The 57,671-nt window shown below is 38.2% G+C and carries 57 protein-coding genes, 1 tRNA gene and 4 pseudogenes (1 of these 62 running past the window's edge); 25 read left to right on the top strand and 37 right to left on the bottom strand.

The features are described 5' to 3' along the window. Positions 1-222: 222 nt before the first annotated feature. Positions 223-1,284, bottom strand: coding sequence for a DNA polymerase IV (dinB, locus tag ACTH6U_RS00080; protein ID WP_441831307.1), 1,062 nt, complete (start codon positions 1,282-1,284; stop codon positions 223-225). A 376-nt stretch (positions 1,285-1,660) separates the two neighbouring features. Between dinB and ACTH6U_RS00085 the strand changes: the two genes are divergently transcribed. Then, positions 1,661-2,572 (top strand): glycerophosphodiester phosphodiesterase family protein, encoded by a 912-nt coding sequence (locus tag ACTH6U_RS00085; protein ID WP_434720560.1) that lies wholly within the window; start codon positions 1,661-1,663, stop codon positions 2,570-2,572. A 195-nt stretch (positions 2,573-2,767) separates the two neighbouring features. Further along, positions 2,768-3,127, top strand: coding sequence for a hypothetical protein (locus ACTH6U_RS00090; protein WP_294108820.1), 360 nt, complete (start codon positions 2,768-2,770; stop codon positions 3,125-3,127). A 59-nt stretch (positions 3,128-3,186) separates the two neighbouring features. Here ACTH6U_RS00090 and nqrM read toward each other — a convergent pair whose 3' ends face one another. The 8 genes from nqrM to ACTH6U_RS00130 all read right to left on the bottom strand — a co-directional run bounded on the left by nqrM (position 3,187) and on the right by ACTH6U_RS00130 (position 10,533). Next, entirely contained in the window at positions 3,187-3,414 is a 228-nt protein-coding gene (gene nqrM, locus ACTH6U_RS00095; RefSeq protein ID WP_294108818.1) for a (Na+)-NQR maturation NqrM, read from the bottom strand. Between the two features lie 12 nt (positions 3,415-3,426). After that, positions 3,427-4,461, bottom strand: coding sequence for an FAD:protein FMN transferase (locus ACTH6U_RS00100; protein WP_441831308.1), 1,035 nt, complete (start codon positions 4,459-4,461; stop codon positions 3,427-3,429). Between the two features lie 233 nt (positions 4,462-4,694). Further along, a complete protein-coding gene (gene nqrF / locus ACTH6U_RS00105) occupies positions 4,695-5,921 on the bottom strand; it encodes an NADH:ubiquinone reductase (Na(+)-transporting) subunit F (protein ID WP_294108814.1) in 1,227 nt (408 codons plus the stop codon). 15 nt (positions 5,922-5,936) lie between these two features. Continuing rightward, positions 5,937-6,533, bottom strand: a complete 597-nt coding sequence (gene nqrE / locus ACTH6U_RS00110) for an NADH:ubiquinone reductase (Na(+)-transporting) subunit E (RefSeq protein WP_294108812.1) — start codon at positions 6,531-6,533, stop codon at positions 5,937-5,939. A gap of 4 nt (positions 6,534-6,537) precedes the next feature. Next, the gene (locus tag ACTH6U_RS00115) at positions 6,538-7,167 is read right to left on the bottom strand and encodes an NADH:ubiquinone reductase (Na(+)-transporting) subunit D (RefSeq protein ID WP_441829738.1); all 630 of its coding nucleotides are present in this window, start codon (positions 7,165-7,167) and stop codon (positions 6,538-6,540) included. Beyond that, positions 7,160-7,954: a Na(+)-translocating NADH-quinone reductase subunit C gene (locus ACTH6U_RS00120; protein WP_434720563.1), complete on the bottom strand. Its 795-nt coding sequence runs from the start codon at positions 7,952-7,954 to the stop codon at positions 7,160-7,162. The genes ACTH6U_RS00115 and ACTH6U_RS00120 overlap by 8 nt, the downstream gene beginning before the upstream one ends. Continuing rightward, positions 7,947-9,185 (bottom strand): NADH:ubiquinone reductase (Na(+)-transporting) subunit B, encoded by a 1,239-nt coding sequence (locus ACTH6U_RS00125; RefSeq protein ID WP_294108807.1) that lies wholly within the window; start codon positions 9,183-9,185, stop codon positions 7,947-7,949. Before ACTH6U_RS00125 ends, ACTH6U_RS00120 begins: the two co-directional genes overlap by 8 nt. Before the next feature lie 4 nt (positions 9,186-9,189). After that, positions 9,190-10,533: a Na(+)-translocating NADH-quinone reductase subunit A gene (locus ACTH6U_RS00130; protein WP_294108806.1), complete on the bottom strand. Its 1,344-nt coding sequence runs from the start codon at positions 10,531-10,533 to the stop codon at positions 9,190-9,192. A 415-nt stretch (positions 10,534-10,948) separates the two neighbouring features. Here ACTH6U_RS00130 and ACTH6U_RS00135 point away from each other — a divergent pair, with 415 nt between their 5' ends. After that, the gene (locus ACTH6U_RS00135) at positions 10,949-11,686 is read left to right on the top strand and encodes a L,D-transpeptidase family protein (RefSeq protein WP_294108804.1); all 738 of its coding nucleotides are present in this window, start codon (positions 10,949-10,951) and stop codon (positions 11,684-11,686) included. Here ACTH6U_RS00135 and ACTH6U_RS00140 read toward each other — a convergent pair. Further along, positions 11,657-12,424, bottom strand: coding sequence for a class II glutamine amidotransferase (locus ACTH6U_RS00140; RefSeq protein ID WP_441831309.1), 768 nt, complete (start codon positions 12,422-12,424; stop codon positions 11,657-11,659). The two genes, ACTH6U_RS00135 and ACTH6U_RS00140, sit on opposite strands and share 30 nt — an antisense overlap. Positions 12,425-12,451: 27 nt before the next feature. Next, positions 12,452-13,030, bottom strand: a complete 579-nt coding sequence (gene lpcA / locus ACTH6U_RS00145; protein WP_294108800.1) for a D-sedoheptulose 7-phosphate isomerase — start codon at positions 13,028-13,030, stop codon at positions 12,452-12,454. 317 nt (positions 13,031-13,347) lie between these two features. On the opposite strand from lpcA, the gene fadE reads away from it, so the two are divergent. Continuing rightward, the gene (gene fadE, locus ACTH6U_RS00150; RefSeq protein WP_441831310.1) at positions 13,348-15,813 is read left to right on the top strand and encodes an acyl-CoA dehydrogenase FadE; all 2,466 of its coding nucleotides are present in this window, start codon (positions 13,348-13,350) and stop codon (positions 15,811-15,813) included. Positions 15,814-15,916: 103 nt separating this feature from the next. Here the strand turns inward: fadE and ACTH6U_RS00155 are convergent, their stop codons facing one another. The 5 genes from ACTH6U_RS00155 to lysA form a co-directional block, all read right to left on the bottom strand. Then, on the bottom strand, positions 15,917-16,612 hold the full coding sequence (locus tag ACTH6U_RS00155) for a hypothetical protein (protein WP_441831311.1): 696 nt from the start codon (positions 16,610-16,612) through the stop codon (positions 15,917-15,919). A gap of 1 nt (position 16,613) precedes the next feature. Next, entirely contained in the window at positions 16,614-17,084 is a 471-nt protein-coding gene (locus tag ACTH6U_RS00160; RefSeq protein WP_441831312.1) for a hypothetical protein, read from the bottom strand. Between the two features lie 86 nt (positions 17,085-17,170). Next, positions 17,171-17,884, bottom strand: coding sequence for a hypothetical protein (locus ACTH6U_RS00165; protein ID WP_441831313.1), 714 nt, complete (start codon positions 17,882-17,884; stop codon positions 17,171-17,173). Between the two features lie 10 nt (positions 17,885-17,894). Next, a complete protein-coding gene (locus tag ACTH6U_RS00170; protein WP_441831314.1) occupies positions 17,895-18,551 on the bottom strand; it encodes a hypothetical protein in 657 nt (218 codons plus the stop codon). Between the two features lie 168 nt (positions 18,552-18,719). Then, positions 18,720-19,979, bottom strand: coding sequence for a diaminopimelate decarboxylase (gene lysA, locus ACTH6U_RS00175; protein WP_441831449.1), 1,260 nt, complete (start codon positions 19,977-19,979; stop codon positions 18,720-18,722). A 135-nt stretch (positions 19,980-20,114) separates the two neighbouring features. Between lysA and ACTH6U_RS00180 the strand changes: the two genes are divergently transcribed. Then, positions 20,115-21,050, top strand: coding sequence for a LysR family transcriptional regulator (locus tag ACTH6U_RS00180; RefSeq protein WP_441829744.1), 936 nt, complete (start codon positions 20,115-20,117; stop codon positions 21,048-21,050). On the opposite strand, the gene ACTH6U_RS00185 is transcribed toward ACTH6U_RS00180, so the two are convergent. Further along, positions 21,024-21,944 (bottom strand): LysR family transcriptional regulator, encoded by a 921-nt coding sequence (locus ACTH6U_RS00185; protein ID WP_441829745.1) that lies wholly within the window; start codon positions 21,942-21,944, stop codon positions 21,024-21,026. The genes ACTH6U_RS00180 and ACTH6U_RS00185 overlap by 27 nt on opposite strands. A gap of 123 nt (positions 21,945-22,067) precedes the next feature. Between ACTH6U_RS00185 and ACTH6U_RS00190 the strand changes: the two genes are divergently transcribed. Continuing rightward, positions 22,068-22,940, top strand: coding sequence for an MBL fold metallo-hydrolase (locus tag ACTH6U_RS00190; RefSeq protein ID WP_441831315.1), 873 nt, complete (start codon positions 22,068-22,070; stop codon positions 22,938-22,940). Positions 22,941-23,201: 261 nt separating this feature from the next. Next, positions 23,202-23,846, top strand: coding sequence for a DsbA family protein (locus ACTH6U_RS00195; RefSeq protein ID WP_434720684.1), 645 nt, complete (start codon positions 23,202-23,204; stop codon positions 23,844-23,846). A 26-nt stretch (positions 23,847-23,872) separates the two neighbouring features. Here the strand turns inward: ACTH6U_RS00195 and ACTH6U_RS00200 are convergent, their stop codons facing one another. Next, entirely contained in the window at positions 23,873-24,685 is an 813-nt protein-coding gene (locus ACTH6U_RS00200) for a prepilin peptidase (RefSeq protein ID WP_441831316.1), read from the bottom strand. Positions 24,686-24,932: 247 nt separating this feature from the next. Here ACTH6U_RS00200 and rsmE point away from each other — a divergent pair, with 247 nt between their 5' ends. The 9 genes from rsmE to hemW all read left to right on the top strand — a co-directional run bounded on the left by rsmE (position 24,933) and on the right by hemW (position 31,884). Beyond that, on the top strand, positions 24,933-25,664 hold the full coding sequence (gene rsmE / locus ACTH6U_RS00205; protein ID WP_294108788.1) for a 16S rRNA (uracil(1498)-N(3))-methyltransferase: 732 nt from the start codon (positions 24,933-24,935) through the stop codon (positions 25,662-25,664). Positions 25,665-25,673: 9 nt separating this feature from the next. Further along, the gene (gshB, locus tag ACTH6U_RS00210; RefSeq protein ID WP_294108786.1) at positions 25,674-26,627 is read left to right on the top strand and encodes a glutathione synthase; all 954 of its coding nucleotides are present in this window, start codon (positions 25,674-25,676) and stop codon (positions 26,625-26,627) included. Between the two features lie 148 nt (positions 26,628-26,775). After that, on the top strand, positions 26,776-27,339 hold the full coding sequence (locus tag ACTH6U_RS00215; protein WP_294108784.1) for a YqgE/AlgH family protein: 564 nt from the start codon (positions 26,776-26,778) through the stop codon (positions 27,337-27,339). After that, on the top strand, positions 27,339-27,758 hold the full coding sequence (gene ruvX, locus ACTH6U_RS00220) for a Holliday junction resolvase RuvX (protein WP_441831317.1): 420 nt from the start codon (positions 27,339-27,341) through the stop codon (positions 27,756-27,758). Before ACTH6U_RS00215 ends, ruvX begins: the two co-directional genes overlap by 1 nt. 237 nt (positions 27,759-27,995) lie before the next feature. Continuing rightward, a complete protein-coding gene (locus ACTH6U_RS00225) occupies positions 27,996-28,700 on the top strand; it encodes a YggS family pyridoxal phosphate-dependent enzyme (protein ID WP_441831318.1) in 705 nt (234 codons plus the stop codon). 18 nt (positions 28,701-28,718) lie between these two features. Continuing rightward, positions 28,719-29,540, top strand: a complete 822-nt coding sequence (gene proC / locus ACTH6U_RS00230; RefSeq protein ID WP_441831319.1) for a pyrroline-5-carboxylate reductase — start codon at positions 28,719-28,721, stop codon at positions 29,538-29,540. A gap of 18 nt (positions 29,541-29,558) precedes the next feature. Next, positions 29,559-30,143, top strand: coding sequence for a YggT family protein (locus ACTH6U_RS00235; protein ID WP_294108777.1), 585 nt, complete (start codon positions 29,559-29,561; stop codon positions 30,141-30,143). A 15-nt stretch (positions 30,144-30,158) separates the two neighbouring features. After that, complete coding sequence (locus ACTH6U_RS00240; protein ID WP_441831320.1) at positions 30,159-30,752, top strand: XTP/dITP diphosphatase; 594 nt, start codon at positions 30,159-30,161, stop codon at positions 30,750-30,752. Beyond that, a complete protein-coding gene (hemW, locus tag ACTH6U_RS00245; protein ID WP_441831321.1) occupies positions 30,745-31,884 on the top strand; it encodes a radical SAM family heme chaperone HemW in 1,140 nt (379 codons plus the stop codon). The genes ACTH6U_RS00240 and hemW overlap by 8 nt, the downstream gene beginning before the upstream one ends. 126 nt (positions 31,885-32,010) lie before the next feature. Here hemW and ACTH6U_RS00250 read toward each other — a convergent pair whose 3' ends face one another. The 5 genes from ACTH6U_RS00250 to trmB all read right to left on the bottom strand — a co-directional run bounded on the left by ACTH6U_RS00250 (position 32,011) and on the right by trmB (position 35,973). Beyond that, positions 32,011-32,961 carry a siderophore ABC transporter substrate-binding protein gene (locus ACTH6U_RS00250; protein WP_441831322.1) on the bottom strand — a complete coding sequence of 317 codons (951 nt, stop codon included), beginning with the start codon at positions 32,959-32,961 and terminating at the stop codon, positions 32,011-32,013. 207 nt (positions 32,962-33,168) lie between these two features. Continuing rightward, on the bottom strand, positions 33,169-33,897 hold the full coding sequence (locus tag ACTH6U_RS00255; protein ID WP_441831323.1) for a DUF2884 family protein: 729 nt from the start codon (positions 33,895-33,897) through the stop codon (positions 33,169-33,171). A gap of 40 nt (positions 33,898-33,937) precedes the next feature. Continuing rightward, the gene (glsB, locus tag ACTH6U_RS00260) at positions 33,938-34,864 is read right to left on the bottom strand and encodes a glutaminase B (protein ID WP_434720578.1); all 927 of its coding nucleotides are present in this window, start codon (positions 34,862-34,864) and stop codon (positions 33,938-33,940) included. A 61-nt stretch (positions 34,865-34,925) separates the two neighbouring features. Beyond that, positions 34,926-35,255: a YggL family protein gene (locus ACTH6U_RS00265; RefSeq protein WP_294108767.1), complete on the bottom strand. Its 330-nt coding sequence runs from the start codon at positions 35,253-35,255 to the stop codon at positions 34,926-34,928. After that, positions 35,248-35,973: a tRNA (guanosine(46)-N7)-methyltransferase TrmB gene (gene trmB, locus ACTH6U_RS00270; protein ID WP_434720579.1), complete on the bottom strand. Its 726-nt coding sequence runs from the start codon at positions 35,971-35,973 to the stop codon at positions 35,248-35,250. The genes ACTH6U_RS00265 and trmB overlap by 8 nt, the downstream gene beginning before the upstream one ends. A gap of 341 nt (positions 35,974-36,314) precedes the next feature. Here trmB and mutY point away from each other — a divergent pair, with 341 nt between their 5' ends. The 4 genes from mutY to ACTH6U_RS00290 all read left to right on the top strand — a co-directional run bounded on the left by mutY (position 36,315) and on the right by ACTH6U_RS00290 (position 39,080). Beyond that, positions 36,315-37,367 carry an A/G-specific adenine glycosylase gene (gene mutY, locus ACTH6U_RS00275; RefSeq protein ID WP_441831324.1) on the top strand — a complete coding sequence of 351 codons (1,053 nt, stop codon included), beginning with the start codon at positions 36,315-36,317 and terminating at the stop codon, positions 37,365-37,367. A gap of 11 nt (positions 37,368-37,378) precedes the next feature. Next, positions 37,379-37,645, top strand: coding sequence for an oxidative damage protection protein (locus ACTH6U_RS00280; RefSeq protein ID WP_294108761.1), 267 nt, complete (start codon positions 37,379-37,381; stop codon positions 37,643-37,645). A 57-nt stretch (positions 37,646-37,702) separates the two neighbouring features. After that, on the top strand, positions 37,703-38,776 hold the full coding sequence (gene mltC / locus ACTH6U_RS00285) for a membrane-bound lytic murein transglycosylase MltC (protein ID WP_294108759.1): 1,074 nt from the start codon (positions 37,703-37,705) through the stop codon (positions 38,774-38,776). A 228-nt stretch (positions 38,777-39,004) separates the two neighbouring features. Further along, positions 39,005-39,080: transfer RNA gene (locus ACTH6U_RS00290), tRNA-Phe, on the top strand. A 758-nt stretch (positions 39,081-39,838) separates the two neighbouring features. Here the strand turns inward: ACTH6U_RS00290 and ACTH6U_RS00295 are convergent. The 4 genes and pseudogenes from ACTH6U_RS00295 to ACTH6U_RS00310 all read right to left on the bottom strand — a co-directional run bounded on the left by ACTH6U_RS00295 (position 39,839) and on the right by ACTH6U_RS00310 (position 42,519). Next, on the bottom strand, positions 39,839-40,150 hold the full coding sequence (locus ACTH6U_RS00295; RefSeq protein ID WP_441831325.1) for a hypothetical protein: 312 nt from the start codon (positions 40,148-40,150) through the stop codon (positions 39,839-39,841). A 29-nt stretch (positions 40,151-40,179) separates the two neighbouring features. Continuing rightward, entirely contained in the window at positions 40,180-40,479 is a 300-nt protein-coding gene (locus ACTH6U_RS00300; protein ID WP_441831326.1) for a hypothetical protein, read from the bottom strand. A gap of 23 nt (positions 40,480-40,502) precedes the next feature. Next, entirely contained in the window at positions 40,503-41,192 is a 690-nt protein-coding gene (locus ACTH6U_RS00305; protein ID WP_441831327.1) for a helix-turn-helix transcriptional regulator, read from the bottom strand. A 608-nt stretch (positions 41,193-41,800) separates the two neighbouring features. Continuing rightward, positions 41,801-42,519: pseudogene (locus tag ACTH6U_RS00310) on the bottom strand (type I restriction endonuclease subunit R, EcoR124 family). Positions 42,520-42,617: 98 nt separating this feature from the next. Between ACTH6U_RS00310 and ACTH6U_RS00315 the strand changes: the two are divergent. The 3 genes and pseudogenes from ACTH6U_RS00315 to ACTH6U_RS00325 form a co-directional block, all read left to right on the top strand. Beyond that, positions 42,618-42,848, top strand: a pseudogene (locus ACTH6U_RS00315) (integrase core domain-containing protein); the annotation flags it as partial. An 83-nt stretch (positions 42,849-42,931) separates the two neighbouring features. Further along, complete coding sequence (locus ACTH6U_RS00320) at positions 42,932-43,267, top strand: hypothetical protein (protein ID WP_441831328.1); 336 nt, start codon at positions 42,932-42,934, stop codon at positions 43,265-43,267. 40 nt (positions 43,268-43,307) lie between these two features. Then, positions 43,308-45,659, top strand: a complete 2,352-nt coding sequence (locus tag ACTH6U_RS00325) for an NB-ARC domain-containing protein (RefSeq protein WP_441831329.1) — start codon at positions 43,308-43,310, stop codon at positions 45,657-45,659. Between the two features lie 423 nt (positions 45,660-46,082). Here the strand turns inward: ACTH6U_RS00325 and ACTH6U_RS00330 are convergent. The 3 genes and pseudogenes from ACTH6U_RS00330 to ACTH6U_RS00340 all read right to left on the bottom strand — a co-directional run bounded on the left by ACTH6U_RS00330 (position 46,083) and on the right by ACTH6U_RS00340 (position 48,419). Beyond that, positions 46,083-47,321: pseudogene (locus ACTH6U_RS00330) on the bottom strand (tyrosine-type recombinase/integrase). A gap of 95 nt (positions 47,322-47,416) precedes the next feature. After that, positions 47,417-47,521, bottom strand: coding sequence for a helix-turn-helix transcriptional regulator (locus ACTH6U_RS00335; RefSeq protein WP_441831450.1), 105 nt, complete (start codon positions 47,519-47,521; stop codon positions 47,417-47,419). Between the two features lie 295 nt (positions 47,522-47,816). After that, positions 47,817-48,419, bottom strand: a complete 603-nt coding sequence (locus tag ACTH6U_RS00340; RefSeq protein WP_441831330.1) for a hypothetical protein — start codon at positions 48,417-48,419, stop codon at positions 47,817-47,819. 283 nt (positions 48,420-48,702) lie between these two features. Between ACTH6U_RS00340 and ACTH6U_RS00345 the strand changes: the two genes are divergently transcribed. Continuing rightward, complete coding sequence (locus ACTH6U_RS00345) at positions 48,703-49,869, top strand: hypothetical protein (protein WP_441831331.1); 1,167 nt, start codon at positions 48,703-48,705, stop codon at positions 49,867-49,869. 244 nt (positions 49,870-50,113) lie between these two features. Further along, a pseudogene (locus tag ACTH6U_RS00350) lies at positions 50,114-50,538 on the top strand (Arm DNA-binding domain-containing protein); the annotation flags it as partial. A 56-nt stretch (positions 50,539-50,594) separates the two neighbouring features. Here the strand turns inward: ACTH6U_RS00350 and ACTH6U_RS00355 are convergent. From ACTH6U_RS00355 to ACTH6U_RS00385, 7 genes are all read right to left on the bottom strand, one after another. Further along, positions 50,595-51,137: a fimbrial protein gene (locus tag ACTH6U_RS00355; RefSeq protein WP_441831332.1), complete on the bottom strand. Its 543-nt coding sequence runs from the start codon at positions 51,135-51,137 to the stop codon at positions 50,595-50,597. Positions 51,138-51,145: 8 nt separating this feature from the next. Further along, positions 51,146-52,180 (bottom strand): fimbrial protein, encoded by a 1,035-nt coding sequence (locus ACTH6U_RS00360; protein ID WP_441831333.1) that lies wholly within the window; start codon positions 52,178-52,180, stop codon positions 51,146-51,148. Between the two features lie 37 nt (positions 52,181-52,217). Further along, the gene (locus ACTH6U_RS00365; protein ID WP_441831334.1) at positions 52,218-54,764 is read right to left on the bottom strand and encodes a fimbria/pilus outer membrane usher protein; all 2,547 of its coding nucleotides are present in this window, start codon (positions 54,762-54,764) and stop codon (positions 52,218-52,220) included. 96 nt (positions 54,765-54,860) lie between these two features. Continuing rightward, positions 54,861-55,553, bottom strand: coding sequence for a fimbrial biogenesis chaperone (locus ACTH6U_RS00370; protein ID WP_441831335.1), 693 nt, complete (start codon positions 55,551-55,553; stop codon positions 54,861-54,863). A 74-nt stretch (positions 55,554-55,627) separates the two neighbouring features. Beyond that, complete coding sequence (locus ACTH6U_RS00375; RefSeq protein WP_441831336.1) at positions 55,628-56,161, bottom strand: fimbrial protein; 534 nt, start codon at positions 56,159-56,161, stop codon at positions 55,628-55,630. A 466-nt stretch (positions 56,162-56,627) separates the two neighbouring features. Next, positions 56,628-57,446 (bottom strand): hypothetical protein, encoded by an 819-nt coding sequence (locus ACTH6U_RS00380; protein ID WP_441831337.1) that lies wholly within the window; start codon positions 57,444-57,446, stop codon positions 56,628-56,630. 70 nt (positions 57,447-57,516) lie between these two features. Further along, a protein-coding gene (locus tag ACTH6U_RS00385; RefSeq protein WP_441831338.1) for a fimbrial protein crosses the window boundary here: on the bottom strand, positions 57,517-57,671 show its 3' portion. It continues 388 nt past the right edge of the window; 155 of the gene's 543 nt are visible here — the last part of the coding sequence; its start codon lies off the right edge, out of view; its stop codon occupies positions 57,517-57,519.

Consider the following 57,671-nt stretch of genomic DNA (forward strand, 5'->3'; position numbering starts at 1 on the left):
TTTTAAGTTTTAAGTTTTAAGTTTTAAGTTTTAAGTTTTAAGTTTTAAGTTTTAAGTTTTAAAATATTATCCAAAATAATTTGAGCTGTAACTAGGCGGCAATTGAGCTAATCCTTGGGAGCATACATAAGTATGTGACCACGGTTAGCGAATGCAGCCAACAACGTTATGGCTCAAAGTATGAAGGATAAAGATACCTTGAGAAGCCAACAACGCTGTGGCTCAAAGTATGAAGGATAAAGATAATTGCTGTTCGAGCTGAGGACTTATCAACATAACATGTAACCCCACTAGCCGGACTCCCCTACCTTTCCGACGATTTTCCCAAACTTGTTTTGCAATTTGAACTAAATCTGATTTATCAAGTATTGGATAAACATGCTCTTGTGTTGTTTGTTGAAAATCAGCGAATTTAAATTTCACACCTTGGCGAGCAATACGTAAGTCTGGTTTTACTTTTGCTAAGCGCAATTGCAGTTCATCGTATAGCTTATCCAACAACAATAAACATTCCTCCCACTGATGAATATCTTCCGCTGATGTTCGCTCTACCCCAACCGATTTACGTAATCTATCAGGATTCACTGGGCGCTCATCGATAGCATGACAACGCTCCCATAATGATTGTCCAAATTTACCCATGTTTTTAATTAATGCGATTACGTCATATTTTTGGACGTCGGCACAGGTATGTAATCCCATATCTGCTAATTTTTGAGCCGTGACTTTGCCTACTCCGGGGATCTTTTTAAGTGACAATGTTAAAACAAACTCAGCCATATCTTGCGGTTTAATCACGTATTGACCGTTCGGTTTATTCATATCAGATGCGATTTTTGCCAAAAATTTTATCGGCGCAATACCCGCAGATGCGGTGAGTTGTAATTCATCAAAAATTTGTTGACGAATAGCTTCTGCAATTAAAGTTGCTGAGCCATGTAATTGTTGGCAATCAGTAACATCTAAGTAAGCTTCATCAAGGGAAAGAGGTTCAATTAAGTCAGTGTAACGTGCGAAAATTTGCTGAATACGGACAGATGTCTCTTTATATAACGACATTCGCCCTGAAACAACTTTAAGATGAGGACAAAGTCGTAACGCAATCGCCGTGGACATAGCACTATGCACACCAAAGCGCCGCGCTTCATAATTTGCCGTACAGATAACCCCTCGGCGATCCGCACTTCCTCCCACAGCGACAGGCACATTGCGTAAAGAGGGATCATCACGCATTTCTATCGCTGCATAAAAGCAGTCCATATCAATATGAATAATTTTACGCATAATACACTCACACCATAAAATACTGATTAAATATACAGTATAGTTATGAAACATTCAATTATATACATGCCTCATTGTGTGATGACGTTTGAAATATTCAGTCACGCACTTATTCATACGATTGAAATATATTACTGCCAGAATCTACGATTTCCATATGTATATAGTGCCTGTACATCAATGCATTCTAGCAATTAGCTTAAACTTCACCCATATAATTTGATGAGAAGAGCCATTAAAAAATCGGATTACAATTGCAAGTTAGTCTTAATTTCATGAAGAACTACTTACAAATGACAAAAAAAGTATTACAACAACAATTCATTAAAATTAACACAACATATTGATATAATTAACATCATAGGAAATACACACAATGAATAAATTAACACCACGTATAAAAAAAGGAATGGTTATCAGTCTATTTCTTCTTGCTAGTCACAGTGCATTCGCACAAAACCCACAAATTGTGGCACACCGAGCCGGAACTGCTGATGCCCCAGAAAATACCCTTTATGCAATTAACTTAGCAAAAGATAATAAAGCCAATGCGATTTGGCTCACCGTACAACTCAGTAAAGATGATCAGCTGGTGCTGTATCGACCAAGTGACTTAGATGCGCTAACCAATAAAAAAGGGCCAATTTCAAATTATTCTGCCGAACAACTCAGCCAAATAAGCGCAGCTCACCAATTTAATCAAAAAAATAACTTACAATTACCCGCTCAAGAAACAACCATTACTACTTTAGAAACTATCTTAAAAAAATATCCAGATACACCTTTTTATATCGATTTGAAATCTCCAGATGCAGATCCTGATATCCAAGCAAAAGCGATATTTTCATTATTAAATAAAACCAATGCATTTAATCAGGTTCGCTTCTATTCCACTAATAACGATTTCATTAAAGCATTGCCAAAGATTTCGACAAAAATTAATACCTTTGAAAGCCGTGATGATACCCGTACCCTATTAGCAAATAGCGTAATGAACCATCAGTGCCCCGTCGCAGCTGAACAATCTACCACTCAAGATACGCAATCCGTTCGTTGGTATGGCTTTGAATTACACCGCAAAGTCGAGGTTGTTGAGAAATACACTTTAGGTGAAGCCCGTTCTCCTGCAACACTGTCTTGGGATAAAGAAGCGGTTGATTGTTTTAGAAAAACAGGGAACGCCTATATTATTTTATTTGGTGTAAACAATGCCAGTGACTATCAATTAGCTAAAGAAATTGGTGCAGATGCAGTGATGGTTGACTCACCGAAGGCCTTCAAACAGTAGTTTATTAACTGGCTTAAGCTAATTTATGTAATAACAAAATTATATTGTTACCCGCTATAGATTAATTAAGCCATTTTTATTTCATAATGCATTTCAATGAATACTTTGTTGTTAGCAAATGATAATCAATATTAATTACACCTTAAGATATTGGTGTGATAATTAATTACATCTAATAATCAAAGGGCTAAATTTATGTCTACATCACTTGGGCAAATCTCGATTGAGAATTTTTGGAATGAAGATTTAAAGAAAGTCGAAATTTTTTATCAACGAGGTTCTAATATCATCGAGAACGTTTTTGTTCTTTATAATTTGGCAGATAAAAGAACTATTAAGGATATCCATACCTTTAGCTTTGATTTAAAAGACAAAATGGCATGGAAAGCAAAAATAGTCACTAAAGATGGGCAGTTTTGGAGTAGTGGGGATTATCTGCCTTGTCAAATTCAGGATAACGACAATGGCAAAGTAACCATTAATTTTAACGGGAATTCAAAGCAGATGTCTATTATTTACCCTACATCTGGTTCTTGTTCGAAAGAAATGTATTAGATATTAATAAATATAAGCATACCCATATTCCATAAGTATGCTTACCGAGAAATATCACTTTAAATAATTCTATGTTTATCTAACATTTTTTGCCGTGCTTCTTCACGCGCCATCCGTTTTTTACGTGCATCACAAGGCTCTGGGCAATCGCATACTTTCTCAACACCAATGCTGCTTAGCCCACCGCAACTCCCTTGAATACTTTTACGCTTAATAATATATCCAAGTGACATACCTAAAAATGCCAATAAAAATAAGACAAAGGCTGCAATAAAGGTATTTAGCATTCCTTTCTCCTCCTATTTACTGTCTTTCTTTAAGAATGGTTCGAATGCTTTAGTATAACGCTCTTCAAACCCTTTATCCGTCTTAACAATCATAAAAACAGGAATATTCATTTTTTCGGCAAGTGCAAAACCTACATCTGGACCTAACACATTCAGCCCCGTCGATAACCCATCAGCGCTCATGCAATTATCGGCAAGCACAGTAATCGAAACGAGGTTATGAACAATTGGTTTGCCTGTTTTTGGATCAATTGTATGTGAGAAGCGAACACCGTCTTGCTCAAAATAATTACGGTAATCACCAGAAGTCGCAATAGACAGATTTCCTGGTTCGATGATTTCTTGTGCAGTTTGGCTTACGCCATCAGTAGAGGGCTTTTCAATTGCAATCCGCCAAAGTGCATCTTTACCATTATGGCCTTTAGTGCGAACTTCTCCACCGATATCAACCATATAATCATTGATATTAAGTGATTCTAAATACTCAGCAACAACATCAACACCATAACCTTTAGCTATTGATGACAAATCTACATAGAGCTCAGGTATGGTTTTAATTAGGTTATTATCCTGTACAGACAGTTTTTCAATACCAACCCATGCCCGACGCTTTTCTAACTCTTCATCTGTAGGTGCTTTTGTTACGCGTCCTTCCGGTCCAAATCCCCATAAATTCACTAAAGGGCCGACCGTCACATCTAAAGAACCATCGGTTAACTTATTAATTTCAATCGCTTTTGAAACGACTTTAGCCGTTGCTGCGGAAACAGGAAAAGGTACGTTGACTGCTTTTGATTGATTAAAACGACTTAGCTCAGAATCAGGTCTGTATGTTGACATTTGGTCATTAACTTCTTCCAAACGCTTATCAATTTCCGATTGAATCGCTTCAGTTGAATGTTCTGACGAATCAGAGACATACTTAACAGAATAATAAGTCCCCATTGTTTGTCCCTGAATATTTTGCTGTTCAGGTCCACCGCAGGCGATTAAAAATAAAGTTGCTGCAAATAACAGTATTGGGGCGATCATCTTTCTGTTTAGCATAATTTTCTCTGCTTCAATCGTAAATGTTCACATTTGTGGACACTTAGACTATTAACAATATCAACATTTTTACAAATAAAGAGAATGTTTCAGTCAAAATAAATAAAAAATCAATTCACTGATTTTCGGTCTTAAATCTTAAAGAGGGGAAAAACATGTTTTCCCCTCTTTGTTTCAGATTTTACTGCCACTATACATGAACAATCAATACAACTTACTTAGCGTTAGTAGTATTAGCCACCAAAATCATCCAGTAAGATATTATCATCTTCAACACCAAGGTCTTTTAACATCTTGATGACCGCAGCATTCATCATTGGAGGTCCACACATATAGAACTCACAATCTTCTGGCGCTGGGTGATCTTTGAGGTAATTTTCATACAGGACATTATGAATAAATCCAGTATAGCCAGTCCAATTATCTTCTGGTAAAGCATCGGAAAGTGCAACATTCCATGTGAAATTTTCATGTTCCGCTGCTAATTGATCAAAATCTTCGGTGTAGAACATTTCACGTTTAGAACGAGCCCCATACCAGAAACTAATCTTACGTTTAGTATTTAAACGACGAAGTTGATCAAAAATATGAGAACGCATAGGTGCCATACCGGCGCCACCACCCACAAAAATCATCTCAGCATCAGTCTCTTTTGCAAAAAACTCACCAAATGGACCTGAGATAGTGACCTTATCACCTGGTTTTAGTGACCAAATATAAGAGGACATAATGCCTGGTGGAACATCTGGATTACGTGGCGGAGGTGTTGCAATACGCACGTTCAACAAGATAATGCCATGTTCGTCTGGGTAGTTTGCCATCGAGTAAGCACGTACTGTTGGCTCTTTCACTTCAGAAACATAGCGGAATAAATTAAATTTATCCCAATCTTCGCGGTACTCTAATGGCACATCAAAATCTGAGTATTTCACTACGTGTGCAGGGCATTCAATTTGAATAAAGCCCCCCGCACGAAATGGTACCACTTCCCCATCAGGAATTTTCAGTTTCAATTCTTTAATGAAAGTGGCTTTATTATCATTAGAGATAACTTCACATTCCCACTTTTTAACCCCAAAAATTTCTTCAGGTAATTCAATTTTTAAGTCTTGCTTGACGTTAACTTGACAAGCTAAGCGACAACCTTCTTTCGCTTCACGTTTGTTAATATGTGAAAGCTCGGTTGGAAGAATATCACCACCACCTTCTTTAATAACTACGCGACACTGGCCACATGAACCGCCACCACCACAAGCCGATGAAACAAAGATACCTTGGTTTGACAGCATACCTAGCAGCTTATCCCCTGCTGGCGCATCAAAACTTTTCTCTGGGTCACCGTTTACTTCAACCTTAATGTTCCCTGTATTGACAAGTTTAGATTTTGCAAACAGGATCAAACCTGTCAAAACCAAAACTATCAGGGTGAACATCACTACACCTAGAATAATAATTTCCATGAATTCTTCTCGCCTTTATAGCTGCACGCCGGAGAAGGACATAAAGCCCAATGCCATTAAACCGGTCGTCACAAAGGTGATGCCTAAACCTTTTAGACCCGCTGGGATATCTGAATATTTCATTTTTTCACGAATTGCGGCCATTAATACAATCGCCAACATCCAGCCAATACCTGAACCAAAACCATACACGATGGATTCGCTAAAGTTATAATCACGCTGGGCCATGAAAGATACACCACCAAAAATTGCACAGTTAACGGTAATCAACGGTAAGAAGATACCCAATGCGTTGTACAGTGATGGGAAATAGCGATCCAAAATCATTTCGAGAATTTGAACCAGTGCTGCAATCACCCCGATAAAGGTAATGAAATTTAAAAATGATAAATCCACTCCTTCAACTAAAGCACCATCGCGCAATACTAAATTAAGCACGAGGTTATTTGCAGGCACAGAGATACCTAAAACGACAGTAACTGCAATTCCAAGACCAAAAGCTGTTTTGACATTTTTCGATACCGCAAGGAATGTACACATACCTAAAAAGAACGCTAATGCCATGTTTTCAATGAATATGGCTTTAACAAACAAGCTAATATAATGTTCCATCAGGTTAATCCTTCTCTATCTGAGCTGGTTTCAAGGTTCGTAATCCCCAAATCAGCATGCCAATGATAAAGAACGCACTTGGCGCTAAAAGGAACAAGCCGTTCGGCATGTACCAACCACCATTTTGCAGCGATTCAAATACCGTGATACCAAACAGTTTTCCTGAGCCAAATAATTCACGCAAGAAACCCACTAAAACTAAAATAACGCCATAACCAAGGCCGTTACCGATACCATCCATAAAGCTTTCAATAGGTGGCGCTTTCATTGCATAAGCTTCAGCGCGTCCCATAACGATACAGTTGGTGATAATCAAACCAACAAAGACAGAAAGCTGTTTTGATATCTCATAGGCATAAGCGCGTAGAATTTGGTCAACAACAATTACCAGTGAAGCAATAATTGCCATTTGTACAATAATCCGCACACTACTTGGAATATAATTTCTAATCAGTGAGATAAAAAAGTTAGAGAACGCAGTAACCAAGGTTACAGCGATAGTCATAACCAGTGCGGTTTCCATCTTAGTGGTAACAGCTAATGCCGAACACACACCTAAAACCTGTAATGCAATTGGGTTATTATCAAACAACGGCCCAAGTAGGACGCGTTTTACTTCTTTTGAATCAGCCATTATTCAGCGCTCCTTCTCGTACTTTTTTCAGGAACGGACCAAAGCCGTTATCACCCATCCAGAAATCAAATGTGTGTTGAATTCCGTTTGATGTCAGCGTTGCACCTGAAAGACCATCAATACCATATGGGCTATCGGTTGAGCCACTACGCACGATTTTAATCGCAGGCATACCTTGTTCGTTAAACAATTTTTTACCTGGCCATTGTGCTATCCATTGTTTGTTATCAACTTCACCACCTAGGCCCGGTGTTTCACCATGTGCATAGTAAGTAATACCGCGAGATGTCACGCCATCAATATCCACTGCTACAAATGCGTACATCACCGACCATAAACCTGAACCATATACTGGCAAAATGATTTGAGAAACTTTACCCGCTTCATCTTTAACCAGATAAATTTCAGCGCTATTTGCACGACGACGAATTTTAGCAATATCCTCAGCAGGTGAAAGTGCAATACTGGTTTCATCACTACGTAATTCATTGTTCAAATCATATCGGCTAGTGCTATCGGATAACTCATTAGTTTTAAAATTCAGAAGTTTAGGTGTAATACGTTCACGATAAACTTGTTGAATTTCTTCAACAGTCATATTTGGTTTCAACAAACCCGCAACACTCAAAATATTACGTTGTGTATCTAACAAGATTTGTTCTTGTTGTTGAGGTTTTAACCCAACAGCAGCACCGGCTACCACGACAGAACATACTAGACATAAAATGAAAACGACTAGAAATGTTCTTCCGATACCATCTTTATTGTTTGGTTTTTCATTAGCCACGGGCTTTTCTCCGCTTAATATTTGCTTGAACGACCATATAGTCAAACAGAGGAGCAAACAGATTGGCGAACAGGATTGCTAGCATCATTCCTTCTGGATAGGCTGGATTCGCAACCCTGATAAGCACGCACATTACACCGATCAAAATACCGTATGCCCATTTACCTTTATCTGTAAATGATGCAGAAACGGGGTCTGTCGCCATAAAAATCATACCAAATGCAAAGCCGCCTAAAACCATATGCCACCACCATTGCATAGCAAATAATGGATTGGTGTCTGAACCGATTAGATTGAACAAGTAAGACATGGCAATCATGCCTAACATCACTCCAGCAACGATACGCCAAGAAGCAATACGGAAGAAAATAATAAGTGCACCACCAATGAAAATCATCAATGTCGAGACTTCACCAATAGAACCCGGCATGTTACCTAGAAATGCTTGCATCCAAGTAATGGGTTCACCTGTCACCGTGTTCATCAGCGCATGTTCACCGCCAGTTGCCCACTGTGATAATGGAGTTGCACCCGAAAAACCGTCAGCCGCAGTCCAAACCAAGTCACCTGAAATCTGTGCAGGATAAGCAAAGAAAAGGAAAGCTCGGCCTGCCAAAGCAGGGTTTAAGAAATTGCGCCCTGTTCCACCAAAAATTTCTTTCGCAACCACAACACCAAATGTTATCCCTAACGCCGCCTGCCATAATGGAATGGTTGGTGGAACAATTAGCGCAAATAATATTGAGGAAATAAAGAAGCCTTCGTTGATTTCATGCCCACGGATCATGGCAAATAAAACTTCCCAGAACCCACCAACAAGAAAGACAACTAGATAGACAGGAAGAAAATACACTGCACCAAGCAGCATTTTACTTCCCCAGCCCGCATCAGGCGTCAATGATGCACCTAAAAACTGAGCAACACTGTAATGCCAATCACCGGCAAGCACTTGCTGTAACTCAACGCCACTATATAGGTGATGTAATGCAGGAATAGCTTGGTTACCAACGTTATACATTCCCCAAAACATCGCAGGGAATACGGCAAGCCAAACTAAAATCATCATACGCTTCAGGTCAATAGTGTCACGAACGTGAGAACGACCCTTAGTAACGGTTCCCGGCGTGTAAAAAACAGTCGAAACAGCTTCAAACAACGCATAGTATTTCTCTAACTTTCCACCGGGTTCAAAATGGTGCTCATACTTTTCAAATAAATTTTTCAGACCCATGGAATTACCCTTCTAGCTCAATCTTAGTCAGAACGTCACGAAGTACTGGACCATATTCATATTTGGCCGGGCATACATACGTACTCAGCCCTAAGTCCTCTTCATCCAACTCCAGACAACCCAACTCTTGAGATGTGTCCGTATCCCCAACAAGGAGGTCACGTAGCAGATGGGTGATCATGATATCGAGTGGCATAACACGCTCATAATTACCAATTGGTACCATTGAACGCTCACCGCCATTCATTGTTGTGGTGAAATTAAAGCGCTTATTTTTGAGAAAATGCCCAATAGTCGTGCGTGTAATCGTAAATTTATCCGCACCTGGCATGATCCAACCAAATAGTTCCTTATCACGGCCTTCAGATAAAACAGAGACTTGATTATGAAAACGGCCAAGATAATGATGCGTTTCATCACAGGTAACCCCCCAAAGCACGGAACCGGAAATAATACGGTTTTCCCCATCTTTAAGCTGACCTTTGGTGAGTTCATACAGATCTGCACCTAAACAAGTGCGCAGTAAACGAGGCTTTTCAACCTGCGGTCCTGCTAAAGAAATAACTCTATCTGTATAAAGATACCCAGTAATGAATAACTTACCTATCGCGATAACATCTTGATAATTAAGACTCCATACTTTTTTCTTGATACTCACAGGCTCAAGAAAATGAATATGTGTTCCTGCTAAACCCGCCGGATGTGGACCGACAAACTGCGTATAGCTAATTTGTGAGCTCGAAGTAACTTTTGGTAATTCTCCCATTCCATGACAAACATGAACTTTACCTTCAGTTAAACGACTAAGCACCACCAGCCCATCATTAAATGCTTGTTCATTTTCACGAATAACAATCATCGGATCTGCCGCGAGAGGATTTGTATCCATCGCTGTCACAAAAATAGCAGCAGGTGATGAGCCCGGCTGTGGAGAGCGACTAAATGGACGCGTTCGTAAAGATGTCCACAAACCTGACTTTAAAAGATTTTCTTCAACCTTTGTACTTTCTATCGTTGCAAGTTCATCTCGATTATAAGCAGTAAAAGTTTCTTGCTCATCCCCATCGATTTCAATAACGACAGATTGAAGAACTCGACGCTCACCGCGATGAATAGCAACAACTTTACCGCAGGCTGGACTCGTGAACATCACGCCTGGATTCTTTTTATCTTCAAAAAGAATCTGTCCTTTTATGACACGCTCACCTTCTTTAACCAGCATCGAAGGACGCATTCCGACATATTCTTCACCTAGCAAAGCTACGTGTTGAATTTTCGGGCCGTCTTCTATCACTTGGGCTGGCTCACCTGCAATAGGAAGGTTGAGGCCTTTTTTAATTTTAATCATAAGATCTGCACAAGTTTATTAGTTAAACCCTATGCTAACGATTCAACAATGAATGATAGCGACTCATTAATAAAAACAACTCAAGTCACGTTAATGACTTAAGCACGTAATTCTCAAATATTTTTACTCAAGTTTCTTATTTCGCCGGTCGTAATTTTATCAGTTCCCTTGACCTATGTCCGGTTATAGAAGTGACATAGTTCAAGCAAATCGTAATAACATTTGAAATATATTTTTAACAACTCGGTATTGACGATGCATTACATCATGTTTATCGAGTTTTGATTGTTTTTCAAACAATAAAGATTCAATTGAAAACTATTAACATGCTATATTACATTCTTATCTAGCCACCTAAAATGCTTTAAGCAGGTGCTATTTTTAATCAATGCTATCTTTTATATTTGGTTTAAGAATGAAAAAAAGTAACTTTATCAGTGCAATTATTACCTTTGCCTTCCTATATTCAACAGCCACACCAGCTGAAAACCAGTCATTTTTGAATAATAACAAATCGAAAAACAATCAAGATCCGTCAATTTTTATCCAAATATTTAAACAAGAAGCAATCTTAGAGCTTTACCAAAAAATGCCTAGCGGCCAGTACAAATTAGCCAAAACGTATCCGATATGTAAATTTTCTGGCGGACTCGGTCCAAAAAAGATTGAAGGAGATTTAAAAAGCCCTGAGGGATTTTATCAAATAACCACATCACAGTTAAACCCAAATAGTCGGTATTACCGATCTATCAATATTGGCTTTCCTAATGAGTTCGATAAGGCTCAAGGATATAATGGCAATTATTTGATGATCCATGGAGACTGTGTGTCTGTAGGCTGTTATGCAATGACAGATGAATATATGGGCGAGATTTATCAGACTGTAGAACGTGCATTACGTAATGGCCAATCCGCTATTGATGTCAGTATCTATCCTTTCAAAATGACGAAAGAAAACATGCAACGCTATCGTAATTCAAGTCATTACACATTTTGGAAGCAGCTACAGCCAGCTTATGATTATTTTAATCGCACAGGCAAGCCCGCGGAAATATCAGTATTATTAGGCGAATATGCCGTGCTTAATATGCCCGAGACGCCAACTAAGTTATTAGGCTCTAAATCACAATATGCGCTGACCAAGATGAAATAATACAAATTCACCAGGCTCAATTTTTTGCCAGCTTTCATTTCCAGTTAACGGCGCAGTCGCAATAACGGAAACAATATCGGTAGGAGTCGTGCATTGCTGAAAATCAATTTCAATATCTTGATCCAGCAATTTAGCCTTACCAAACGGTGATTTTCGTGTAATCCAATGCAATTTTGTCGAGCTGAAAGCCATCAAATATTGTCCATCTGATAACAGCATATTAAACACCCCCTTGCTGCGAAGTTGATCCGCAAGAATAGCAATGAAGCGAAAAACGGCTTTCCAGTTTGATGGCTTGCGTGGGTACTTCTCATTGAGCTGATGCAAAATCCAACAAAATGCCCATTCGCTATCTGTTTCACCAACAGGCCAATAGTTTCCTGTTTTTAGCGTTCGATAGCCTTTAAGTTGACCATTATGTGCATAAGTCCAGTTGCGCCCCCAAAGCTCCCGTGTAAACGGGTGGGTATTCACCAATGCAACATCACCACGATTTGCTTGGCGAATATGAGCCACAATAGTTTCAGACTTAATGGGATATTCCTGCACAAAGCGTGCAACTGGCGAAACAGAACTTGGTTGCGGATCTTTAAATGTGCGACATCCCAGCCCCTCGTAGAAAGTGATACCCCAGCCATCTTTATGAGGACCCGTTTGCCCTCCTCGAGATATCAAACCACTAAGACTGAAACTAATATCAGTTGGTACATTGGCACTCATACCAAGTAATTCGCACATTTAAAGACTCCTAAACTCGAAAAAAAATTATTTCACCATCTCTTTTTCAATTAGCTGAATTAAGATATGAATAACTTTGATATGAATTTCTTGTATACGATCTGCGTAACCAAAATGAGGAACACGGATTTCAATATCAGCGCTGCCTGCCATTTTTCCGCCATCTTTACCTGTTAAGGTAATCACTTTCATGCCTTTTTCACGAGCAGCATTGATAGCTTTAATAATGTTTCCTGAATTACCTGAAGTTGAAATCCCGAGTAAAACATCACCCTCTTTTCCAACTGCTTCAATAAAGCGAGAAAAAACAAATTCATAACCAAAGTCATTACTGACACAAGATAAATGGCTAACATCAGAAATAGCAATCGCCGGATAACCAGGGCGATTTTCACGATAACGACCGGTTAATTCTTCTGCAAAATGCATAGCATCACAATGAGAACCGCCATTACCGCATGATAATACTTTGCCCCCCGCTTTAAAGGAGTCGGCTAGTAATACCGCAGCTTGTTCAATTGCCTTAATATTTGCATCATCACTTAAAAAGTTTGACAGCGTATCGGCTGCTTCAGATAGCTCACCACGGATCAAATCTTGATACATGAGGTTTCCTCTTAAATTTAACGAAGGGGTCATTGAGATAAGTCTTTAGTACTCAGATTGTTGCACAGGGTACATTTTGTTTCTACTTTTGATTGTGCTGTATTGACTTTAGCCCCTAATTTAATGTTTTCTCGTCTAGAAATGCGACTACTTATCTAAAATCACATGCCCCAATGACATTATCACTAATTGTTATTTGATGTTTTTGTGAGCCAAGTTGTAATTAAGATGTAAATATGTTGCTAATTGTTTATTAATGGATATAGATTAAAGCAACAAACAGGTCAGACCTCTTACAAGTGGACAGGAGTTTCATTATGACCCTTCTTAGCATAATTTTATTTCTCGCGTTAATTGGTATTCTTTGCTACCACAAAACATCTTTAGTACTCAGTACCGCATTATTACTCATTTATACCGCAATCATGGGTGTGTTAAATATTTGGAGCTACTGGATGTTACTACCTGTAGCGATTGTGCTTTTTCCTTTTGTATTTACACCTGTTCGTCAGTCACTCTTCTCTGCCCGTGGAATGAAAATGTTCCAAAAAGTGATGCCTCCAATGTCTCGCACCGAAAAGGAAGCGATTGATGCTGGCACCACTTGGTGGGAAGGTGACCTATTCCGTGGCGCACCGGATTGGCATAAATTACATAATTATCCTAAACCACAACTCACTGCCGAAGAGCAAGCTTTCATTGATGGCCCAGTTGAAACCGTTTGTGGCATGGTCAATGACTTTGAAGTGAGTCATGAACTTGCCGACCTGCCCCCTGAAGTATGGCAATACCTCAGAGATCACCGTTTCTTCGCCTTAATCATCAAAAAAGAATATGGCGGCTTAGATTTTTCTGCCTATGCTCAATCACAAATTTTACAAAAACTTGCAGGTGTATCCGGCATTTTAGCCATCACCGTCGGCGTACCAAACTCTTTAGGTCCCGGTGAGCTATTACAGCATTATGGTACTGATGAGCAGAAACAACGTTATTTACCCGGACTTGCTACAGGTGAAGAAATCCCCTGCTTTGCATTAACTAGCCCAGAAGCTGGTTCAGATGCGGGTGCAATCCCTGACTCAGGAATTGTTTGTATGGGTGAGTGGCAAGGCGAACAAGTTCTTGGTATGCGCTTAACTTGGAATAAACGTTATATCACTTTAGCACCTATCGCTACCGTTCTTGGTCTTGCCTTTAAATTATCTGATCCTGAAAAACTGTTAGGTGGCGAGAAAAATTTAGGGATCACCTGTGCTTTAATTCCAACCAATACACCAGGTGTCGAAATTGGCCACCGCCATTTCCCACTTAATGTACCCTTTATGAATGGTCCAACCCGTGGAAACGATATTTTTGTTCCTATCGATTATATTATTGGTGGTCCAAAAATGGCCGGACAAGGTTGGAAAATGCTAGTTGAATGTTTGTCTGTTGGTCGCGGTATTACTCTGCCATCAAATTCAACTGGTAGTCTAAAAAGCATTGCAATGGCTACTGGCGCATATTCTTACATTCGCCGTCAATTCAAGCTCTCTATCGGTAAAATGGAAGGTATTGAAGAACCCTTGGCTCGCATCGCTGGGAATACCTATTTGATGGATGCAGCAGCAACCTTAATTACCTCAGGGATAATGCAGGGTGAAAAACCCGCTGTTTTATCCGCTATCGTAAAATATCATTGTACCCACCGTGGTCAACGTGCAGTGATTGATGCAATGGATATCACTGGAGGTAAAGGTATCTGTCTTGGCAGTTCCAACTTTGTTGCTCGCGCTTATCAAGGCGCACCGATTGCCATTACGGTTGAAGGTGCAAACATTCTGACCCGCAGCATGATTATCTTTGGACAGGGAGCTATTCGCTGTCACCCTTATGTATTAGAAGAAATGGCAGCAGCACAAGACAACAATCTACACAAATTTGATAAAGCGGTATTTGGTCACATTGGTCATGTGATTAGTAATCAATTCCGTAGCTTCTGGTTAGGATTAACAAACGGCCGTGGTAGCAGCGCGCCTACAAAAGATGAAACCCGTCGTTATTATCAAATGTTAAACCGCCAAAGCGCCAACTTAGCCTTATTATCTGATGTTGCGATGGGAGTGCTTGGTGGCAGCTTAAAACGCCGCGAACGCATTTCAGCACGATTAGGTGATATTTTAAGCCACTTATACCTTGCGTCTGCTACACTAAAACGCTACGAAGATGAAGGTCGTCAAAAAGCAGATTTACCATTAGTTAAATGGGCCGTCGAAGATTGTCTTTATCAATCTGAAAAAGCCATTGACGATTTACTGAAAAACTTCCCTAACCGTGTTATTGCTGGGCTAATGCGTATTACGTTATTCCCTACAGGCCGTGCTATGTCGATGCCTTCTGATAGACTTGATCACAAATTAGCTCAACTGATCATGGAACCATCAGAAACTCGAGACAGATTAGGGCGTGGTCAGTACTTGACGCCAACAGCAAATAATCCACATGGTTTAGTAAACCAAGCGCTATATGACATTATTGCCGCAGAGCCTATTTTCGACCGTATCTGTCGTTTAAAAGAACGTAAACTTAGCTTCACTCGTTTAGATAAGCTGGCAGAGGAGATGTTAACCACTAAAGTTATCACTCAAGAAGAAGCTGATATTCTGTGTAAAGCGGAAGCCAGCAGATTACGCACTATTAATGTTGATGAGTTTGACTTTAATGATTTGGGAGTCATCCCAGAAAAAAAGTTATTAGATGAACCATCAGATGCGCAAGCATCCAAGAAGAAAAAAGCGGCCTAATGAAGTGATTCATTAGCAATCACGAACACCAATCATTAACAAAAAGGGAGCTTAATTGCTCCCTTTTTAATCATAAAATTCAATGGTACCAAAACTTAAATATTTACTCACTCTTGCTTTGCCTTTCTCTCTCTTTTGCTTTAATAATATAAGGCGAATATTTTAATGTTCTATCCCAGCTTGAATCCATAAACTTACACAACTCATCACCTTCTTTGGCACAAAGATTAATATAATATTTAGCCTTATCGGTCTGTTGAAAATCATATAGATACATATTAGAAAGCTCTCGCATTGCAATATGTCGATAACTCCCTTCTAATATAGCTACTTGTTGGTAATAATCAGCTGATTTTTTTACATCAACAGCCATACCAATTCCTTGTTGATTAAAATAAGCTAGCTTATATAAACTGGCTTCAAATTTAGGATTAATTTCAACTGACTTATTAAGATAATCTAATGCAATAAGACAATTTTCATGAGGATTTTTCCGTAATATCGTACTTTTTTCAGAGCAATTAGAATCATCATAATACAAAAAAAACAAAAGATAGTTACTTGCCGCATCCCCTTTACTTGCTTTTATTTGCAATTCAACAAAATCCTTCGGAGTTTTAGGTAATACCAGTAATGAAATTAATTTTTTATTATATTTAATCTCAACTTTAGAAAAAGAAAAATTCAACATTCTATATGAAGGTAATCGAAAATCATTTACTTCACTTTCACTTTCGGTAAATCCATAACTATTAAAGACACCAAAAACAAAAGCCATCATAATTATTATTTTTTTCATATCATCCTATAGAGATTATATTTCTAGCCTGAGCAAAACTAAAAAGTTTATTTTCAATTTTAACATTAGTAATTATATCCCCGATAACACTATCTGAGTGAATAGACACCATATATTCTATTAAGTTTCCATTTAAATTAAAACACTCAACACTTGAAAAATCAATAACTGAATAATTGCTATCTTGCTCCAACCAAACATCTGTCATGTCTGTAATTCGATTATCATTCCATTTCACAGTAGACTTTAATCGATGTTGATTATTATTTTTATCTATATATTCGGATGTGTTAAAATCTAAATAAATAGATGATATACCGATATCATCCAGCCATAACAACTCACCTGACTGTGTTTCCCCATCGCTATTTTTATCTTGCCATACCTGCAAAGATGTCCAAAATAAATCATTTTTATCAATAACTTTATCACTATTACAATCTAAATCTGCTAATGCCTCAAATCCATTCAAGGCAATATTACCATCTAGCTTTAATGTATTCTCACCAAATAATTCGCTTGCATTATTAATAATAGAATCATTGTTTTTGTCTATAACTAAAAACCCATCATTTTCTCTACCCAGCCGGTTATCTGTTTTTCACCATTAAATTCAAATGATATATTAAAACTATATGGCAATGTTTTAACTCCATCTCCATTTAGATCAATTATGATAGGAGTTTGATAAGATTTCACAATATTTTTTAATCTCTTTGTTATAGAGCTAGGTGTCCCTGATATTTTAACGTTTTTTATGTTAGATTTCTCTAAAAAATCATCAACAAAATCAACGCAATTATTAAATAATAAATTGTAACTTTCATTACTTACTGTTTTATTTTTTATTTTATTATAATTTTCAAATAATGAACTAATGTTTTCATCAAAATTAGGCCCATTGCCTATTACAGTAATAGAAGATGCCTCAGGATACCTTAGGTGATCATTAAAAGAAATATTATCTTCACTTGTCGCCATACTTTCACCAGCACTAAAACCTATTGTTACAGATTCATATTCGCCTATTACAGGATTAAACCCTGTAATACCTAAAAAAACATGTCCATAATTTGATTGCTCTTCAACCTGATTTTCGTTCGCTATGCTAATATATTTACTTTCAGCTGGCGCAGCAAAAATAGTAAAACTTGGTGTATTAGTCTTAGAAAAAATACTTTCGGTTAAATCAAAACTTCTTGAATCTCCTTCATGAGCTACATGTAAATAATGCTGTTCTGTATAAGGTTCATTCGTATTATTTTCTTCCATATTAATATTCCTATTTAAAATATTTATTCGTGATTTTAGTTTTTAAATTCATAGCAACTGCTATATCATCTCTATATTTTTTACATATTTCACTCCCCTGATTCGCACCTAAATTAGCATAATGATAAGATTTTTTAATATCATTCAAGCTACCATCATCATTAAATAAATATATGTGTGTCAGATGTGAACAGGCCAAAATACCACCAGAACTATCTTTATTCATTATTTCTTTAAAATAAGCAATGGCTTTATTTTTGTTTTCTTTAATACATTTACCACTAAAATTCAAAACACCTAACTCATATAACGCCAAACTATTATCATCACTTTGATTAATTGCTCTATTTAAAAACTGCATAGCATAATCACAATTTGAATCTCGCTTAAATAAATTAAAAAGTAACAAGCTACTATGATAGTCTCCAGAATTAGATTTTTTTATTACCATAAAAAATTCATTTTGATTTCTAGGGGGTGGAACTAATAAATTTATACTTGAATTATAATCAACATATTTTTTAGGATGATAATAATTCAACATTCGATAAGAGGCTAATATATCACTTTCATTATCAATGATTTCATCAGAATTTGAATCATAATTTAAATTATTAAAGTAACACCCCTGAATCAATAAAATAATAAATGTAAATATGATTTTCATTTTCTTCTCACTATGATTTGAAATAAATTTAATTTTCACATGAGAAAAAGTATTTTCAAATAACCCATAATAGTTATTTTCATACCTCAGTATATTTTAAAACAAAAAAAAACCAGCGATTATTAATCGCTGGTTTTAAAAGAACAAATATAATCTACATTCTAATTCTTATAATTCTAATGTTAATAATTCTTCAATAGTTTGACGGCGGCGGATCAGTTTTGCTTGTCCATTCACAAACATCACTTCAGGTAATAAAGGGCGGCTATTATAATTAGAGGACATGGACGCGCCGTACGCGCCGGTATCATGAAATACCAAATAATCGCCAATGTTTACATCAGGCAGTAAACGCGTTTCAACCATTCCACCTTCAAGCTGTGTGAATACATCGCCTGATTCACAAAGAGGCCCTGCAATAATCGTTTCTTTTTGTTGGCGGCTATCTACTACATTACCATCTGTAGGCAAAACGGAAATATGATGATAACTACCGTACATAGCTGGGCGCATCAAATCATTAAAACCACTATCCACCAGCACATAATGACGGCTACCCATATCTTTTACCGCTCGCACTTCTGCTAATAATACGCCCGACTCAGCGACAAGATAGCGCCCTGGTTCAATTTCGAGCTCAATTGAATGACCTAAATGTTGTTCAATACGTTGACGTGCGCTATTCCATAAACTGTAATAGTTTTGCACATCAATTAATTCATCTTCTTCACGGTAAGGGGTGGATAAACCACCACCAGCTGAAATAGCCTGAATATCAACACCCGCAGAAATAACTAATTCAGCCATCGAATCACACACATTAGCCAAATGTTGATAATCAACACCTGAACCAATGTGCATATGTAATCCAACAAGCGATAAGTTGTATTGGCGAATTTTTTCTAATGCCTCTGGCAGATCTTGGTACCAGATGCCATGCTTACTGTTCTCGCCACCAGTATTTGTTTTTTGACTATGACCGTGACCAAAACCTGGGTTAATGCGCAACCAAACTGGATGACCCGCTTTTTGCTCACCAATTTGCTCAAGCATATCTATAGATCCGGCATTTACAGGAATATCTAACTCGGTCACTTTTATTAAAGTTGCTTTATCCAGCAAATCCGCAGTAAACACAATTTCTGCTTTATCTCTTCCTGCTTGAAACCCCGCAACTAACGCACGTTCAATTTCCCCTAAAGAAACGGAGTCAACTTTAACGCCTTGCTCACGCATCAAACGAAGAATATGAATATTTGAGCAAGCCTTTTGTGCAAACCGAACAGTATCAAATAATTGAAGCTGCTTGATACGTTCAACAATAACGGCACTGTCATAAACCCATAGCGGCGTACCATATTGCGCTGGTAGCTCGCGTAAATATTCAGGTGTTAAATACTGGCTTGTAGTCGTAGCGAATGAAGTCATGGTTTTCTCGTCAGCAAGTTTTTTTAATATCATTATTATGTTGTTCTCTATTATTCAGAGAAAAAACGGGAAAAAAAATATCTATTTTGCTAGAGTCTATTCATATTTGATATATATAAGTCTTGGAGAGTGATAATGCAGACTATTTCATGGCGCCACATTGAAATTTTTCGGGCAGTCATGACAGCACCGAACTTAACGGAAGCCGCTGTGCTGCTCAATACATCTCAGCCTACAATCAGCCGAGAACTTGCTCGCCTTGAACATTTATTGCAATTCAAGCTCTTTGATCGGGTGAAAGGCCGTTTACATCCTACCGTGCAAGGATTACGCTTTTTTGAAGAGGTAGAACGCTCTTATTATGGTTTAGAGCGGATCAAAAATTCCGCAGAAACAATTCGACGCTTTGAACATGCTCAGGTTTCTGTCACTTGCCTACCAGCCTTCGCACAATCATTGCTTCCACAAGTTTGTCAGTCTTTTATGGAAAATTACCCTGAAGTCAGTTTAACGGTGATCCCACAGGAGTCTCCATTACTCGAAGAGTGGCTATCAGCGCAGCGCTATGATTTTGGATTAACAGAGCATCTTCAAACGCCCCCAGGCACTGAACAGCAAACTCTTGGCTCGCTTAATGAAGTCTGTGTTTTACCCGCAGGACATCCTCTTGAAGAAAAGAGCATCTTGACACCAAAAGATTTTCAACATCAACGATTTATCAGTTTGTCATTAACAGATAGTTATCGACAACTAATCGATGCAATCTTTACCGAGCAACAAGTTGATAGGAAAATGATCATGGAAACCCATTCTGCTTCGTCTATTTGTGCAATGGCGTTAAAAGGTATTGGTATCTCAATTGTAAATCCATTAACTGCACTCGATTTTCATCAACAATCGGCGGGTAAATTAGTCATTCGTCCGCTAAGCTTTTCAATTCCGTTTACTGTCAGCCTGATTAAACCAATTCATCGCCCTTATTCACAACTTACGGATATTTTCACCCAGCACTTAATCACAACATTCAAGCAAATTGAAACGAATTTAGCGACGGCCTTGCTGCATCAATGATTGCCAATGTGGCGATGTATTGAACCAGTTAACAAGGAAATCAATAACGGCCCTCAGTGTGGTTGGCATATTCTGGCGGCTAGTATACACACCATAAATACCTAAAGGCATTGGGATATAATCAGGTAATAACTGAACTAGCTGCCCCGTATCTAAATATTTAGCAACTGAATAATAAGGTTGCATGGCAATACCAGCCCCATTTAACGTCGCCTCAGCCAAAAAAACTGATTCATTTGCACTTAATCGACCATCGACAAGAACTGAAAATGACTCTCCCTCTTTTTCAAAATTCCATAAACTACGACCAAAAAAACTATAAGTTAAACACTCTAATAACGTTAAATCTTCTGGCTTAGTCGGAATTTTTTTCCCTTTTAAAAAGGCAGGAGAAGCACAAATGACAGAATGACAAGTGGAAAGCGGTCTTGCAATTAAGTTTGGCTCAAGTTGATTAGTAATACGGATCGCTAAATCAATACGTTCCTCAATCAAATTAACCGACTTATTTGAAATCTGCATATCAATTGCCATATTGGGATAAAGCTGTAAAAACTCAGCAATAGCCATAGATAACGCGCTTTGCGCTATCGACTGAGAACAGCTAATACGCACTAAGCCTGAAAGCTCTTTCACATCATGCTTTTGTTGAACCGGTACCGCTTGGGAAAGTGCATTAAGCTGTAATGATTGCTGATATACCCCTTCCCCCGCAGAAGTCAGACTCAGCCTTCTAGTGGTACGATTTAATAAGCGAACCCCTGCCCACTGTTCCATTTCAGATAAATAGCGCGTCACCATTGCCCGTGACATCTCCAGCTTATCAGCTGTAGCACTTAGGCTCCCTTGCTCAACTATCGTGATAAATACCTGAACTGCTTTGAGTCTATCCATTTAATTTGACCGATTTATGCAACAAAGATGAACTAATTATGCTGTTTTTCTTCCTATCATTGCAATTTAATATACATACCAAGCAACCGAATATTTAATACTTAACCCGATTCTAGGAAAAAAATGAAATTATCAACTTTAGCAACAGCAACCTTACTCGTGACAACATCTTCTTTTGTGCAAGCCGCAAGCTTAACGTTAGATGTATATAACCCCGGCAACAACAGTGTGTTTCCCGTTTCATCTGAAATAATTAGTGGTGACCATGAAGTTGTTTTGATTGATGCACAGTTTCAAAACAACGACGCACAACAATTAGTGAATAAAATTAAAAAATTAAATAAAAAATTAACCACTATTTATATTAGCCATTCAGATCCTGATTATTACTTTGGTTTAGAAACTATCACCAAAGCATTTCCTGACGCAAAAGTCGTCGCGACAGCTGAAACAGTCGAAGCAATTAAAGCAACCAAAGACGGTAAGCTAGCCTATTGGGGCGATGTACTGAAAAATGAAGCACCAACAACAGTGATTGTTCCAGAAGTGATTAAAGGTGATAGTTTTACGGTTGATGGTGAAAAGCTACAAATAAAAGGCCTCGATGGTGCATCTCCTGATAGAAGCTATGTTTGGGTTCCATCACTAAAAGCCGTGGTCGGTGGTGTGGTTGTTTCAGATAATATTCATATATGGATAGCGGACACACAAACCAAAGAATCACGCCAAAACTGGCAGCAAACACTCGAAAATATTAAGGCATTAAAACCGACAACGGTCGTACCGGGACATTTTACTGGTCCATCTAAAATGGATATTGGTACCGTCACTTTTACTCAACAATATTTAAATGCTTTTGAAACTGAGGCCGCTGTTAGCAAAGACTCCACTGAGTTAACGCAAAAAATGGAGGCTATCTACCCTAAATTAGATGATGTTTCTAGCTTAGAGCTCAGTGCTAAAGTGATCAAAGGCGAAATGCAGTGGCCGCAATAAGATAAAACTTCTATCCCCCTGTTATTTTTCGTTATAGTTTAACGTGGTTATTTAATTTTGTGATTTAAGGTTACCGCCACATTTAGTTAAATAACGTCGATAACATGGGGAATATATTGTTTTCTACCGTTTATTGTTACTATCCGTTTTAACTGTCAACAAACAACTAAAACTAAATTAATTTTCAATAACGACTTTAATCTTTTTATCTGAACACTTTATTTGAGCCCTATACCCAAAACACTTAAGCTGAGAAAAATGATGAATAAAATAACCTTACATTATATCTATGACCCTTACTGTGGCTGGTGTTATGCAGCAGCACCGTTAATTGAAATCGCGGCTAATCACCCTGATATCGAACTTGAATTACATGGTGGCGGCATGTTAGCCGGTGATTCGCGCCTTCACTTGGATGATCAGTTTCGCCAATATATAATGCAATCAGATAAGCGCATTGCAGCGATGACTGGACAAATTTTTGGTGATGACTATATCAACATGTTACACGAGCCGAATTTAGTAATGGATTCAACTCCGCCACAGACGGCTATTTTAGCGGCGACTAAACAGGGTAAAGGCGTTGAAATGTTGAAAGCAATTCAAAAAGCCCATTACATTTCAGGTCGTCATATTAAAGAGCCCCAAACTTTGTCTGCTATTGCTAACGAAATAGGTTTGGATAGCGAAAAATACCAGCAAGACTATACATTGAGTGAACAAGCCGAAACAGCTGCACATATTCAAAATAGTAAAAAATTACTGGCCCAATCAAGTTCTTCTGGCTTTCCAACGCTATTAATCAAGCAACAAGATAAATGGTTAAAAGTACCGCTGCAAAATTACTTGGGCGACTCAACTAAGTGGCAACAATTTTTAGATTCATTAGTTACCGCCGCTAATTAATAACTAAACGCTCATACTTATGGCTGTTATATCAATATATTATTAACATTGAATAAATACAGCCATAAACTTGCACTTAGGATAATCGCTGGACCAAAGGGAACACTAACCACCTGTTTATTTTTCAATTTCAAGTACTCTATTCCATACTGTATTAGTCCTAAAAATGCAGCTAATCCGAGAAAATAAGGTAGTTGAAGTATGCCTAACCATGCAGCACAGGCGGCTATCAATTTAAAATCCCCTCGCCCCATTTGTGGTCGTTTTTTGATTTTCTCTATCAATGTCGTTATCACAACCATCATCGTAAAACTTAAAATAACCGCATAAATAGCAGAAACTACATTGCCATAAGGCATCCAAACTTGATAAAGCAAGCCTAGCCACAATAGTGGATACGTTAATATGTCAGGTAAATAACCTGTTTTAAAATCGATAATAAATAAAGGAACAACCAAGTTTAAAAAACCAAAAAATAATATAATAACTAATAAATTATTAAATAAAAAAACAATAAACGAACCAATAAGTATATAGAAAATAAAACAGTAACCTTTATTTATATTAATATTTTTTTCATCAAAATATTTTTCAGGGAGATAATTTAAAATCTTATGGGTTACAAAGGTAGATACAATAGAAAAAATAAATAAAAAACAATATAAATCAAAGTAATGAACATTTACTTTAGGATAAATAAATCGTTGGAAAGATAAGCTAATGGAGAGAACTGAATCTAGCATTCGGTCAAAACACGAAAACAAAAGAGTAAATAATTCAGCCACTAAATAGCGATAATTAATTAAGTCATTATTAGAATCCCAAAAAAACATAATCATGTTATCTCCTTATTCCATTATGGAGGTTTTTATTAATATACTGTGAGTTAAAACATATCCCAACACCTTAATTCCGAGTTTAAAGGTCGGTTTATCCGACAAAGATGATTTTAGATACCGCACAGACGTACTACAAAACCATTTTTATTCGTTATAAACTAGAACCATTGCCTTGCTTTTAGAGATTCAGCCTCCATATCCATCAAAGCCATATTAATTATTAACTCAGTATCATTAAGGAAACATTATGCGCATCCCACGCATTTATCATCCAGAGCAACTTCAAATCGATACCACGGTATCGCTTGGCGATGATGCGGCAAATCACGTGGGACGGGTACTTCGCATGACGACAGGTCAAAAAATAGAACTTTTTGACGGTAGTAATCAAACATTTAGCGCTGAAATTACTGAAGCGACTAAAAAGAATGTATTCGTTCACGTTATAAGTAGCTGTATGGATGACCGTGAATCTCCTCTTGATTTACACCTAGGACAAGTCATGTCTCGAGGTGAAAAAATGGAGTTTACTATCCAAAAAGCGGTTGAATTAGGTGTAAATACGATTACTCCCCTAATTTCTGAGCGTTGTGGCGTACGCCTTGATGGCGACAGACTCGAAAAAAAATTACAGCAATGGCAAAAAATTGCGATTGCTGCCTGTGAACAATGTGGACGAAATCGAATCCCTGAAATTCGAGCCGTACAACCCCTTGAGGCTTGGTGCGCAGAAGATGACGGCGCATTAAAAATTAATTTACATCCTCGCGCAACAGAAAGTATTAATACCCTGCGAAGAGAAGAAAAAAAAGTTAGGCTATTGATTGGCCCCGAAGGTGGCCTTTCAGCAGACGAAATCGCCATGACAGCAAATTATCAATTTATCGATATACTGTTAGGACCTAGAGTGTTACGAACAGAAACGACTGCACTAACCGCAATCACCGCACTTCAAGTGCGCCTAGGTGATCTCGGTTAAGGAGAAAAAATGATCAAGCTCGGTATAGTCATGGACCCTATTTCGTCCATTAAAATCAAGAAAGACACTAGTTTTGCTATGATGCTAGAAGCTCAACGTCGTGGTTATGAAATCCATTATATGGAAATGAATGACCTCTATTTACATCAGGGCGAAGCGCGCGCACAAACTAAAATTATCACTGTCGAAGAAAACCCAAACAAATGGTATGAATTCCACAGTGAGCAAGATATCGCCTTAGGCGATCTCGATGCGATTTTAATGCGTAAAGACCCACCGTTTGATACTGAATTTATCTACGCAACCTATATTCTGGAAAGAGCGGAGCAAGCCGGTGCTTTAGTCGCGAATAAACCGCAAAGTTTACGCGACTGCAACGAAAAATTATTTACGGCTTGGTTCCCTGAATTAACACCAGATACCTTAGTGACCCGAAACGCGAAACAACTAAGAGCATTTCATCAAAAACACGGGGATGTAATTTTTAAACCCCTTGATGGCATGGGTGGTGCTTCCATTTTCCGTTTAAAACAGGACGATCCTAACGTTGGGGTTATTATTGAAACCTTAACTGAGCATGGCTCTCGCTTTTGTATGGCGCAAAATTTCCTTCCTGCTATCAAGGACGGTGATAAGCGTGTACTTGTTGTTGATGGTGAGCCAGTTCCTTACTGCTTAGCGCGTATCCCAGCTCAAGGTGAAACTCGTGGTAACCTCGCTGCTGGTGGACGTGGTGAAGCAAGGCCACTCAGTGAAAGTGACTGGGCAATAGCCCGAGCAGTTGCGCCAATATTGAAAGAAAAAGGTCTGCTTTTTGTTGGCCTTGATATCATCGGCGATAGGTTGACTGAAATTAACGTTACAAGTCCAACCTGTGCACGTGAAATTGAAGCTGCTTTTGATATTTCAATTACAGGCATGCTAATGGATGCCATTGAACGTCGTTTAAAGCAAGCTCGCTAAACAAGCCTTCTGTCATTGATTAAAGGGCCTCTTGTAGGCCTTTTAACTCTTTGTTTGAAACAAATTATTTGAAAGCTATTATTTAAAAGTAAGCGAGTTAAGCCGTAAATATAATCTGCACAAAATAAAATTTGAGGGGAATTTGAGTTTGAATCTACAAAACCATTTTTTAATTGCTATGCCATCCTTAACAGATCCCTATTTTGAACAGTCTGTGGTTTATGTGTGTGAACATAACGAAAACGGCGCGATGGGATTAGTTATTAATAAACCGATTGAAGATTTTTCAGTCAGTACCATGCTAACAAAACTTGATATTACTATTTCAGATAAAATTGATACTCGTAATTTAGAAAGAATGGTCATCGCCGGTGGCCCCGTCGCTGAAGAGCATGGATTTATCCTTCATACCCCGATTTCTGGATTTTCTTCTAGCTTGCATCTGAACGATGATGTGATGGTAACCACATCAAAAGATATCTTAGAGACACTCGGCAGCGAACAATGCCCTACTTATTCTTTAGTCGCGCTAGGCTATGCAAGTTGGGAACCTGGTCAACTTGAAAGTGAAATTATGGAAAATAGTTGGCTCACCGTTGAAGCCGATCCTAAATTAATTTTTCATACGCCAATTAATGAACGCTGGAAAGCGGCGGCAAATCTTTTAGGGATTAATATTCAAACCATATCAATGCAAGCGGGGCATGCATAATGTCTAGCCGTACATTACTTGGCTTTGATTTTGGCACTAAAAGTATTGGTGTCGCTGTTGGCCAAGAGATCACAAGAACAGCACGTGCCCTCACGTCATTAAAAGCGCACGATGGTCGACCTGACTGGTTACAAATTGAAAAACTACTCAAAGAATGGCAACCACAATTAGTGGTAGTCGGTTTACCGCTGAATATGGATGGCACAGAGCAACTAGTCACTAGCCAAGCGCGTAATTTTGCCAATCGTATACATGGGCGATTCGGCGTTAAAGTTGAATTACATGATGAAAGGCTATCAACTGTGGAAGCAAAATCAGGGCTATTTGAACAAGGCGGTTATCGCGCATTGAGTAAAGGCAAAGTGGACTCAGCTTCTGCTGTCGTTATTCTCGAAAGCTGGTTTGAGCAGCATAGTTAAAAATAGAGTTAAGAACATCGTTAAAAATTAAATAACAAAACAGTTAAAAACATGACATAACCGAAAAAGTAGCATCAAAATCGTGGTTTTTAACCATTTTTATGATTATTTTTCACCTTCAACCTATGCAAAGGTGCCGTTATCACGCAATTTGCTTTACACTAAGTATCAACATTAAATATTCACCCAATGTAATTGAACATAATTGTATTGAATAAAACTATATTGAATAAAACAATGACCATTCAAAATAATATCTCTGATGTAATCGCTCACATTAATCTTGCCGCAACAGAGTGTCATCGTTCACCACAAGACATTACACTGTTGGCTGTGAGTAAAACTAAACCTTGTGAAGCCATTTTGGACGCTATTGAGGCAGGACAACGCCAATTTGGTGAAAATTATGTACAAGAAGGTGTCGAAAAAATTCAATTTTTTGCTGATAGAAATGACCTAACATGGCATTTTATCGGCCCATTACAGTCGAATAAAAGCCGCCTAGTGGCAGAATATTTTGATTGGTTTCATACCTTAGATAGAGCAAAAATCGCTCAGCGTTTAAATGATCAGCGCCCTAGTGATAAAGCCCCATTAAATGTGCTTATTCAAATCAATATCAGTGATGAAAACAGCAAATCTGGGATCAAACTAGAAGAACTGGAACCATTGGCACAGCAAATATCGCTAATGCCAAATTTAGTTTTACGTGGTTTGATGACGATCCCTGCACCAGAAACTGATTATGAAAAACAATGCGTAGCATTTCATAAAATGGAAAGTGCATTTAAGCAATTGCAAAAAATTTACCCTAATGTTGATACGCTTTCCATGGGAATGACAGATGATATGCGTGCTGCCATTCATTGTGGTTCAACACTTGTCCGTATCGGCACAGCCATTTTTGGTGCACGCCAGTATGATGCTCAACCTGAAAAATGATCAATAGAGGAGAACAATATGCAACATCGTAAAATTGCCTTCATTGGCGCCGGTAATATGGCTCATGCCATTATTGCAGGTCTCGTTAGTCATGGTTATCCAGCTACCATGATAACCGTATGTTCTCCTACGCCGGTACGCCGAGACAAACTTGCCGAACAATATGGCATAATAAGCACCAGTGATAATATTACAGCGGTAAAACAAGCCGATGTGATTATGTTAGCGGTAAAACCGCAAATGATGAAAGAGGTTTGCGAAGCACTACAGAATCAAGCCGATTTTAATCAAAAACTCATATTAACGATTGCCGCGGGGATCCCTGCACAGCGCTACAATGATTATTTTGCTCATGAGCTTAACTTAGTACGCATTATGCCAAATACACCTTCCCTTGTCGGTAAAGGCGTCAGTGGTCTATTTGCTCAAGAATCTGTCACCACTGAAGATAAACAATTTGCTCAAGAACTGATGCAAAGTGTAGGTTCTACAATTTGGTGTAAAAAAGAGCAAGAAATCAATAATATCATCGCTATCACTGGCAGTTCTCCTGCATATGTCTTTCTCTTTATGGAAGTCATGCAACAAAAAGCGCAGCAACTCGGATATGATGAGAAACAAGCACGTGAACTTGTCCTCAATGCCATAGAGGGCTCAGTTGCCCTTGCTAAATCTCAAGGGGACATCGCCTTTTCAACACTGCGTGAACAAGTCACTTCTAAAGGCGGTACTACCGCGATGGCTTTAGAGCAATTTTATAATGGAAATCTTCAGCAGGTCGTAGCAAATGCAATGCAAAGTGCTATTGATCGCGCAGAAGAAATGGAAAAACTTTTTTAATTAATCGCGGGACAAACCATGCAGACTTTAGTTTTTGTCACTACAACAGTTATTCAGCTCTATATTTTCGTCTTATTGCTGCGGGTTTGGATGCAGTGCGTGCGTGCTGACTTCTACAATCCATTTTCACAATTTATTGTAAAAGCAACTCAACCCATTGTTGGCCCTTTGCGCCGCGTTATTCCTGCCATTGGCCCTATTGATACCGCCACCTTACTGGTTGCATTTGTTCTAACCCTTGCGGCTATCGTTTTTGGCATGTGGGCAACAAATATGTTACCCGCTTTAGGTATTACTATTTTACCAATGGGTATTATTTTATTACTCACTTATGTGGGAAAACTTATTTTTTGGATGATCTTAATTCGTGCCATCTTAAGTTGGGTAAGCCAAGGTCGTAACCCCGTTGATTTCTTACTTTTCCAATTAACTGAGCCGCTAATGGCACCAATTCGTCGCATTATTCCAGCAATGGGTGGATTAGATTTCTCAGCGATGATTGTGATGTTTATCTTGATTGCACTTAACTATTTACGCGTCGATGTCTCTTTGATGATTGACCCATCGTTAACTGCGATGCTCTATTCCATTGGTATTATGTAAGACAGGTTTGATACGATGCAAAAAGTTGTTTTAGCAACCGGCAACCCCGGAAAAGTGAATGAATTAGCAGAGCTATTGCGTGATTTTGGCCTAGATATCGTCGCGCAAACGACCCTTGGTGTTGAATCAGCAGAAGAGACGGGTCTTACTTTTATTGAGAACGCGATTTTAAAAGCACGTCATGCATCCGCACAAACGGGATTGCCCGCTATTGCGGATGATTCCGGTATCTCTGTTGATGCACTCGGCGGCGCGCCAGGAATTTACTCTGCACGTTATGCAGGTGAAGATGCTTCTGATGAGCAAAATTTGCTTAAACTACTGGATGCAATGAAAAATGTGCCTGAGGATAAACGTCAGGCACAATTCAACTGCGTATTAGTCTATATGCGTCATGCAGAAGACCCAACGCCGCTAGTTTTTCACGGCCGTTGGCATGGCATAATAACCCAAGAACCCCAAGGTCAAGGTGGTTTCGGCTATGATCCTATCTTCTATGTACCCGAACTAAATTGTACCTCCGCTGAATTGAGCAAATCTGAAAAACAAACGGTTTCACACCGTGGAAAAGCTTTAGCGATGATGTTGGATGTCTTAAAAAATGCTTAAGCTTCCACCTCTAAGCCTATATATTCACATTCCTTGGTGTGTACAAAAGTGCCCATATTGTGATTTCAACTCACATACGCTTAAAGGTGAAATTCCTCAACAAGAGTATGTTGAGCACCTGCTTAGTGACCTTGAAATTGATGCAAAATTAATAGGCTCGCGCCCAGTAAAAACTATTTTTATTGGAGGAGGTACGCCAAGCCTACTCAGCGCTGAATCAATGCAAGCACTGATGGATGGCGTTCGTCAACGCATCACGTTAGATCCCCAAGCTGAAGTGACCATGGAAGCTAACCCCGGCACAGTTGAAGCTGAACGTTTTGCGGGCTATCAAATAGCAGGAATTAACCGTATATCAATTGGTGTACAGAGTTTTGGTGATGACAAATTAATCATGTTAGGCCGCATTCACGGTCCAAATGAAGCTAAACGTGCCGCTCATTTGGCGACAAACCTTAATCTGCGCAGCTTTAATCTCGATTTGATGCATGGACTTCCGTCACAAACTCGTGATGAAGGTTTATCTGATTTACGTCAGGCTATCGAGCTTTCGCCTCCACACCTTTCTTGGTACCAGTTAACAATTGAACCTAATACCCAATTTGGTTCTCGTCCACCCAAATTGCCGGATGACGATACCCTTTGGGATATTTACTCTGAAGGTCATAAATTACTGTCGGCCGCGGGTTATGAGCAATATGAAACGTCTGCTTATGCAAAACCGGGATATCAATGCCAACATAATTTAAATTATTGGCGGTTCGGTGATTATTTAGGAATTGGTTGTGGTTCCCACGGTAAAATTTCTTTTACTGACGGGCGAATTCTGCGCACCATTAAGACTAAACACCCTCGTGGCTATATGGAAGGGCGTTATTTACATCAGTCCTATGATGTCGAAGCTCAAGATAGGCCATTTGAATATTTCATGAATCGTTTTCGCTTGCTTGAAGCCATGCCAAGACGTGAGTTTACCGAATATACAGGACTTGGAGAGTCGGTTGTCAGAGCATCAATAGACGAAGCTATCTCTAAGGGGTATATCCTTGAAACTCATGATGAATGGCAAATAACTGAACACGGAAAACTATTTCTTAACTCATTATTAGAATTGTTTCTTGGTGAAGAGTAGCGATATCTAATCAGTAAATTAATTTATTCGCCTCAGCTCAATTTATATCAATAAATTATGCAAACAAAAAAGCCAGCGACATGAGCTGGCTTTGCTTGAGGTAATAATAATTTAGTTCAAAACTAACTACAGCGCCTTTGTAACGGCATCAATTTGTTCAGTCAAACTCACTAAACCACCGCCAGACAAGTACCAAAGATCTGATTGCAGATAAACGATTTTGCCATCTTTATAAGCTTTGGTTTCTTGAATATTAGTATCTTCAAATACGGTTTTATCTAACTTACCGCCACCAATCGCTTCACTGCGATCAACAATTAAGATCACATCTGGATTAGCTTGTGCAATAGTTTTCGTATCAACAACACGGCGTTTTGATTTATCTGCACCATCTTGTACAGGTAATTCAGCACGCTGCGCTTTAACCACGTTATAAACAACCGCTTGGTTATTTGGTATCAATTTTCCATCGTTATGCAGCAGCACTAGTACTTTTTTATTGGAATCTGCCGCTTTCTTTTGAGCATCAGCAATAGTTTTATCTAATTGAGCTAACTGAGCTTCAACATCTTTTTGATTGCCATAAAGCTCGCCAATCAAAGTAATATTTGCTTTCACTGAATCAATATAATTTTTGCTATCAGAACCGAGGTTAATCGTTGGGGCTATTTTAGATAAAGCCTCATATGATGCACCTTGGCGACCGGTGATAACAATTAGATCGGGCTTTAATTGCTGTATTTGTGCTAAGTCAGGCTGCTTCATTCCACCCGCATTTTCCATTGATGCAGGAATATCACCTTTAATATAAGCAGGTGCATTTGCAGTTGGTAATGCGACAACTTTATCGCCTAAACCTAATTTTTGCATTGAATCATAAACACCAAAATCAAATAGCACCACTTTTTGTGGCTTTTTAGCCACGTCAGTCTCACCTGAAAGATGCTTTATAGTCACTTTTTCAGCAGTTTGAGCCGTGATTGCATTAGGTGTAAAAGCCGTTGATTCTGCACTAAGAGCGTAAGGCGCGGTGAACGATAACAGAGAAGCAAGTACAGCGGGAATGAATTTTTTCATAGTAAACAATACCATTTAGTCATTAAGCCAGCCTTGTATTCTAAGGTCAGACTCAAACATGTCAATTAAATGATAATTAATTTCATTTTCATTCTCATTAATGATATCGGTATCACACTTATCCTAAATACCCATAAAAAAAATGGTGACAAAATTAATTCGCCACCAGCTTTTGCTCTTTATTCTGTTTTAAATTCAGTTAATTCACTATTTTTTAACTGAGTTCAATAATGAAATTCTTTGTTGTTCTAAAGAGGTCACTTTAGCACAAACTTGTTGGCCGAATTGTTGGAAGCTTTTTTCTTGCTTTTTCCACTCGGTATCCAGCTCTTGTTGCAATCCACCAAGATTGCCTAATACGCCTTGCAGTGCTTGATTTACATCACCACCTGAAAGTAGCTGCTTACGCCCCATTTCATTAATGCTATCTTGCAATATACCGCCTAGGCTTTCGTTGACTAGCTGACGACCTTTTGCTTCGACTTGTTTCATCGCTTCATGATGAAAAACATAACCATTTGGACGCGTTTCAATAATTTGGCTTATTTGACCGTTAAGTTCTTTTTCAAGCTTGGTTAAGCGATTTCGTACATTACTGTCATTGCCCATCACCCTAGCCACTACTTTATCAAGTGTTTGCTTTGATGTTGCTAATTTTTGTTCTGACTCTAATTTAATCCACGGCAAATCATTACGAATAGCGGCTTGGTAACGAATGGCTTGTTGCTTTTGCTCATCTGTCGCAGCGATGTTTTTACCATTGAGAGTCATATCGCCATTTGGTGTGATATTCAGATCACCACTACGGCCTACCACCTGTACATTATCAGGTGTCATAAAAATATCATCTTTGGGTGTTACCGCGCAGTTGTAATCAGCGGCTTGGCTAGCTGCACAAGCGAATAATGACAGTGCAATTAATGTATGACGTAGCATAAAATCTCCTAATAGAGCGTCTTTCAATCATTGATGATAATTAGAAAACAGAACGTCCAATTCGTTTCGATAATAATTCTAAGGCAGCACAACCGACTAAAGAGTTCCCTGCTGCATCTAATTCAGGCGCCCACACAACCACGGTAAACTGATTCGGTACCACGCAAACAATACCACCACCCACACCCGATTTGCCGGGCATACCTATACGAAATGCAAATTCACCAGAACCGTCGTACATCCCACATGTCATCATCAATGCATTTATTTGTCTAGATTGCAGAGGTGTAATGATAGGGTCGATGGAACAAGACGATATTCCTTGCGATGCCAAATAAGAAAAACAGCGCGCTAATTCAACGCAGTTCATACTTAGAGAGCAATAATGAAAATAGGTTTCAAGTACTGTTAAAACATCATTTTCAAAATTATTAAATGACTTCATTAAATAGGCAATAGCCGCATTACGACTGGCATGCTCCATTTCTGAACGCGCCACCGCGGAGTCATAAGAAATATCCGGCTCACAAGCTAGCTTTCGGACAAACTCTAACATTCGTTGCTTAGGTGCACTGAGGCGTGATTGCAACATATCAGCAATGACAATAGCACCGGCATTAATAAAGGGGTTACGTGGAATTCCCTTTTCCATCTCGATTTGAATTAATGAATTAAAGGGTAATCCAGAAGGTTCTTTACCGACTCGACTCCAAATTTCATTCTCTTCATAACGCGTCATTGCCAAAGTTAAACTAAGGACTTTTGAAATCGATTGGATTGAAAAACGTTGCTGTGTATCCCCTGCGGTAAATATGTCACCATCTACGGTCATCACAGCAATACCGAGATGATGGGGAGAAACATTGCCTAATGCCGGTATATAAGCGGCAACCTGTCCTTTTCCGACCATTGGACGTACTTGATCGAGAATATCGTTCAGCAATTGATTAGAAAACATTAAACTCAAAGTTTTCACTCCAGAAAATAAAGGCATCCAAGAGGATGCCTTTATAGAAAACCAATATCAGTTATTCCCACCAAACATCAAAAAGCTCTGAAACGACGATATCGCTCATGCCTTTAGATTTTAGCCAGTTTTCAACTATTTGACGGTGTTCTTCTGTACATTTACCAATTTGTTGTAGGCAAACAATACCTTCCCAATTCATATAACCGCTAGCTTCAAAAGCAAGGCCATTTGGTTCAATAGCTTCGGCGATAAACAGGTCAACCATACGGTCAACTTCTTCAATCGGCGTGCCTTCTTTAAAATTCCATTTTACGATGAAACCCAATTCTTGGAATTCATCTATACGCATTTTTTTACGTAAACGACGACTGCGTGGTTGTTTAGCCATGATTAATCCTCTCAAACATTAAATCCCATACACCGTGCCCTAACCGCTGGCCTCGCTTTTCAAACTTTGTTTCTGGTCTTGTTTCAGGACGAGGAACATAGTCATTAGTTGACGATAAATTTTTATAGTCATCGACACTGTTCATCACCCCAAGCATATGTTTTGCATACGGCTGCCAATCGGTCGCCATATGAAAAACGCCACCGACCGCAAGCTTGCTGCGTATTTTTTCTGCAAAAGGTGCTTGCACAATTCGGCGTTTATTGTGTTTTATTTTATGCCATGGATCAGGAAAAAATAGCTGAACCATCGATAAACTTTCATTCGGTATCATGCAATCTAATACTTCGATTGCATCATGGCACATCACACGTAAATTCGTCACACCCTCTTCTTTAGCAAAAGCGAGGCACGCACCAACACCTGGCGCATGAACTTCAATTCCAAAAAAATTTTTCTCTGGATTTTGTGACGCCATGGTGACCAAAGAGGTACCCATACCAAACCCAATTTCAAGTACCACAGGGTTTGAATTTTTAAATACTTTAGCAAAATCAAGGGGCTCGTTAATGAAATCGATACCCATTTCTGCCCATTCGCTTTCTAATGCGTCTTCTTGTCTTTTAGTCAGACGCCCCTGACGACGAACAAAGCTGCGCACACGGCGCATAATCCGCCCTTCTTCATTATATTCGGGGGAGATAACATTATTGATCATAATAAAGTTCTAAGAATTAGTTGCCCAATTTAGTCAATGTACCAACAATCAAGTTAAATATAACTCGACTCAATATACCCTAAATAGTTCGAGTTGTTGGTCTGTGTACTGTTGTGCTATCTCGATAAACATATAAGTTTATGTGATTTGGATAGCTGAATGTAATCGTCACCCAGACAACTTGAAGCATGACGGGTATGGGAGTTTACCAAAAGTCTCACACAGTTGCAGTTGATAATTGGATAACTTTACACTAAACCACACAATAAGCGGTTTACAGCCACCGCGCTCTATGTTGCAATCCTCACCATTACTGGAATATCAATAAAAATAATATATCAATGGAAGCTCAACAATTTTCACGTGCAGTGCTTGACTGGTACCACAAATACGGACGAAAAACCTTACCATGGCAACAGGAAAAAAGTTCCTATCACGTCTGGTTATCGGAAGTCATGCTGCAACAAACTCAAGTCAGCACCGTCATCCCTTATTTTGAAAAATTTATTCACCGGTTTCCCGATGTGAACGCCCTAGCGGCTGCGCCTTTAGATGAAGTTTTGCACTTGTGGACAGGCCTAGGCTATTACGCACGTGCACGCAATTTACATAAAGCGGCTCAAATGGTTTCAACGCAATACCACGGGCAATTCCCCACCACTTTTGATGAAGTTCTTGCTTTACCGGGTGTTGGACGCTCCACTGCTGGTGCTATATTGTCGTTATCTCAACAGCAACATTACCCAATTTTAGATGGTAATGTAAAACGCGTGCTTGCTCGCTGTTATGCAGTTGATGGATGGCCGGGTAAAAAAGATGTTGAAAATCGGCTTTGGGATATCAGCACTAAAGTGACCCCAAAAAAAGAAGTCGAATTTTTTAACCAAGCCATGATGGATTTAGGCGCTATGGTCTGTACTCGTAGCAAACCAAAATGTGAATTGTGTCCGCTCAATATGGGCTGTGTAGCTTATGCCAATCATTCATGGCAGACCTATCCAGGGAAAAAACCAAAACAAACCATCCCTGAAAAAAGCGCTTGGTTCTTAATTATGCAGCAAGAAGGTTCAGTTTGGTTAGAACAACGCCCACCTTCCGGCATCTGGGGGGGATTATTTGTTTTTCCACAATTTGAGTCTTTCGAAAAATTGAATGAATGGCTTGTCAACTCAGGACTAGGTCATGATACGCCTGAGCAATTAATTGCGTTTCGCCACACTTTTAGCCATTTCCATCTAGATATTATTCCTGTAAAAGTTAATATTAACGCATTTAATTCTGCCATGGATGAAGGCAAAGGACTCTGGTATAACTTACACTTAGGTGCAACAATCGGCTTGGCAGCACCGGTTGATAGTTTATTAAAACAACTTGCCTTACTACCTGATATTTGAGGAAATAATTAATGAGTAGAACCATTTTTTGTACTTTTTTACAACGTGATGCTGATGGTCAAGATTTTCAGCTATATCCAGGTGAATTAGGTAAACGTATTTTTAATGAAATTTCAAAAGAAGCTTGGAGTCAGTGGATGACAAAACAAACCATGCTGATTAATGAAAAGAAACTCAACACCATGAACCCTGATGACCGTAAAATGCTTGAGCAAGAAATGGTCAAATTCTTATTTGAAGGGCATGATATTCAAATTGATGGTTATACACCTGAATAATCGCTTATTGGCCTATCTACCTATAGGTAGGCCTATTGCATTAACACTGTGAATCGTATGAAAAAACTATTTGCGCTAACATTGCTGATACCACTGATTGTTTCTTGTTCTAGCAATCAAAAAACTGATTATAACCCTGACTTTATCAAAGACACCAATGGGTTCGATATTCTTATGGGACAATTTGCTCATAATATTGAAAACATTTGGGGCATCAAAGAAGTGCTTATTGCAGGTCCTAAAGACTATGTGAAATATACCGATGAATATCGCACTCGCAGCCATATTAACTTTGACGCAGGTACCATCACAGTCGAAACAATTTCAGCTATTGAGCCTGCACAACATCTCAAAAAAGCCATAGTGACTACTTTATTGATGGGCGATGATCCTAATTCTATCGACCTCTATTCTGATACCAATGATATACCTTACAGCAAAGAACCATTTTTGTTTGGTCAAGTATTAGATAATACGGGTGAACCCCTTCGTTGGGAGTGGCGCGCAACTAAATTTGCAGATTATCTGATTACTAACAAAATGCAACGTCGCCAATCAGGCATGAATATCGTTTGGTCAGTCACCATGCAGCTCGTGCCAAACCATCTAGATAAACGCGCCCATAAATATCTGCCTTATATTAAAAAATCTGCTGCTAAATATGGGGTTGATGAATCACTGATCCTTGCCATTATGCAGATAGAATCGAGCTTTAACCCTTATGCAGTTAGCCGCTCTGATGCGCTTGGTTTAATGCAAATCATGCCAAATACTGCTGGTAAAGATGTTTTCCGCTCACAAGGTAAATCTGGCGTACCGAGTCGCAGTTATTTGTTTGATCCACAAAACAATATCGATACAGGTGCCGCTTATTTAGCTATTTTGCAAAACAGCTACTTGGGCGAGGTAAGCAATCAAACCTCTCGCCGCTACGCGGTTATTACCGCCTATAATGGTGGTGCTGGTAGCGTATTGCGCGTATTCCACAGTGATAAGAAACAAGCAGCACAGCGTATTAATAATTTAGAGCCTGGTGAGGTTTATGAAACATTATCGACTAAGCACCCTGCCGCTGAATCACGCAATTACCTTATCAAGGTAAATAAAGCACAGAAAAATTATTTACGCTAAGACATCTTAATTTGAAAAGTGATGATGTTAAAAAATCATCGATAAGCATTAACGTTAAATGCCAGCGAGAAAATAATCTTTTTTCTCGCTGGCATTTATTTTCTTATCACATTTTTTATTCATTTAGATTAAAATTTAGCTAACCTGTTGAAAAAAAGCGCATCCGACCTAAGTTTTTTAGAATGTTCCTTGACTCACCCTCTTAAATCAGGTTTAATACGCTCCGTTGCCCGGATAGCTCAGTCGGTAGAGCAGGGGATTGAAAATCCCCGTGTCCTTGGTTCGATTCCGAGTCCGGGCACCACGCATTTATAAGACCTCGCTAAAAAGCGAGGTTTTTTATACCTAAAATCTCTGAGATAAGGCGTCTCAACGCTTTTCAAGTCTTTCGTTTGTCAACTGAGTTCAACTGACATTACCCTACATCAAATACAAATAAGGGTAACAATCAGGGTAACTGCAGTTCGATTTAGTTTGTTACCCTTAGCTAATCCGGTCAAACTAGTTTTTATTGAGCTCGTCCAATTAAATCGCTAAATACAAATTACACTTAGCTTCTTTTTACTTGCTGAGCAATGATAACGACAACAGTGTATTCATCTTAAAAACACACCTCATTAATCAATATAATTTCCATTACTCAACATCCCTGAATATCTGGTACGTAATTTTATACCTTCATATGATGTTTAAACCTGATTGACGTATTGATGATTATGTATATTGAATAGTGTAAATTTCTCACCGTCCAAATCAGGATAAATAAACCCACCGCCATTAAGTGAGGTACTCCCGATAACTCCCCATGTTTCATTACAGAACTATTCCATGATAGCAAAAATAACCAATTCAAAGGTGGTGAAGCTTTTTCTACCACCAAAGTAAGCATTTCAAAATTGGGGACGTTAGTGTAGATATACTGTCTTAGCTTGAATAATGACTAGAAAACAAATTATGTTGTGTCATAGAAGTATACGCTGAACTCAATGTAAAAAGCCCCTCATCTGATTTCTCATCTGGGGGCTGGACTTGTTTGATTTAGCTAAATGTCGAGATGTAAAACTAAAGTTGGTTGGCGACACTGAATAAACCCAATAGCCAGCCAATGCCTTGAGGACCAATTGCCCAGAATAATTTCGCTTTTGCAATACCTAACGCGCCTTCTTTTGTATAAATGGCATCAGGCTTCAACCATTGTTTAATAAGCACCCCAATAAACATACCTATGCCGGGGCTGATGGTTAACCAAAATAATAGGCTGATACCTTGCCATACACTGCGTATATAGCCTGTAGAATTGATAATATGAAACAGAACAATAATTAATGCGATACCAAAAGCAATGCCGAGATAACGTAAAAACAAAAATAACATGTGAGATAACCTTAGTGATGAATGATGTGTTAGCGTGATAATTGTTTTGCACAAGACTGAATTGTTTGCACAAGGTATTGACCATAACCTTGTGGAGCAGGAGCTCCACCTTTAGCTACGGCTTGAATGGTGGCTGGTGAATATTGCTGAGACATCGCCTCCCATGTACATGAACAGAGTTCACTGCTTCCCCCGCTGAGTTTACAATCACGGGTAAATGAGAACTCCTCTGGAGAGCCGCATCCTACTAATATTAAGCTGATGACAATACCACTAGTGATTGCAATAATCTTAGTGTTCAGTGGTTGAAATATGGATATATACGTCATTTGAAATTCCTTCCGATAAAAAGTTAAAGGTCCGTACCCATTTCTACCATAACGTGTTGAAAATAATCAAAATATGGTAGACCCTGAATAAATTCAGCTTTTGACGATAAATGGCAGATATCTTTTTGCCGTGAGAAAGAAACATCCGTGATCGTAACTGAGAAAATATGATTGAGCGGTATGACATTCAGTTGTGAAAGGTGGCAACCAATTAAGTACCATTTTTCTTGGTTTAACACTAAACGATAAGGCTCGATAAAAAGGCTAATACCATCAGCTTTGTGTATCTGAATACCGACCATTGTAGTAATACTTTGGATTATACGATAAAAGCATTCAGCGCTAGTTGGATGGGCTTCTATTGTGTTATGACACGCCAAGCAAGGGTAGTGAAGATCACTGCGGATTAGATTATTCACTGTTTTGCGAGTTAGCCCCGGAAAATATCCAGATAGACCCACTTTTTGTAAAAAGGTAAAAATATCAGACGGACGTGATGCATTTAAACGACCAGATAAACGATACCCATCATACCCGGACACTAAATCGAGATGAGATAGGCGCTGATAAAAATCACGTTGTATGGTTCGCTCTGAAACGCCAAACTCTTCAGCAAGTGTTCGCAATGATAATATTTCTCCAGATAGTAATCGGGAGATAATGATTGACAAGCGTAATGCCAATCGGTCATGTCGAGAATTCTTTTCTTTCATGCCAATATTCTCCTACCTCATGAAACCATAAGCATTAGTATATAAAACTGTATTGACAGGATGTGTCATTGAGGTACTGAAAGTTATAAATTAAATAGAGAAACACAACTCATTAACCATTTGAAATTACTACCATTATTTCTGGCGTTGATTTTTATCATGATTTCGACACAACCTGTCATGATGTATTTCACTATTTATTTTCATAATGGGTAAAATTGCTTCATCAGTGCCTGAGAAAAATATCAAGAAAATTATTCCAGTATTTTTTAAATAATTAATACCCATGCTTATTTTGATAAATATAATCCCCCCAGAAATGAGTAAAAATAAATAAAATTAAGTTTTATCAGTGAGGTTATATAGAAATGAAATTAGATATATGTTTATTTTGAGAGAATGATTACTCTAGTTGGCGTAGTGTATAAATTTAATACGCATTCATCGCAGGCAGATCCTACAGTCTCAACACTGGCATTTGCCAGTGTTGAGACTGTAATTAAATAAATATAACTTATGACTATAATCGGCTATCGCTAATGACTTTCCTCTCCTGAATCTTGCGCGACAGCAAAGTTTTAAATCAAAAACTGTACAACAACTTGCTGCTATTCAGCGGTAATTAAACGTCGCCACCGGCACCTTAACTTCTCAATAAAATCAACAAATTTTTGAAAGACAGTCTGCTTTTTGGTTTTATACTGTGGATTCAGTGGACTGAGTTTTGGTAGTGTTTCATTGAGTGCCGTACCGTTTTCTGTCGCGTATTCACGTTTCAAAGACGCACTGATATAACGCCTTGCGGCTGCCGCATTCAAGTTCTCTTCTTTGATTAACGCGTCAACCTCGCGTTGCTGAGCCTGCTGAGCAAAGGAGTAGAATGCCTCAATAATCCCTTCTTTATTCGGCATATCATCGAGATTAGTCTGTTCGATAAAATCAACCATCAACCCTTCTTTAGCTCGATTACCCAAACTAGCACTGATCAACCGTTTCACTTCCTCTTTGAGCGTTTCTTTGTCTGTGTTTTTTGGTGGTACTCATAAATCAGCTCCAAAATATAATCGAGGTTAATTTCTTGGGATTTTAATAAATCCACCTCAAAGACCACATCATCCCGGTCAACGGTGTTCTTATCTTTCGCATTGGCATCACGCTCCCGGCGTTGCCATTCCCGAATGTCGTTATAGCTTGAACGGTAGTCCTGAATTTTGCGGTCAGTCGGTAAGCATATGATTTGAAGCTCAGCGAATTTCTCATCGTCCAGATAGTATTCGTTTTTAAAGACTTCTACCGCAATTGGATCGCTCAGATTAACGGTTTTCAAGGCTTTTAGTGACGTAAATTCATCATAGTTTTGTAGGATAATCGCTGGAAGAAGTCTAACTTATCGGTTAAATGAATTAAATCATCAGTGGAACTCACATAACCTTGTTATATATCCAGCCGGGAAAACCAAGGCAGAATACATATATTTAACGGTTTAACAGGACAATACGTTATGACTGGCTGAACTAGGTTATTTTCATCCATATCCGTGAAGTGCAGGAAGTCGCAACAAACTGGTTATGGCATTATAATCATGAGCGTCCACATATGGGCCTGGACGGTATTACGCCAATGCAAAAGCGAGCTCAGTTGACCACATTCTACTGAAAACCTCTGTCGAAAATGGGGGAATTACCGTGGAGTATGAAAATAAGTTTTTCCTATGTGAATGATATAAAAGGAGATAAGGTATGTCAGATTTTTTAGATACTAAAACCAGTATGGTGATATACGCTTTAGAAAAAAGTTTAGCTGCATACGTAAAACGAGAAGATATAGGTAAAGAAAGTTCTTTATCTGAACACTTTAGTTCTCGTTCTGCAATTGAAATTCAAAAAGGAAGGGATGCAATAACTAACACACAATCACTAATTGAGGCCAGCTATATAAATGATATTTTCAGCTATGCTTTAATAGTTTCTAAAGGCACTTCGGATTATGATAGACTTAACGAATTAAAGAGCTTTTGCAATACCATAAATTTATTCTTTATAAGAAATCAAGTTAGCCACCCAACCATTCCATGATCATTATTGGTATTGTGCTGCTGCAATCGCTTCTCATCCAATGATTGAGGCACTGCAATTCATCAATGTTCAAGAGAATTTCTATGCAGCTTTAACAGGACAATTAAAATCACCACCTGAAGAGTGGTTTAAACAAGTAAGCTGGGAGATTGATAATAATCTTCCTGAAAAATTTGACCATGATATAACAAGTTTAATCGGTCGTAAAAAAGAGAGAAAAGCACTTTTAGCTGCAATCAATAATCCTCGTATAAATTTCATTTCGATTGTAGCCCCTGGTGGAGTAGGTAAAACAGCACTCGCATTAGATTTATTAAAAGAAATAAGTTTAACACCTTCATCGCATGAGAAATTTGATCATATATGTTATGTAACATTAAAAAAACATCACTTAACAGTGAATGGTATTACTGAACTTGAAAATATTGATTCAATAACTCAAATTAAACAAGAGATAGTTAAATACTTTAGTCCAGATGATTTTGATAGTACAAAACAAGACTTAAATTATTCTGATGTCTTAACAGAAGAAAATGATAAAAAGGTTTTATTATGCATTGATAACCTTGAAACACTCCTTCGAGATGGCCCTGATGAATTCATGGCTTTTTTATATGAATTACCTACTAATTTCAAAGTGATTGTCACTAGTCGAATAATGGTAGATAGTTCGTATCCAATTCCCTTAAAAGAACTTCAAACTGAGGGTACTTTTCAACTTGCCAAATCATATTCTGATAAGAAAGGCATCATGAATTTGGAGAATGTTGAATTAACGAAAATTATCGACTTTACACATAATAACCCTTTAGCAATAAGACTTACCATCGATGCAGTTCACTCAGGGATGCCAGTTCCTGAATCGATAGAGAAATCGAAAAAAGACATTGCTTCATTTTCATTTAATAACCTCATTGAAACTCTAACCGAAGATGCAGTTTTAGTATTGGAGTGTTTATTTGTTGCTGGTAACGCAAATCGAGAGTTCTTATCCCATTTCTTAGAGTTTGATCAAGATGCAATTGCAAAAACTATCAAAGAACTCACAAATACATCATTAATATCAAGAAATACAATAAATAACGGTGAAGATCAATTTTCATTGAGTGAATCAGTTAAAGACCTACTAATAAAAGGTCCAAGAAACATGGCGGCCCGCACTAAAATAATTGAAAAAACAAAGCAGCAACGCCAAGATATTTTATTGCTCCAAAAATTCCAGCAAGATAAAGATTTACATAAATTTCATTACCACTTTATTCCCCAGGATTGCCCAGAAGCTCTTCAACTAGCCATAAACGATGCCAATAAAATCTTAGGCTACAGAAAAAACCCTCACAGAGAAAAATTGATCGCTATCTTTGAACGATTTAATACACTAATTCAGTTATATCCAAATTCATCTATATTTTTGAGAACATTTGCTAGAATCTCAGAAAAACTAGGTGATATTCCATCTGCCTTGATACATATAAATAACGCATGTCTTTTTGAGCCTGAAAACCCTTTAAACAAGCTAACGTTAATGTACATTGAAAAAAATAGGGGTGAGTTCATTGAGGCTCAGAACGCTGCTCAAGAATTAATAGATCGTGGATTTGATAGTGCACAATTGTCCGGAGATGTTCTTTCAGCTACTATTATGAGAGAGTATCTTGGAGTACATCTTTACGGTCTAGAATATAATGACATCATCGAATACACTGAGAACTGGATGACATCAAGCCACTTGCATGAGCAAGCCTATTTCAGAACGGCTGCCTTAAAGAGGTCAATAGAGAATACTTTCAGATTTAATACACAAGAAGCAGAAAAAAATATTTCTGAGATCATAGAAATATTATCCCACATGTTTAACCAAGGCGGCCTAAATGACAGGCTTGCCGATGAAGGAATAAAAGCCTTAAGCCTATCGTGTTATTTATTAAAAACTGATGGCTATGAACCATCCAGCTCACAGTTTATTTCCAACCTAATAAATTTCACTGAAAACAATCTTGCTGAAATGACAAAGTATTCGATTTCATTCAACATGAAAAGCAAGGATGTTGTTGAAATTGCATCCACACTTATGTCTATTAAAATACCATCCAACCCATTCCGTTCTTTGAAGTGGAAACATTTCAGCACATCAGAAAACTTTAATGAATATGAATCTAAACATTGGGAATCAAACGGTTATAAAATCACAACAATTTACTCTGACTTTAACATAAAAAAAGGATTCGTTTATTCGAAAGATTCAGACGGAATTGAATATATGATTCATATAAATAGCTGCCTAGGTGATGAAAAATACCGTTGGGAGGAGTACTCTCGCGGTAAGTCTGTGGCGATTAAATCGACACGAAGCAAGAAAGGTTATGCTGCAATCGAAAGTCATTTAATCTAAAAGGATATACAAAGGCGTGTGCATAATGCTCGCCACGCCTCGATACCTTCCTAAAGTGTCCACTTCCAGATGTGAAAGTACCGTTTCAAAGGAAACGGCGAAGTGATTATGACCATAATCAAGCATAAAAACTGCACTACTGTTACAGCAATCAATATCAATATGAGTACACACTAAACAGTGTTTGACCTCTTTGAAGTTGTAGAAATTCCAAGTAATTTACCTACTAACACTCCTTATTTATATTTCCATAGCTTTTTGATGAAAAAGAAATAACCCCAGATTTTAGGCATGGGAAAACCGTAGCAGCAGTGTGCATATTAAAATCCTAATATTGATGTTCAGTGAGGTATAAACGTTATTGAGGAAGGTCTTTGATAATATGAAATATGTGGAAATGAATGGAGATAAGTCGTGTAATTATCACGCTGCAAATTCATAAGGCATAATGAAATGGCCTTGTATGCTGTCAAGATAATCAGCCCACCATTGGATCATCTTTGTACGCTCCATGATGTGCTCTGCTTTGTGAATATAAGCCGCCCTGACGTGATTGCGTTCTTGGTGACTCATTTGCCGTTCAATGGCATCACGCCCCCAAAGGCTGGATTCAACAAGAGCGCTGCACGCCATTGCTCTAAATCCATGCAAACAAAGTTCAGTTTTCGTGTCGTACCCTAATTTACGGATCGCCTTGTTTAAGGTATTTTCACTCATCGGTTTGTTGTTATCTTTTACGCTACTAAAGATAAACGTACTTTTTCCAGTATATTCATAAATTTCTTGCAGCAGAGCTAAGGCTTGAGAGGATAATGGGACAAGCTGTGGCGTTTTCATTTTTGATCCACGATGAGCATATTTCACACCTTCAATAGCTTCCCGCTCCGCCGGAATTGTCCATAACTTTTGTTCAAAATCAATTTCATCCCATCGTGCCAACCTTAACTCACTGGAGCGAACAAAAGTGAGTAAGGAAAGTTGTAAAGCTAACTGTGTTAGTCGATTTCCCTGATAGTGCTTAATGCGTACCAGAAGGTCTGGCACCTGTTTTATGTCAAGAGCAGGTCTATGGGTCACTTTATTCTTATTAATGACGCCACCAAGCTCCTGTGCGGGATTATAGGTAATTAATCCTTGCTGGACGGCATAACGTAAAATAGCCTTAATCCGCTGTTGTAATCGTGACGCAAGTTCTGTTTTACCCGTTAACGCAACTGCTTTAATTGGTGCGAGTAATACTTTGGTTGTTATTGCCTCAATGTGCATATCGCCAATGTCTGGGATAACATACTGTTCAAGGCTATTAACAACCCTCTGCCTGTGACACTCTGTCCACGTGTGTTGGTTATTACTCCATTCCTTCGCGACCTTAGCAAAGATTTGATGGTTATGCAGCATCTCCTCACGTTCTTTTACTTTTGGGTCACGCCCGAGTGCTAAGATTTCTTTAATCTCAGTCCGTTTAATGCGAGCTTGCTGAAGCGAGACTAAAGGATATAAACCGATTGAATAGGTATTTTCTTTATTATTAAAGCGCTAACGTAATTGCCATGATTTACTTCCATTCAGAAAAATGGCAAGTGTTAAACCCTGACCATCCGTTAAACGATAGACTTTCTCTTTACTTTTTGCTGATTTAATTTTCGTCTCAGTTAAAGACATAATGTGCTCCAAAATCGGGTGATAGTCATCAATATGTTCAATTACTCTGTGATTTCCTGTTCATCAATCCATTGTTCAATATCACTCAAACGCCATCATGAAGAACGCCCCATTTTGATAGGTTTAGGAAAGGCTTGTTTTTGAATTAAGCTGTAGACCCATTTATCCGTCATACCAATAAGCTGAGTAATCTTTTTCATATCAATTAAGATATAACGCGTGTCGTTATAATTAACTTGCTCGATGGTTTTGAATAGGGATGTAGAAAGCGAATTATTAGCAATAGAAGGATTCATCATGACCTCTCATTTATGGTTGTGTACATAAGAGAGGTCTCTCCGTTATTTTTTAATCCTTATTTAAATTTTCTTGAATAGCTTTTACAATAATGACAACAACATCCAGTAATGCTGAAAACATATAAACCTCCATTAATGTATAAAATAAAAAACATCACCATTGATATTCAACTCAGTGATATAGTTTTGAAATTAGTTATAAGTCACTTTCATTCATTAAAGGAAGAGTGTTTACTGCATGACTTCTGGGTCTGCCTCTCGGACTTTTAATATTAACCCCGCTCACAAAACAACGATAAAAGTCTTGGATATTTTCTTTCTGCTCTTTTTTAGCGAAGTATTTAGCTAGGCAAATAAAACCATTAACAGAATTTAAATCATAATAACTTTTAGTATTCCCCACGATAGCACACTTATAATTCCCTGCATCATTACAATCAAAGGTATGACTTGCACCTCGAGTATGCTGACACCAAAAATTATCAAGCCAAAGATAAAAAGGATAATACTTTTGATGTACTTGACCATTAATAAAAAAAACAGCATGAATATGAAGACCACCCATTTTCGAATTTTCCATGACAAATTGACAACCAATCACAGCATTGTGATTGGATTTAAAAACATGGTAAAGATAAATCATGTCCTGATACGCTTTATTGATATTTTCAGGTTTCTGTCGTGCATAATGAAAATCGACTCTTACATTTAATAGCTTTGAATAGTTTTGATTTAGTAGATTGAATTGACGGACTAGCTTATTATAGATAGAGGGGTATATCTCATGTATATTACTCATCTTTTTTCTTTCCTAATTGATTGTGTGCCTATAGGAATAGATGTGCAGTAAACATTTACTGGGTATGGTAGATTACTTCAAAGTAATGTCGTTGTGACAAGCGGATATGAAGGCTATAGCTGCCATTGATGAGATGAATAGATATGGGTATAGAAAGAGATTATGAGATATGCAAGGTTAGTAGTAAGTAAGGTAATAATATTAATAACCTAAATTAAGGTGACCCATTCAGCGCATTGATATTATTAAACAAATAAAGCTACTTGGCGCTAAGGATATTTTCATGAGAATAAAGATTGGCTTTAGCAACCCCGACATCATGATAAAAATAGTCGAGAAATCGATTAAAATGAACCTTTCTAAGTCCCAATTTGTTGAAAACACAGTACGGAAATATTTTGAACATAACGCTGATGAAAACGTAACATTAGGCTTTGGTAAATATTTTCGAAAAGGTGAACGATTACAGGTAAACTTCAAAGATGAAAAGCTAATTAAATTGATTGAAATACATGCAAAAAAATATAACATCCCCAAGTCAAAACTTATCGATTACATTTTAAATAGATATTTAAATAGCAAAAACGAAAAAAAAGAAAAATTTCAACGAAATATTTTTAGTCGTAGATTTCATTTTTATATTAAAAACAACAAAAAAACACGCTTGGAATTATTGGAGGAAGGAAATTTAAATATAAATATAGCCTCACGTTCTTTATCTTTATCCAAATTAAACAAAGCCTATAACAAAGAAATAAAAACGACCTTAGCTTTAACACTAGAAAATGGATTAACCAATGATAAATTAAGTCCGAATGGATTTTATTACCTTACTCTAGTTAACGAAGCAAAAGTTATTAGTAGAAGACTTATTATTAAAGAAAAAATCACAAAAAATAAAAATGAAAGTAATCTAGAAAAAAATAAAAAAAGAGAAATAAAGATAACAAATAGAGATAAGTATCTTTATAGCATTGATATAGATTACATAATAATAAAAGCAGCAACGATAAAAATAGAGAAAAAAAATAATTTCAGAGAGTTCAATTTTATCATATTTGATAGGGATGAAATTTTAGTCAAGTTAAAGAAATATGTAGACCTACACACAATAGAATATGTATCAAAGAAAAAAAACAAATATTATCAACCTAAATATAATTACGGCGGTATTTTACCTGAAATAATCAATAAAACAGGGTACTATTACATTCGATTATTTGATGAATCTAAAGATATTAAAAAATCACTTAAAAAAGGACATACTTTTAAATTTGATAAAAACTTCATACTCAAACAAATTCCTAACGCCAAAGATCTAGGTGATGTAGACGATAGCGTATCAATAGTCAATATCTTACCTATTTATGAGTATAAAAATAAACTTTACCTGAACCATGTACAATACGTTTATGAAAAGGGTAATATTGAGGGTAAAAAATCGAAATAAAATCAAAATAAACATATTAATCAGTTAATTACATTACAATTCGATTCCGAGTCCGGGCACCACTTTATTATTAACAGACGTCATAGACGTCTGTTTTTGTTTGTAGCGTTCGCTAAAATCAACACTCTCCCAAAGTTTCAACTCAACTGAATTCTACTAAACTCTACCCACATCAACCCCATAGTGCTGATATACACTGGTTCGATAGAATTTTGTACCTACTTTTTCTCTCAGGAAGCTTGCTATAGCTCTGACTGACGCTAAAATTCGGACGGCTAAACCCGATCCAAAATCCTGCAAATTAGCCGATGGTGCAGGATTGCACATATTGGTTCACACCAACGGCTCTAAATATTGGCGATTACACTATTGTTATTTAGGTAAAAAGAAAACCTTAGCATTGGATTTATACCCTGACGTTTCTTTATCTGAAGCAAGGCTTAAACGCGATGAAGCGAGAAAGCTGATTACTGACGGCATTGCCCCCTGCGAACAAAAGTGTGTCTCTAAAGCAGCCTCAGATACAAACCTCTCTTTTGAAGCAATCACAAGGCAATGGTATGCCAGCAATAGAAAATGGCCAGAGCCCCACAAGAAAAGATTTTAAAAAGTTTAGAGTCACATGTATTTTCTTATATTGGATTACGCGATATCACTCACCTTAAAACCATATAGCCCTATAGGGGCCGTATCACAATATCGTCCTCCTTTTAATATTTTTTTACTCAGTTATAAGAAATTGTAAAACTCACATCTGCATTGGCATCCCCTTCTATCACCGCCCCCGTAGACATATACGCTGCATAAAACGTGAGTGTCGTGTCCTCTGTCGTAGACACACTTTTTCCTGATGACGCGACATTAAGCGGAATAAGCGATATTTTATCTTTTTCATAAATCGCAATTCCCACATTTTCAGCACCACCTGGTTGAAGTCCTAAAAGTTGAGTATTTCCACTGGCGACATCACCACTAAAAGTGACTTGAACATTTGTATAATCATAGGGGCAGCTACCTAATGTAATATCAAACGGCTCCAACGGCGTGATTTCACCAGTATGTTGTAAATACCCTGTACTGAACGTTCCTAGACGAACTGTTTGGGTTCCTCCAACACTCACTTCACAAGCGGAATTGGCTATTTTCCCTGTAATATTAAAAACAACATCTGCTGCATGCGCTACTTGGATAACACAACTCAATAAAAAAAAGCTCGTTTTCCATAATGCCGCCATTATTTTTTCCTCTTTTTCATCAATAAAACTCACAGAATACCCTATTGGTATGAAAGGGTGACTGAGGCGGTAGCATTTGCATCACCCGGCGTCACGGATTCCTGCATCCGAATATATTTAAAATTCAATGAGATAGTTACCATTTGGCCATTCCCTGTGGATTTATTACCCACTTGAAACTGGTTAGGGTTACCTTTTGAAGCACTGTCTATTCCTAACGATTTCGCCGTAGACTCATTATTATAAAAAACTTGAACCCCGACACCGCTGGCCGTTGAGCTCGGAGACAGTCCAATAATATTACTCGTATTTCCTACGTTCGATGCATCCGTCAACGTCATCCATGGCACAACACCAGAATCACAACGAAGAGTAACATCCGTCGAATAATCGCCAAAATTACCATTTACGGGGGGCAATTCCGCAGTTGAAAAACCATTTGCGCCGCCTAATGGAATAGACACACTTTTGGCTGACGTGACCTCACAAGACAATGCTAGGACATTAATATTGGTCGTATTAACATTAATACTGGCAGTTCGAATTAAACTACTACCTTGGTAACACCTAAAATCCGCAATTTTTTGACTGGGAAAAGTATTCGAGCCCGGACTCAGATCCATAGGCAGTTTAACAAATGCGAACCGGATATTTGCTCCAAAACTAGTTGACCCACCCGTTCCGCCGCCTGAGAAAGGGTAAACTTGAGTTTCATTTTGTGTCAATGGCGTCCACGCAGGCGCATTTGTGTCTTTCGACCCCATAATCCACCCCACCCCCGGCATATTGGATGAAAATATAGTATACGTAACCCCCTCCATCACCGCAGAATACCCCGATGAAGGAGATGAAGAAACAATGACAGCTTTAGTCATATTTCCACTACTATTGGGAACTTCACAAAACCGAGGTTCATTACCTGTTGCATTCCAGTTTCCTGTAAGTAAATCAAAGTCTGTCACCGCATCAGCAGGATTACTGTACGTAATAGTTGCCGGACTTAAGGTTAAATCAACACTGTATCCCGACATGCTATATGTCACGATCCAAAGTGATAAAAGGATTTTATTCACCATCGTACTCTGCCTTGTCAATTCAATTAATTCGTGAGCGCTATTGCGTCACGCACGCTGCCATCACTTCCAATACTGGCCGTGTTTTTTCAGACGGTAACGCAAAGTCAACACGGCATTGCTGGTCAGGCCCTTCCCCCCACTTCACTTGCAAACGCCCTTGCTCTGGTAAACCATTAAGATAAACATCTCCATTGTCACCCACTATTCCGATCATCGCGGCAGAGGATGACGATTCAGCCCCAACTAAGCTCACAATGGCGCCGAAGGGAATTACCTTTCCATTCACGCTGAGATTAATCAATGCCCGCCACCCAAGATGTGTGTCGAAATCTGCCCAGACTACTGCCCCCCGAGTCGGAATAACGGTCGTACTGTTACTCACTAAATCAACCTGGTCACTTAAACTTTCAACATCTAGCTGAATACGATTGCGCTGATACGGTATTAAATAAGGAACCACAGCGTAGCCTTTTGCATTGGTGCTGATCCCCGTCCGGTTTTGAACCATAACATCATTAGCATTGGGAGCTCGCACCAGCGCAATTGTTTCGCCTAACGGTTGCGATAACGTCAAACCGTCTTGGTGCAGAATCATTCCCCCTTGTAACCCGTAATTCAATCGTTGCATATTTGAGCTATAGCTGTATCCGCTGTTCAGTGTGCCATTTCCACCTTTGTATGAGAGCGACGCATGACCACTGCTTTGCTGGTCGTGATTACCGTAACTTTGCTGAACGCTATAATTCAATTTATTATCGACCGCATTTCCACTGACCCCAAGCTGAAAATTGCTCCTTCCCTGATTATCCGTGCTCATGTTGCTCATGATGTAACTGTTCGGCAGCAACACATCGAAAGGGATACTCAAATTTAATGAAAAAAGGTGGTTTGTTTTCAATCTTCCGGGCATATCATTGTAAGCATAATTCAATCCATAGCTGATAGAGTTCCAACTGCTGTTATACCCTGCCATTACCGTTTTCTCTCGGCCTTGGCTCCCCCAATAATTTTGCTGATAAGCATTTAAATACAGTGAGCCATAATGTCCCAGTAATTGGCTAATATTTGCTTGAAGGCGTGAACGCTTATTAAAATATGTACTGGATTGGTAAAAATCATTAGCCTCGGAAAAATCATAGTATCCTTCCGTCGAATACCGATAGCCCGCCAAAGTAACCGTGGTACCACTGCTCAGTAAGCTCTTCGCATATTGAAAGCGATAAGATTGACCATGGTATTGCAAAGGCAGAGGTTGAATATCAAACTCAGTTCGCGCATCGCGCATATCGAAAGAAACTGCCCCCATGTCACCTAAATTAAGTCCCAATCCAGCCGCTAGTGCTTGGTAATTATTAGAATAAAGCCCGCCGCCATATAGTGTTGTATTCCACGGTAAACCGTAGATGAGAGTTGACTGGATAAAGTTGGGCTCCTTACTTGAGTCAATATTCGAACGATATTTCCCCCCACTTAAAGTGTATTTGTGTTGTCCTTCACGTTGCATAATCGGAACCGATGAAAATGGCACCACAAAGGATTGTGCACTACCATTCATTTCTTCAACGGTTACCTCCAAGTTACCGCTTGACGAAGTTGGATACAGGTCAGTAATTTCAAAGGCACCCGCAGAGACATAAGTCTGATAAATAATAGAACCATTTTGACGTACAGTGACCTTTGCATTCGTTTGCGCTATTCCCTGTACAATAGGAGCAAAACCACGCAGGCTGTAAGGCAACATATTGTCATCCGAAGCCAGTTGCCCTCCCGTAAACTGAAAACCCTCAAAAATATCGCCTGAAGTAGTCGTTTCGCCAAGTGTCAATTGGCTGTTAAGGGCCATAATGTCTCGTTCAGCATAAGTATTCATGCTTTCCCAAAAACGTTTATTATCATTTTTAGAATAAATAGAATAATTCCGAAGGCGCCATGCCCCCACATTCAACCCACTGCGTAGGCTTAAAAACTGAGATTGTTGGTTTTTAACATTATCCTGCCACGTTTGCGCGCCTGTAAAATCATAATTGAGCGTAAGAGCTGCGGTTCCTTCATTCCATAACGCTGTCGGAACAGCCCCCCGCACGGCGGTATTCATCGCTATTTGAGGCACGCTAATCACCAATTTTTGCTGTGAAAAATCAAACTGAATCGATGAATCTGAAATCATATCTTGCAATGAGATGATGACGGCAGTGCTATCCATCGTTGATAAAGAAGACGAGGAAGCTGGGTTAATTCCCCAATCCATCAGTTGTTGCTTGGTCAGTTCGGGATAGAGCTTCTGCATCTCATCCACTCGAAAAGGGATGTCAAAGACCCCAATTGAATTGCTGTTCACTATTACATCAACAGTATAAGTGCCCGGTAACTGCCCCTCCGACTGTGAAAAAATTGCTAAGTTATCAATATCAGCAACAGACTGCATACCCCGTTTATCTAATGCATATGGATTAAAATAATCATCAGCGAAAGCAGCTTGCATCCCTACACTCGAAGACAACGACGCGAAGACCAGCCAAGCCAAATAACGACGTGACACCATCGTGAAAAAAAATAGATTTTGATTTAATAATGATAATTTCATAATGATTTATAATTATCCAATGAATACGACGCTCCAAGCGGTCAAAATACAGCCTTTAGCTCAGTCAATAGTTGATAATTTTATTGGCGTTTGCCATCACATCTGGGTTTCAGGATCAGTTCTTCCACCATAATCATTAATGGTTGACCATTTAACTTTCAGTGGCCCGACAGTTGATTTAACGGGAAGTGCCCATCGCTGTTCACTAAAAGGAGCGACCATTCCAGGATTTGATATCGCAACACCATTTACATCCAGTTCACTTAAAGAGAGATAAAATGGCGTGGGATTTTTGGCAAATAACGCATCGCCATTACGTTGAAATGTCATTTTTTTATAAGCAAGCAAAGCATCTTGACTACTTAGTAATGCTGGACGATAAAATAATTTAATGCGACTATTTACCGAAATATGCAGTTCATTTTTGGCATTCGGATCGGAGGTTGGAATGGATTTAATATTAAGCCAATAGACTGACTCGCGGTTATCCGGTAAGTGACCGATTTTGACAATACGCAATGCATTTGCAGAATCCCCATTTAAACGAAATAATGGTGGAGTAATAATAAACGGCTGAGTTTTTTTCGATAATGTTGCACCCTGTTCATCATCAAGCCACGATTGTATTAAATAGGGTGTCTTGTCTAGATTTTTAATTGAAATGGCTGTTTCTTTTTTATCACCCTCATAAATAATACGAGTGCTCCCAATAATAATTCCGGCTTGACTTTCAATAGCGAAAAGAAATAAAACAACCGATAATAAAGAAGTTAAATATTTAGATAACATTTGGGTTTACACTCCAAAATAAAATAATGAGCCCCACAAAGTACCTATGGGACTCATTGTTTAATTAATTAATATTACTCGTAAGAAATATCAATCGTAACATCAGCATTTGCTTTACCTTCCGTTACCGTAGCGCCTGTTGTCATGTAACTCGCATAAATAACTTGCTCACCTGCCGAAGCGGTTAATGGAATGCTTAACCCATTAAAGTCATTCGGGGTAATGGTATTTGCCGAGTTGGCCGTACTATATAGCCCAATACCTACATTGCTTGCTTGATCTGCGGCACCGGTTTCAATTGCAAACAAATCAGGATTTACACCATCCACTGCACCACTGAATTTAATATTTGCTTTTGCCATATCAGGGCAGGCTGATAATGTAATTGTGATTGGTTTTAAATCCGTAGTTGCCCCCACATTATTTTGGTAATTAGCTTTACTCCATGTATCCAAGTTAACATTGATGCTCCCCGAAGTACTGGTGCCGTTGATATTCACTTCGCACGGCGAATCAGTAAAGGCACCGGAAAAATGAATCATTCCATCAATTGCAAATGCTGAACTGGTTAATGCAAATAGTGATGCAGCGATGAGTGTTTTTTTCATCTTAATACCTTATATTCTGTTTAAATTATAATTGACTAAATAAATAACAAATACACCTATTACTCGACTTCAATAAGTAAACAACTTTAATTAAAAATAAGATAATGGCTCTAATAGATAAATAAATATCATTATTGATAACATAGGCCTCTCAACTCTAATAAAGATGTTTACACCACACAAAATAAAATCCAATTCTATTTACACATGCACTTATTTACTTAAATACTTTCATTTTACCTAATTAATTATTTTATATAAAAAACTAATAATTGATTTTATTGATAAGCAAAAAATTTAATACACCAATATTATTATTACCAACATCACCTTTTACAAAAGATTCATTATTACTTAATCGATAAAAACAAAAATAGTTAATTTATTGTTTACTTTTCACACCTTAGAAATATTCAAAACGACCAAGTCGCTAAAAAATTCAGAAAGAAATATTGAATTAAAATACCTATAATGCATCTAAAACTAAAACGCCACTTGCCAGCGTTACTCCTGATACTGTTGCATTTCCCACCAAAGAGGCACTAACAGGGATTGAGCTACTGGTGAGCCCATTTAATGAAATTCCACTACCATTAGCACTGACTTGCGTGCCATTTAATGAGACTTGTGCTGACACCCCATTTCCAAAATTTAATCTACCATTAGTTACATTTGTCCCTGTTAATCGTAATTGATAGTTTTGCGCAGTTCCTGCCGTGCAAGATACCGATAAGCTAGTACTTTGTGTCAAACCATTAACATTCAAACTTGTTGATGAGTAATTTAGATTTAGATTTTGACTGTTCAAGCTACATACTGACTTGGGATTTGGGGGATTAGTTATCACTACATCGTTCACTGGTATTGAAAATTGTGCAAAACCAGATCCATTTCCCGCGATAGGACTCAGCCGGCAAGTCAGATAAAAATTTTCAAGATATGCATACGTTACGCTAGCGGATACAGTATTATCTGGGTATACACGGGGACGATTTAATAGTTTTTGGTTGGCCCATTGGGTGGCATGCGCAACCGTATTACCTCCGCAATAATCCATTGTTTCATTCAGTGTTCCTGATGGTGTATAAATAGTCAAACTACTACCACCAGAATAACGCATCGTAACCAATATGGATGGCTGATAACTACCGCATTGTGTACAGACAGCCGGATTTACACCCGATACATTACCTGAAATAATTGTTAGATAGCTCCTGTAATTAGCAAGATCTATATTTACTGTCGCGTTAGCATTTAATGGTACCAATAATATAAAAAAAGCCAATTGCAAGACCACGTAAATACACGTCCTCAGTATAACTAGCAATCTATAAACATTCATAAATAACTCCAGTTTACTCATAATCTAATATAAAATTAGTCGTCGCCACAAATGCTCCACGACCAATTGTTTTTGTGAGTAATGCATTAGGTTCACCCTGAACATACGCAGTTAGGTTAAGGTTATTTCCATTTCCCGAGTGCAATTGTTGTACATAATCTTTCGGTT

The organism is Providencia sp., assembly GCF_052096715.1.
Classification (GTDB): domain Bacteria; phylum Pseudomonadota; class Gammaproteobacteria; order Enterobacterales; family Enterobacteriaceae; genus Providencia.

Coding starts and splice junctions, on each gene's coding strand:
- dinB (WP_441831307.1), bottom strand. CDS start 1,284: ATGCGTAAAATTATTCATATTGATATGGACTGCTTTTATGCAGCGATA.
- ACTH6U_RS00085 (WP_434720560.1), top strand. CDS start 1,661: ATGAATAAATTAACACCACGTATAAAAAAAGGAATGGTTATCAGTCTA.
- ACTH6U_RS00090 (WP_294108820.1), top strand. CDS start 2,768: ATGTCTACATCACTTGGGCAAATCTCGATTGAGAATTTTTGGAATGAA.
- nqrM (WP_294108818.1), bottom strand. CDS start 3,414: ATGCTAAATACCTTTATTGCAGCCTTTGTCTTATTTTTATTGGCATTT.
- ACTH6U_RS00100 (WP_441831308.1), bottom strand. CDS start 4,461: ATGCTAAACAGAAAGATGATCGCCCCAATACTGTTATTTGCAGCAACT.
- nqrF (WP_294108814.1), bottom strand. CDS start 5,921: ATGGAAATTATTATTCTAGGTGTAGTGATGTTCACCCTGATAGTTTTG.
- nqrE (WP_294108812.1), bottom strand. CDS start 6,533: ATGGAACATTATATTAGCTTGTTTGTTAAAGCCATATTCATTGAAAAC.
- ACTH6U_RS00115 (WP_441829738.1), bottom strand. CDS start 7,167: ATGGCTGATTCAAAAGAAGTAAAACGCGTCCTACTTGGGCCGTTGTTT.
- ACTH6U_RS00125 (WP_294108807.1), bottom strand. CDS start 9,185: ATGGGTCTGAAAAATTTATTTGAAAAGTATGAGCACCATTTTGAACCC.
- ACTH6U_RS00130 (WP_294108806.1), bottom strand. CDS start 10,533: ATGATTAAAATTAAAAAAGGCCTCAACCTTCCTATTGCAGGTGAGCCA.
- ACTH6U_RS00135 (WP_294108804.1), top strand. CDS start 10,949: ATGAAAAAAAGTAACTTTATCAGTGCAATTATTACCTTTGCCTTCCTA.
- ACTH6U_RS00140 (WP_441831309.1), bottom strand. CDS start 12,424: ATGTGCGAATTACTTGGTATGAGTGCCAATGTACCAACTGATATTAGT.
- lpcA (WP_294108800.1), bottom strand. CDS start 13,030: ATGTATCAAGATTTGATCCGTGGTGAGCTATCTGAAGCAGCCGATACG.
- fadE (WP_441831310.1), top strand. CDS start 13,348: ATGACCCTTCTTAGCATAATTTTATTTCTCGCGTTAATTGGTATTCTT.
- ACTH6U_RS00155 (WP_441831311.1), bottom strand. CDS start 16,612: ATGAAAAAAATAATAATTATGATGGCTTTTGTTTTTGGTGTCTTTAAT.
- ACTH6U_RS00165 (WP_441831313.1), bottom strand. CDS start 17,884: ATGGAAGAAAATAATACGAATGAACCTTATACAGAACAGCATTATTTA.
- ACTH6U_RS00170 (WP_441831314.1), bottom strand. CDS start 18,551: ATGAAAATCATATTTACATTTATTATTTTATTGATTCAGGGGTGTTAC.
- lysA (WP_441831449.1), bottom strand. CDS start 19,979: ATGACTTCATTCGCTACGACTACAAGCCAGTATTTAACACCTGAATAT.
- ACTH6U_RS00180 (WP_441829744.1), top strand. CDS start 20,115: ATGCAGACTATTTCATGGCGCCACATTGAAATTTTTCGGGCAGTCATG.
- ACTH6U_RS00185 (WP_441829745.1), bottom strand. CDS start 21,944: ATGGATAGACTCAAAGCAGTTCAGGTATTTATCACGATAGTTGAGCAA.
- ACTH6U_RS00190 (WP_441831315.1), top strand. CDS start 22,068: ATGAAATTATCAACTTTAGCAACAGCAACCTTACTCGTGACAACATCT.
- ACTH6U_RS00195 (WP_434720684.1), top strand. CDS start 23,202: ATGAATAAAATAACCTTACATTATATCTATGACCCTTACTGTGGCTGG.
- ACTH6U_RS00200 (WP_441831316.1), bottom strand. CDS start 24,685: ATGATTATGTTTTTTTGGGATTCTAATAATGACTTAATTAATTATCGC.
- rsmE (WP_294108788.1), top strand. CDS start 24,933: ATGCGCATCCCACGCATTTATCATCCAGAGCAACTTCAAATCGATACC.
- gshB (WP_294108786.1), top strand. CDS start 25,674: ATGATCAAGCTCGGTATAGTCATGGACCCTATTTCGTCCATTAAAATC.
- ruvX (WP_441831317.1), top strand. CDS start 27,339: ATGTCTAGCCGTACATTACTTGGCTTTGATTTTGGCACTAAAAGTATT.
- ACTH6U_RS00225 (WP_441831318.1), top strand. CDS start 27,996: ATGACCATTCAAAATAATATCTCTGATGTAATCGCTCACATTAATCTT.
- proC (WP_441831319.1), top strand. CDS start 28,719: ATGCAACATCGTAAAATTGCCTTCATTGGCGCCGGTAATATGGCTCAT.
- ACTH6U_RS00235 (WP_294108777.1), top strand. CDS start 29,559: ATGCAGACTTTAGTTTTTGTCACTACAACAGTTATTCAGCTCTATATT.
- ACTH6U_RS00240 (WP_441831320.1), top strand. CDS start 30,159: ATGCAAAAAGTTGTTTTAGCAACCGGCAACCCCGGAAAAGTGAATGAA.
- hemW (WP_441831321.1), top strand. CDS start 30,745: ATGCTTAAGCTTCCACCTCTAAGCCTATATATTCACATTCCTTGGTGT.
- ACTH6U_RS00250 (WP_441831322.1), bottom strand. CDS start 32,961: ATGAAAAAATTCATTCCCGCTGTACTTGCTTCTCTGTTATCGTTCACC.
- ACTH6U_RS00255 (WP_441831323.1), bottom strand. CDS start 33,897: ATGCTACGTCATACATTAATTGCACTGTCATTATTCGCTTGTGCAGCT.
- ACTH6U_RS00265 (WP_294108767.1), bottom strand. CDS start 35,255: ATGGCTAAACAACCACGCAGTCGTCGTTTACGTAAAAAAATGCGTATA.
- trmB (WP_434720579.1), bottom strand. CDS start 35,973: ATGATCAATAATGTTATCTCCCCCGAATATAATGAAGAAGGGCGGATT.
- mutY (WP_441831324.1), top strand. CDS start 36,315: ATGGAAGCTCAACAATTTTCACGTGCAGTGCTTGACTGGTACCACAAA.
- ACTH6U_RS00280 (WP_294108761.1), top strand. CDS start 37,379: ATGAGTAGAACCATTTTTTGTACTTTTTTACAACGTGATGCTGATGGT.
- mltC (WP_294108759.1), top strand. CDS start 37,703: ATGAAAAAACTATTTGCGCTAACATTGCTGATACCACTGATTGTTTCT.
- ACTH6U_RS00295 (WP_441831325.1), bottom strand. CDS start 40,150: ATGTTATTTTTGTTTTTACGTTATCTCGGCATTGCTTTTGGTATCGCA.
- ACTH6U_RS00300 (WP_441831326.1), bottom strand. CDS start 40,479: ATGACGTATATATCCATATTTCAACCACTGAACACTAAGATTATTGCA.
- ACTH6U_RS00305 (WP_441831327.1), bottom strand. CDS start 41,192: ATGAAAGAAAAGAATTCTCGACATGACCGATTGGCATTACGCTTGTCA.
- ACTH6U_RS00320 (WP_441831328.1), top strand. CDS start 42,932: ATGTCAGATTTTTTAGATACTAAAACCAGTATGGTGATATACGCTTTA.
- ACTH6U_RS00325 (WP_441831329.1), top strand. CDS start 43,308: ATGATTGAGGCACTGCAATTCATCAATGTTCAAGAGAATTTCTATGCA.
- ACTH6U_RS00335 (WP_441831450.1), bottom strand. CDS start 47,521: ATGAAAAAGATTACTCAGCTTATTGGTATGACGGATAAATGGGTCTAC.
- ACTH6U_RS00340 (WP_441831330.1), bottom strand. CDS start 48,419: ATGAGTAATATACATGAGATATACCCCTCTATCTATAATAAGCTAGTC.
- ACTH6U_RS00345 (WP_441831331.1), top strand. CDS start 48,703: ATGAGAATAAAGATTGGCTTTAGCAACCCCGACATCATGATAAAAATA.
- ACTH6U_RS00360 (WP_441831333.1), bottom strand. CDS start 52,180: ATGGTGAATAAAATCCTTTTATCACTTTGGATCGTGACATATAGCATG.
- ACTH6U_RS00365 (WP_441831334.1), bottom strand. CDS start 54,764: ATGAAATTATCATTATTAAATCAAAATCTATTTTTTTTCACGATGGTG.
- ACTH6U_RS00370 (WP_441831335.1), bottom strand. CDS start 55,553: ATGTTATCTAAATATTTAACTTCTTTATTATCGGTTGTTTTATTTCTT.
- ACTH6U_RS00375 (WP_441831336.1), bottom strand. CDS start 56,161: ATGAAAAAAACACTCATCGCTGCATCACTATTTGCATTAACCAGTTCA.